Origin of the sequence: Vibrio sp. 10N.222.52.B12 (assembly GCF_002875385.1) — a bacterium.
Taxonomy (GTDB): domain Bacteria; phylum Pseudomonadota; class Gammaproteobacteria; order Enterobacterales; family Vibrionaceae; genus Vibrio; species Vibrio jasicida.
The window spans coordinates 1-55,668 of sequence record NZ_MDAW01000107.1 but is presented as its reverse complement, the minus strand read 5'-3'; the positions used below and the strand labels follow the sequence as shown (position 1 = coordinate 55,668).

The window sequence follows — 55,668 nt, the reverse complement described above, 5'->3', positions numbered from 1 at the left end:
TAAGGAAACAAAAGATGAAAAAACTGATTGTAATCACAGGTGCAAGTTCTGGTATTGGTGAAGCTATCGCACGCCGTCTAAGCGATGAAGGTCACCCACTTCTTCTTCTTGCTCGTCGTGTAGAGCGCTTAGAAGCACTAAACCTGCCAAACACGCTATGTGAAAAAGTAGACGTTACTGAAAAAGCTTCATTTGAAGCGGCAATTGCTAAAGCAGAAGAGAAATTTGGCCCTGCTGACGCACTAGTAAACAACGCAGGCGTGATGCTACTTGGTCAAATTGACACACAAGATGCATCAGAGTGGAAACGTATGTTCGACGTGAACGTACTTGGTTTGCTAAACGGCATGCAGTCTGTGCTAGCACCAATGAAAGCGCGTAACAGCGGTACTATCATCAACATCAGCTCAATCGCAGGTAAAAAGACGTTCCCAGACCATGCGGCTTACTGTGGTACTAAATTCGCGGTTCACGCAATTTCTGAAAACGTTCGTGAAGAAGTAGCAGCATCAAACGTTCGCGTAACAACAATCGCACCAGGCGCTGTAGAAACTGAACTGCTTTCTCACACTACATCGCAAGAAATCAAAGATGGTTACGGTGCGTGGAAAGAAGATATGGGCGGCGTGCTAGCTGCTGATGACATCGCACGTGCAGTTGTATTTGCTTATCAGCAACCACAAAACGTTTGTATCCGTGAGATCGCTCTAGCACCAACTAAGCAACAGCCTTAATCCCTGCGATTCTAAGACGAAGAAATCAAAAAAGCGGCTCAATGCCGCTTTTTTGTGGTTGCTGTAATCAAACGGACCTAAAACGGTATTACTTCCTCGGTTTAATCGTTCGATAAGCCACATCAGTTAGGTAGTCATTGAGACGATGTGATGCCGCGACCGCGTCCTCGGCATCAGTATGGCTGACAGCACGTAAAACGGCAGCATGAAGAGAAGACGCTTCAACCAAATCTGAGTCTTGGTTTTTAAATGCAAACCAAAAGCGGCGGGATAAGCCTTGTAGTGGTGCCATTGCTAGCTGTAGATACTCATTACATGCAGCTTTGACGAGCAAGGTATGGATTTCTTTAAGTAAAGACGCGTAAAGCAGATCATCTTTGTTTTCTGCACAAGCTTCTAACTGCTCAGCCAACATTAACATCTGCTGTTTCTCTTCAACACTTGCTCGCGAGGCAGCGTAGTTGACACATAAGGCTTCAATGTCGCGACGGACTTCTAAGATCTTTAGTTGGCTCTCGACAGAGATTGCTGGGATTTGAATTCCACGTCGCGGGTGGATCTCAACCATACATTCATAAGCCAATCTTTGTAACGCTTCTCGAACTGGCGTTCGCCCAAGTTCTAATTCTTCTGCCAACTGTTTTTCACTGACCATACTCCCTGGTTCTAATTCGCGGAAGATGATCATTTTTTCAAGTTTGCTGTATGCAACTTCTGTCTTATTGACTGAATTTACGGTCATTCTCGTTCCTATTCCATTGATCAATCTTTTAGTGAGCAATCTCACGATAAGAAGTTTTGCCATTGTACCAAAAAAAGAAATCCGAATATATTAAAAACATACAACTGATATATCAGATGAACATCAGTAATCTATTAGTGAGGTAAGAATGAAATCTTGGAACATTATCCGTCGTTATGAACACACTCCTGACCTACCTGTTTTGGCTGAAGTAGAAGTGTTAGTCATTGGCGGAGGTCCTGCTGGTGTTGCCGCAGCTGAAACGGCTGGTCGTCTAGGTAAGAACACTTGGCTAATTGAGAAATACGGTTTTTGCGGTGGTGCTGCCGTCGCGGGCTTATCTGGCACTATTTGCGGTATGTACATGGCATCGGACGATGAAAATGCACAACCAGAACAAGTAGTATTCGGTTTTACAGAACGTTTTCGTCAAGCATTAGAAAACAAAGGTGGTGTCACTGCTCCACAGCGCTACGGTAAAACGTACACAGTGACGCACGATCCTTTGATGTGGCGTGAAGTTGCTGATGATTTCCTAGAGCAAGCAAATGTCAAAACTCTATTCCATACGTCAGTCACTGGCGTGATCATGGAAGGCGATGCATTTAAAGGCGTGGTCATCGAATCAAACGCAGGTCAAAGTATCATCTTAAGTCAACAGATCATCGATGCTTCTGGTGATGCTGCTGTGGTAGCTCGTGCGGGTATGGATTATTACTTTGGCGACAATGGTCGTATTCAAAACCCAACCATGTTCTTCCGTTTTGGCGGTGTCGATATGGACACTTACCTTGACTACTACGGCAACGACACGATCTGCCCTCCGAAAGTCACCGAAAACATTCTCGCAGCCAACGAAAGCGGCGAATACCAGTTGCCACGTCATAAGATTTGGATTTTTCCGACCACACGAGCGAATGAACTGATGGTCAATGCGACACGACTTGCAGGTCAAGATGGACGCATGCTGAACGTTATTGATCCTGAAGATTTCACAGAAGCTGAAGTGTTTGGTCGTCGCCAAGTTCGTGAGTACGCCCGTTTCTTGAACAACTTTGTTCCAGGTTGTGAACAAGCATTCGTTGTCGACACCGGTGTAGAAGTCGGCATTCGTCAAACGCGCTCTATTGTTGGTGTCGAAACGCTAACTAATGAAGACGTTGTTAACTGTCGCAAGCGTGAAGACGGTATTTGCCGTACCCCTTGGCCTATTGAATTGCACTCCGGCGACAAACCAAAACTGCACTGGCTAATTAACGATTACTACGACATCCCATTCCACACGCTAGTGCCAGTGGTTGGTGAAAATATCATTGTTGCTGGTCGATGCTTGAGCGCCGAACACGAAGCCCTTGCTTCTGCTCGCGTCACCGCGCAATGCTTTGAGCTTGGTCATGCAGCGGGCATTGCTGCTGCACAAGCGATTGATACAAATACGGCGATTCGTGACCTAAATATCGCGGAGATTCGCGCCACCATGATTAAAAATGGCTCACGCCTGTAAGGACTGAAAAATGACCGATCTAAAAATTGAACGTGTAGAACTTTACGCTGTAGCAGACCGCGATGCAGCACCTGTACCATGGGCAGATAACCAAGAACCTTTGTTATACACCAATAACATCGTCCGTCTAATTTGTAACGATGGTACAGAGGGGTTAGGCGCAACAATCAGCTATACAGAGAATGATTTTGACCGTTGCATTATCGAATCTCAACGCACCATAGTTCCAGGTTTACTGGGTAAAAATCCATTGGCAACTCAAGAGCTCTACAACTGGTTAATGGCGCGTTGTACTTGGGGTGGTCTGCCAGCTAAAGCGCCAATTGATATCGCAGCATGGGACATCAAAGGCAAAAAAGCGGGCATGCCTCTTTACATGCTTTTAGGTGGCGCTCGAAACAAAATGTTGTCTTATGCATCGACGCCAATGTTCGACACCGTAGATGAGTACTTCCCGTACCTAGACGACTGTATTGCACACGGCTTTAAAGCAATCAAGCTTCACTGCTACTGCGTGTACGAAAAGGACGTTGCCCTTGTTGACGCAGTTCAGGCTCGTTACGGGAAAACTGGCATTCGATTCATGCTTGATACGGCAACCTTCTACACGCCAGAACAAGCAATGGCAATGGCAAAACGTCTAGAAAGCTACCACTGGGAGTGGTTAGAAGCACCGGTTTCTGATTACGACTACAACACTTATAAACGCCTAGTTAAAAATACCGACCTTGAGATTTCTAGCCATGGTAACTGCTTGTTAACACTGCAAGAAGTGACCTATGCCTTATCACAAGAGATGTGGTCTGACATTCGCCAAGACGCGACGGTTTGTGGTGGTATTACGCCTCTAAACAAATGCTTCCATATTGCAGAGGGCTTCTCTAAGAACCTAGAGATCCAATCAATGGGTTACACGCTAACGCAAGCCGCAAACCTGCACGTCGCTCTTGCGCATAACAACTGTAAATTCTTTGAACAATTCTACCCTTACGAAGACTTTGAGCTAGCGTCGAAAACCGTTATCCGCACCGACAAAGAAGGTTATGTCCGTGCTCCTGAAGGCAACGGCTTAGGTGTTGAAATGGATTGGGACAAAGTGAAAGAAATGTCTGTGGCATCGTACGTGTTCGAATAAACCGCAGCTTCAAGACAAAAACAATTAATACAGAGACAGCAAAAGACTGACATCCCTCTAACCCTACACTGTCTGCCTTTCTAATTACTCGTATGGGAACGGGAGAAAGGCAGACGCCCTGAGTGTCAGTGACAATAAACAAGGCCGTCCGAGTATTCTCATTAATAGACAATATTGGAAAGTCACAATGAAATTGAATACTTCAGAAATCGACTGGAAACTTACTTTTGGCAGTTTTGGATTTGTACTGCTTCTAGGTATTCTTGCAGTGGTATACCCAGAAGCCGTAAAAAGCACCATGAGCGGCATGCTAGATTTTACCGTCATTAACTTCGGTTCTGGTTTCCTTTGGTACACACTTTTCGCAACAGGTGCCCTATTGTTCCTCGCCTTTTCTAAATATGGCGATATTCGTATGGGCGACACCAAACCTAAGTTTACGAAATTCCAACTGTTCGCAATGGCATTGTCTGCGGGCATGGGCGCAAGCACCATGTACTGGGGCTTTATTGAAGCGGTATACTACTTCATGGACCCTCAGTTCGGTATTACAGATAAAGCCATGGCAATGGAATACGCTACGGCTTACAACATGTTCCACTGGGGCGCTGCAGGCTGGTTTATCTACCTCATTGTAGCCATCCCATTCGCCGTCGTATTCTACCTAAAGAAAAGCCGACGCATGAGCCTAAGTGGTGTTATCAACTCACTTTTTAATGATCGCCTTCCAGTTTGGGCTCAGAAGTTTATTGACCTACTGTTCATCATCACCACGCTTGCCGCAACCGCATTAACATTAGGTTTGGGCATCCCGATGATTTCCTCTAACCTAGCGAGCTTAACAGGCATTCCAGACAATTTAATGTTGGGTATTGGCGTTATCCTTGGATTGTCAGTGATCTTCTCTCTCAGCTCTTACATCGGCATTGAGAAAGGCATGGCCCGCCTATCTAGTGCAACCATTTATATCTGTGCAGCGTTTGTTGGTATCATCTTCATCATCGGGCCATCAGCTCTGATCATGAACAACTTAACCAATGGCATTGGTATCATGTTGACTGAATACATCCGCATGAGCACCAACACAGATCCATATGGCACAACGTTGTTCCCTCAATACTGGACGGTATTTTTCCTAGCGAACTGGATTTCTTACTCACCGGGTGTAGGTGTCTTCATCACTAAGATCATCCAAGGTCAGAAGCTAAAAGACGTGGTTCTAATCCTAGTGATTGGCGGCACAATGGGCTCTGCGGTTATCTTCGGTGTATGTGGCACCTTCTCAATGGATCTTGTAAACAACGGCGTCGTTGATGGTGTCAAACTGATTGGAGAAGGTCAGCCAACTGAGTTGGTGAAGCAAGTATTTGACTCAACATCTATTCCAATGTTGCTAACTGCTATCTACCTAGTCACGATGATTCTGTTTACAGTAACAACACTAGATGGCACCTCGTATTCACTAGCAGGCATCGCAACTAAACAGCTAGATGAAGAAGCAAACGTAAACCCAATGTTTCGTCTGTTCTGGTGCTTATTGCTAACAGCGCTACCAATCATCTTCTTACTGATTAATGCTGACTTGAATATCCTTAAAGCGTTCCCTGTACTGATCATCGTATTGATCGTGCCAGTGTTCTTCATCGCGGCGGTTAAAACACTCCAATACCTTAAGCAAAACTACGAACAAATTATGGAGCATCAACGCAAACAAGATGAAATCCTTGCCAAGGAAGTACAACAAGAACAAACCGAGGTTACCAACCAGCAACCTGCTCCACAGGCTAGTTAGTCACCTTTAGGCAATTAAAAAAGCTCCGAGTAATCTCGGAGCTTTTTTGTTTTGACTGACCCGTCCTGAAATGTGTCTTCACATTGTGTGACGAATTACAACTACTTCACCCAGATCCTTGCAGCTTTATCATTGTAGTGACTTGAAGAATGCCAGATTCGTGTCCATCGGTAACAACCATAGTAATGGTGTTTACCGCGTTTTTTACCCAACTTGATTTTGTAGCCACGAGTTAGACGTGGAGATATTGTCATCGCGGAAAACGTGTAGATGTAATTATCACTCAAGTCGTATACCGCTTTCTTTGGTGCAACGCATAAACGCTTACCTGTAAAGTCATCATTTTCGTAAAAACAGGCAAGACTATCATCAGGTTCAATCAATATCATAGATGTCTTATCATTCAGATACTTAACAAACCTTTCATTCTTGTAATAAGTCCTATATTTAGTTTTTCGACCAAATTCATAGTCAGAAACTAAAGTCGCACGATACCCATTACGAATAGTGAAAGATGACGTGATGTCGTTAAAGTCAGCAGGAAGTTTCAAAGGTTTGTTTATATCTTTGGTGGAGTAGCAAAGACTTCGCCCTTTATAGTGTGCATACTCGTAAAGACACAAGGCTGTCTCACCTACCCCATCATCAACTTGATACGAAGGAGAACAATCACTTACAAGAGTCGGATTACCAATTGAAAAACCACCCACAGCACAAGCTTTAATAGAGCTTGTTTCGTTAGTAACAGCTTTGCCTATCAATGTTTGTTCATCGACAAAATAACTAATCGTATTGTCTAGTACGCGTTCATTTTGATCCAAGTGCTCTTGGTAAATGAACGAAAACACTCCCGCCCCATCAATAGACTGAGAGTAGGACTCTGGTTGTACACCCACCATAAGGTTATCACTGTCAACAAAATCGATTTCAATACCGCCTGTATTCTCAATGATCTGTCTAGTACTTACAGGACTGCTCACATACTCAGAACACTGAACCTTCAAGTTGTTATCAATACAAAATCGTACTTTATTGGTTTCAATAGTGTTACTGGTTAAGTAAACTTTGCTACTCAGTTTGACACCATTCTCAGCTTGCCAGTAGATATCTTGAGAGTTCCCTTGTTTATCAAAGTTCGTCGCCAACTCACCATCAACATAGGAAAAAAGTACATACTGCCCAGATGTACCCATGCTTTGTCGCGTTATAGAGAAGCTTTCGGAGACTATTTCTAGATTACCTAAATTGTCTAGCGCTGATGCTGACGTTCCGGATAGTGCTTTCTGGGGTATTGAACCCACTAATATATAAAACAAAATAAATGAAAACTTTTTCATAATACCTTTCCGTTTGTTCGTTACCTTATTTCATTAAGTAATAGGTTTTTAAATCTTCTGATGAGTTATAATTAAGAAGCTCAGTTTCCTATGTTAAATGAAACAGATTAAAATTGGTTAGCAAGAATTTAAAAATTAAAACATCTCGCTAACCAACACTTATTAAATAGAACAAACTATTGCTAGCATTTCTTGTAAAAATAAAGCAATAGTGCTAACAATAAATATTAATCCGTATTTTTCTTACAGATATAATATCCTTTATAGAAAGAGCGAGGTGCTTTTTGAACGGAAAGATCATCACTTAGCATAGTGACTTCTCCCCACCCACCAGTGACAGCGAAACCGGATTCGATGTGATTGCTTGACCAGTACCCTGTTTCTCCAGGCCAAGTCGCATCAATCTCATCCATATCTTCATTGACAAGGGTTTGCATATCGGCCGCAGAAAGTGCACTTATCTTGCCACCTAGTGCTTTACAATATGAATTTAGAAGATGCTCATCTCCTTCAAAAGACGGGGCTGCTGTGTAAGTTTTTTTCGCAGTTTTATCTGCATTCCAAACATCCTCTTCATGTTTGAACGATGTCGAAGGGAAAAGAACATCAAACTGTTGTTTAGTAGGTGGACGGCAGTACGGATCACAATCAGATTCAGCAACAATCCTAGTAGTACACGCATTCCAAGTTGTGCTACCTACATCAAAGTAAACATCCTCACATATCTCTACCACATTTACTGGAGCCAAATTAAGGCTCTTCAATTCGTAATTTGCTTGAACGTCTACCTTTTTCCCACTTAGATCCGGAGTATTGGTGCCCTCATTTACCTGAGTTGCTATAACTTTTTTATCAACTTTATCTTGTATCAGACTCAACCATAAGCCAATACCAACTTTTGAACCTTCTTCGTCATCCCCAGTAGGTCCGATATATGAAAAATCCACTGTAATGCCGATATCGCTATCTGCACTCAGTACAACATTATCTTGAACTGTTTGACTCACAGACCACCAGTCTCGATAATCAATAAAATCATTAGCAGTTCTTAACCGATCAGGAGAGTTCACATAGACGGAAGCAGAACACGATGAGTCTAAACATAGAGAAATGCTTCTCCCAGCATCAACTTGTTTCGGTGTATACAAGATACCATTCATCAATCGTTCGTTACTTGTAGCGTCAATCCAATAGTAATTGTTCCTCTCCCCCGTTGCAGAATAAAGGTTCAATCCCATGCTTCCATTAACGCTTCCCGTAATACTTTGCCCAACGTTAACAACTCCACTTTGATGCAAAGTCGGTATTTCAATTTTTTCAACTGACGCATTACTTTTCAGTGGTAAAAAAGAAGCTAAGAATAAAACTGGGACACTATACTTATGTTTGAATTTTTCTCTAAATAATAAATGCATTTACTAAATCTCATGTAACCAATGGAAATAGGAAATATTCATCATTACTTTATAATTTAAAAGTTCCCACCTCATAATTCTTCTTATACTATTTGATAAGAGAGCTAATTATTTTTAATTTTATGTCATTCATTCACATAATAGCTTGTCATAAATTACATATAAATGGACGAAAATCTCAGTACCATTTTTACTAATTGCATTAAATACTTTCTGATCACAATCCCATGCAGCCTAATAACGTAAATGCGCTTCCCTCTTCAAGTGATCTTACATCAAGCTCAACTTGCCAATTGATCAACGAACTAAGAAGTAAAAGAAATAGAATTAATATGAGCCAAGAAGACTTAGCGTCATTTTGTGATACATCAGCGAGCCATATCAGCAAGATCGAAAACCTTAGAGTTGTTCCTAGGCTAGATACGTTTTTAAGAATGTGTTTAGCCTTAAACGTAGAAGTCACCATACTAACAAGGTAAAAAACTTTTAGGATAACAAGTCATCAATGCAAATGCGTTTATTGAAATCCCTGACAAATTTGTTTAAGTTTCAGGGATAATTCCTACAAGATGCATCACTGCTATGAACGTACAAGACACTAAGCAATCCCTTATCATCGTGGAAGACGATCCCAAACTGCAGGCTATGCTGAGCGAATACTTTGCAGAGCAGGGCTTTGAAGTCAGTTGTTTCGACAATGGGACCGATGCACCCGAGGCAATTCTTGAAAGCCAGCCAGATCTCGTTCTTTTAGATTTGATGCTGCCGGGGCAAGATGGATTGAGTGTTTGCCGCCAGATCCGCGAATGCTACAAAGGCAAAGTGCTGATGCTTACCGCAAGTGATGATGATTTTGACCATGTTGCTGCGCTTGAAATTGGTGCCGATGATTTCGTAACTAAGCCGATTAAACCGCGTGTTCTGCTTGCTCGTATTCGTATGTTGTTACGCCGCAAGGAAACCACAGCTTCAGACTCCGATACCTGCCTTGAAATCGGTGTGTTATGCCTAAACCGATTACGCAAAGCTTGTAATCTAAATCATGAGCCGATTGCACTCACCGATGGTGAATTCGATTTACTTTGGGTACTCGCTAGCCATCCTGAACAAACCCTTTCTCGCGAGTGGCTTACCAAAACGTTGCGTGGAATCGAATACGATGGCACTGACCGTACGATTGACAACCGAATTGTAACGTTAAGGAAAAAGCTTAGCGATAGCACAACTCCCCCACAAAAAATCATTACTGTCCGTGGTAAAGGCTACCTCTTTATGCCTGATGCTTGGAACGCGTAATGAAACGAATTTATCTGGAAAGTTTTTTAGGTCTGATCATTCTTTTCGTCGCCAGTTTGGTTGGATATGAAGTCATTGTTTATCAATTAAATACGGACTATGACTACTTACTTGAAGAACACGAGGCACAGGCTTTCCATGAATTGATCTACCCTATTTACCAAGATAAAGGAGAAGATTACACCATTCAGCAGCTAGAGAAGTTTGCGACATCAAGCCACATGTTGCTGATAGCGCAAGAGATGACGAGCCTCCCTCCTGAAGTTGAGAAAGTTTTTGATGAAGATCCTTTCGTTAATACGGCCTTCGATGATGAGAGAGATTTATGGTTTCGCTTTGAACCTGGCTCCCCAATTTTTAAACTGAGCGAAAACCCCAACAGCCCTATCATTCAAGCCATTAACTTTGATGACAACATTGTTTGGCTTTTCTTTCTAGCTGGTTTCGCGCTTTACTGTGTCTTATTGATTTGGTTCCTAAGCCGCCGTGTTCGAGCACTTGAGAAGGTCACTGTCGATTTTGCCTCTGGTGATTTTAATGCTCGAGCCGATACGTCTAGTGCCAAATCCGTGGGTACTCTGAACAAAAGCTTTAACCATATGGCAGAGAAAGTGTCTCGCCTGATCACGACCAACAAGATGCTTACCAATGCTGTCGCGCATGAACTACGTACACCGATTTTCCGGCTACAATGGCAAGCGGATCTCTTAGCTGACTCGACACTTAACAAACAACAAGAGAAATACATAAAGAGCATCGTAGAAGACATTGATGAAATGGAAAATATGGTCGAAGAACTGCTCTACTATGCAAAAATGGAGCGACCAAATGCCGAGATTCAAACTTCCTCTGTCGCCTTATCAAGCTTTGCTCAATCGTTTTTACCCAAGTGGCAACGTGACACCCAACTTTCTATCTTGATTGACGACACGAGCTCACAACAGGCAATCATTGACGCCGACCCAAAACTGCTAAAACGCGCCTTAGATAACCTACTTCGCAATGCAATGCGTTATGCACAAACCCAAATCGTGCTAGAGATTGTAGAGACGCCTGAGAAGTCTTGTATTCGCATACACGACGACGGCTGTGGTGTCGAAGAGAAAGACTGGCCTCATTTGTTTGACGCGTTTTATAGTGCTGACAAATCACGTAACAAGAGCACCAGTGGCTTCGGTTTGGGGCTTGCCATCGTCAAACAGATCGTTGAATTACAGAACGGCGAAGTCTATGTCTCACACAGCCCGTACGGTGGTGCGTGTTTTACAATCTGCTTTCCCAAGTAAATTCATAAACTTATCAATACTCCCGTAAACGCCATTACAAAAGGCGACACTTCAATACAATTGGCCGACAGAGTACCACAATAAAACAGTGTACATTTAATCCATAAATTCACAGCAATAATGGATCAACGCAATGTATAAACCTCTTCTTCTCGTCACCCTTTCTTCCACACTTGCTGCTTGTGCTTACAACCAAGAACCTGTTGTCGATATGACCAATGTTGACCAAGCCCAATACGAACAAGATTTTACTTACTGCCAAGGTTACGCAGAAAAAGTAGATAAAGGTGAAGCCGCTAAAACGGAAGCACAAAATGGAGCGGTTACTGGAGCATTGGTCGGTGCCGTTGCTGGCGCATTAGAAGATGGCATCGGCGGGGCTGCTGTGGGTGCGGTTGCGGGCACAGCTGTCGGAGCAGGCGCCGGTGCTGTTGGTGGTGCTAGTGATTCAACCAAAACTCAAGCATTGGTTCTTCGTAAATGCCTAGCAAACAAAGGCTACACAGTATACGACCTTGAATCATAAAGTATAAATTCTCATCAATTGCATAAATAATTGAGTTTATAGCTGTGAATTTCACAAATGTTTCACGATCACTATTCTACTCTCCAAGCGTAATTAGATGCCTTTTCTTTAGGGGGCTTGATCCCTCATTGCCCTCTCTTTTTTTGGCTTAGTCGTATAAGGCCCTCATTTTGAAACCAGGTAAAACAGGCATTCGCCGGATATTGGACGCAACCGGCTATTCACTTCAAGGATTGAAAGCAGCATGGACTCATGAAGCCGCTTTCAGACAGGAACTAGTACTCACTCTCGTACTTTCTATCTGCGCATTCTTGCTTCCTGTCACCACCTTAGAACACATCATGATGATCAGCAGCCTTCTGTTGGTCGTGATTGTTGAATTGATTAATTCCGCCATCGAAGCGGTTGTCGATCGTGTCAGCGATGACTGGCATGAACTCAGTGGAAGAGCCAAAGACATTGGCTCCGCAGCAGTTTTTGTTGCGCTTTTTCTCGCCCTTTTTGTTTGGGCGTCGATTTTACTTTAGACCAACCGAAGAATGTCACTTATGAAGACAATTGAATCCCCAGCTAAAGGTATCTCTTATATTACCTTCACGCTTTTACTTGCATTGTATTTCGCTCTCGTAGTGAATATTCCTATCTACAAAGAGCTCGTTCATATTTTTTCAGGATTGGATCAAGTTAAAATAGGTTTCATCATAACGATTCCTATCTTCTTCTTTGCTGCGCTGAACTTCTTATTTAACCTATTCAGTTGGCCCTGGATCGGCAAGCCATTCTTCATTTTCCTGCTTATCACATCGGGCATGGTGAGTTACGCAAGCTACAACTACGGCACCTTGTTTGACACAGACATGATCACCAATATCGTAGAGACAGACACCAGTGAAGCCAGCTCTTACCTGAGTACCTATTCGGTCATTTGGACTGTCATCATGGGTGTCATCCCCGCTTTACTTGTTTTCAAACTGAAGTTCAAACCACTCAAAGATCAATGGCTTCGCTTTGCGCTAACCAAAATAGTATCTATGCTGGCATCGCTGGTTGTTATCGCAATCATCGCAGGGCTTTATTATCAAGACTATGCGTCGGTTGGTCGCAACAATAGTTACCTAAAAAAAGTCATCATCCCGACTCAATACGTGTACGCGATCTCTAGCTATGTAAAAGAAAACTACTTAACGACGCCAGAGCCCTATCGTGAGATTGGTACGGATGCGAAACAATCCCACCTTGCACTAGAGCAAGCAAAAGAGAAGCCGACGCTGCTTGTCTTTGTATTAGGTGAAACGGCACGAACTCAGAATTATCAAATCAACGGCTATGAACGACAGACCAACCCATACACCAGCAAGTTAGACGTCATCTCGTTCCAAGACGTTTCTTCCTGCGGTACCGCAACGGCGGTTTCTGTGCCCTGTATGTTCTCTCAATTACCACGCCACGACTTCGATCGCAGTAAAGCAGACAATCAAGATAACGCATTGGACATCATGCAGCGCGCTGGCATTGATTTGATGTGGAAAGACAACGACGGTGGTGACAAGGGGGTTGCTCATAAGATCAATAAGATGGATGTCGCACGCGGCAAACAAAACACACTTTGCAACGGCAATACCTGCTACGACATGGCGCTGCTAGACAATTTGGACGACCAAATCGCGAGCATGAAAGGTAACCGAGTTGTGGCGCTTCACTTGATTGGCAGCCATGGTCCGACTTACTTTCAGCGCTACCCGAAAGACAAAGCGTTTTTCCAACCAGACTGCCCTCGCGCAGATATTGAAAACTGCAGTGTGGAGCAAATTGTTAACTCTTATGACAACACGATCCGCTATACAGACTTCGTCTTGGATCAAACCATTGCGAAACTGAAAACGTTGGAAGATAAATACAACACGGCGATGGTCTACGTCTCTGACCACGGCGAGTCTCTGGGCGAAAACGGGTTGTTCTTACATGGTATGCCTTATGGTTTAGCACCGGATTTCCAAAAGCGTGTTCCTATGATGCTTTGGATGTCACCAGGCTTTAAGCAAGCCAAACATGTCAACACCGATTGCTTGGAACAAGAAGCGCAGCAAACCGCAACGCACTCACACGATAATGTCTTCCACTCGTTGTTGGGCATTATGGATGTAGAAACCAATGCTTACGACGGCACCTTAGATATCTTTAAGACTTGCAGAACGTCTTAGTCGAAAACAAATACCTAAAAGCCTGACACATTAACGTGAGTCAGGCTTTTTTATGGCATTTCACTCCCAAAAATCATTCTTGTTCCAGTTATAATATTGGTCTTGCTAACAAACAAAGTAGAACCAGATGAAAATTGGCATCATAGGTTTGGGCGACATTGCTCAAAAAGCTTACCTTCCTGTTATCACTCAGCTTCCAAATGTTGAGTTGGTATTTTGTACCCGCAATGCAAACGCACTCAATTCACTAGCTCAACAGTATCGAATCGCAGAAACCTGCCAAGACTATCAACAATTGGTTGGCATGGGCGTAGATGCGGTCATGATTCACGCCGCTACTAGCGTTCACTCTCAAATCGCGTCTTTCTTTTTAGAACAAGGCATCCCGACATTCGTTGATAAGCCTTTGGCAGACAGCGCTGCTGAAGTAGAAAAGCTATATGAACTGGCAGAACGCGTGAAACAGCCTTTGTATGTTGGTTTCAATCGCCGTCATATCCCGCTCTACAATCAACATATGCCGAGCATCCAGAAAGGCGAACTTTCAGGCTTGAAATCTCTGCGTTGGGAGAAGAACCGTCATCAATTACCGGGGGATATCCGCACCTTCATTTTTGATGATTTTATCCACCCTCTTGATAGTGTGAACATCACGGCCAGAGCAGATCTGAAAGACGCTTACATTACACATCAAATGGATGGTGACCAACTGGCTCGTTTGGATATCCAATGGCAGCATGGTGAGACACTACTTCACGCATCCATGAACCGCCATTTTGGGATCACCACAGAGCGTGTCCAAGCGTGCTATTCAAACAAAGCAATGGAGTTTGATTCGTTTGTTGAAGGGAAACTGTGGCAAGACAATCAAGAGCAGAAGTTGAGCTTAAAAGATTGGACGCCAATGCTGACCAGTAAAGGTTTTCACTCTATGCTGTTGGATTGGTTTGAAGTTATCCAGTCCGGCAACATCGCCTCTGATATCGTAGCGCGTAATATCGCTAGCCACCAACTTGCCGAAGCGATTTGTCAGCACATTGAACAGTCGGTGCGTCGATAATTAAGCACTAAAACGAGCTCGGAACGCTTTGGGAGCCAATCCCATTGTTTTGATGAACACTTTGCGAAACGCGCTCGCGTCTTGATACCCAACTTGATAAGCGATGACTTCAAAGGCTAAGTTACTCGACTCTAATAAATCACACGCCTTTTGCACACGAAGATGCTGCAGGTACTGATTCAAGTTCAAACCTGTCGCTTTTTGGAAACGTCTCTGAAGCGTGCGCTCAGTTAAACAACTGCTCCCCGATAGAGCTTGGTTTGAAATCACATGTGAGAAATGATCAGCCATGTAGTGCTGAGCACTAAGAACGGCACTATCACCATGTTGAAAGTTAGGTGTGAATTGCTGATAAAAACGTTGCTCTCTGGCACCAGTATCGACCACCAGCATCTTTCCCAACAAACGCATCACTGCTGGTGTACTTAGCTGAGAAACCAGCTCCAACCCCAAATCAAGCCAAGACATCATGCCACCAGCGGTAATGATGCTGCCCTCGTTGATAAGGATGGACTCGGGCTTAAGCGTCACGTTAGGAAACCTATCTCGGAATAACCCTGCCAGCCCCCAGTGTGTTGTGCACGCTTTGTTATTCAATAAATCCGCGTGAGCGAGAACAAACGCGCCTGCACATGCAGACGCCACAACCGCACCGGCTATGTGCTGCTCAAACAGCCAAGACGTTAACGCCTCACTTGGCGAAAGGTAATATTGCTCCGCACCGCTTGGCGGCAGTATGACCACCGTAAACTCATCAGCTCGAATACTCTCTTCTTTCCAATCGATGATGTCCGCATGAAAGCGGCATTCGACATCCAGCTCAATCGAAGCGCGGTTTGCCATCTCAAACAGCTCCTGCAAGCCATAGACTGATGCTTTTGAAGCCCCCGGATAGTTCACAATAGCAACGTTTATCTTGTTCATTCCAATTGTCGTTTTTGACCTATTTTTTGTCATTTTAGACACTAAGCAAGATAAAAGAAAGCACGCATAATAGCTCCCATACCAAAGCAACACATTCACTGGAAACAAAAGGAAAACACCATGAGCCAAGCAGCACTTCTTGTTATCGATCTACAAAACGACTACTTCCCTAACGGTAAATTTCCTCTATGGAATACAGAAGCAACACTAAACAACATCAAAAGCGCAATTGCTAAAGCGAATGAGAAAAATATTCCTGTCATTCACATTCAGCACATCGCCGATCCAGCAATGGGCATTGCACCTTTCTTTAATGAAGGTTCTGAAGGCGCTGACATTCACCCTGAGATCTTAGCGCTAGCGCCAAAGGCCGATGTGGTCATCAAACACTTTGCGGACGGCTTTGAACAAACAAACCTTGAAGAAGTACTCCAAAAACAAGGGGTAACAGAGCTATTAGTAACTGGCATGATGACGCAAAACTGTGTCACTCATACTGCGATTTCTAAAGCGGCAGAAAAATACGAGGTATCAATTCTTATGGACTGCTGTACAACGGTCGATGAAATGATCCACAACATCGCACTGCACGCTGTATCAACTCGCGTCCCACTAGTAACGGCAGAACAAAAACTGTAAGCCAGCGAGCATCCACTATACTGTCTTAATTAGAATGGCCCGATGCGCCAAGCGTCGGGTCCTGTTGGTTGGCACTGACTCTCATTAACTCTATAGGGACAGCACAATGAAGTGGATGTCAGTTTTATCAATTATCACCTTATCGAGCGCACTCACCGGTTGTGGAGGGAGCGACTCCTCAGCTCCAGAGATTGCGGTAAGAGCTCTCAACTTTCAGACCGTTAACTTCGTCAACCAAAACCCGAGCGGTGTTTCAGATATCAGTGTTCAAGCCAATTATGGCAGCCTGCAAGAAGATATTTATTCCAATCTGCCACTTTATGGAGCGACAGAAACAGGCTTGCTGTTGATTCAAGAAAACGCCAGTACTTTTGATATCACGTTTGATTTGATTGAAACCAATAGCCAGCAAACCTTAGTCAGTGAGACACGTTCAATTGCTGTCTCTAATCCTCAAGTGATCTTTGCTTTTGGTGACGCTAACACAGGTTTTTATGACCTCGTCTTCCAAGACAAGCCCGACACGAGCAGTACAACCAATACTCAAGTCTCCGTATTCGTTATGGATGCTAGCCAACTCCAAGGCGGTATCAACAGTGATGTTTGGGTGGATGGGTCCCAACGGATCTTTAATCTGAGCAAAAGAACCCTGTCGAGCCAGATCATTGTGGGTGCGAATACCGCAAATGTTCCGATTGAAATCAGAGAAACAGGCACTACAACGGTGATAGACACGTGCAATGTTTCTACAGAAACCAGAGCCATCATGGTGATATTTGATCCATTGGGAAACTGTCGAGTGCTGTCTGTTTTAGACCCTGTTTTTTAAGCCAATTGTTGGTATTTTGGACACTCAATAAGGTATGCATAAAACGCATACCTCACTTCACTTTTTATCATTTGTGTCATCACAGACTTATCTCTACACTTCGCGCTCTTTTTTCTACTTGAGCGCACAATGCATGCTTTTTTCTCAAACCATTTTCGCTCAGGTGCTGAGAATGTCCGTCATGTTGGGCCTGTCGTTAATCATCGTCCATAACTCACCTAAGTTATTGGAAATATTAGCAGAGCAAGCCATCAACAGCGGTTGCCATCAGACCACTGGCGACGGCGAACATCAGGATCACTCTCATCACCACCATCACCATTAATAAGAGCAAATTATGAGTATTTTCCGATTTCCAATTCTTGTTTGGCTTGGAATAGGGATTTTGATTATCTGTCTAGGGATCAGACAATCGTTCGGCATTTTCATGATGCCAATTTCAGACCACTTCCAAACGGGTCGCGAGTTCTTTAGCTTTGCTATTGCCTTGCAAAACCTGTTGTTTGGTGTGTTCCAACCGTTTGTTGGTATGGCGTCAGACCGTTGGGGCGCGAAGCGTATTATCATTTTAGGTGCCATTTCTTACGCTTTGGGTCTTTACCTGACTTCTATCGCAGTTGAACCAACCATGATGTATTTGTCGCTGGGTGTACTGGTTGGTTTCGGCTTAAGCGCGACCAGTTATGTGATTGTGCTAGGCGCTGTGGCGAAAGTGGTTCCTGCCCAACACGCGGCAAAAGCATTTGGTTTGACAACTGCTGCGGGCTCATTCGGCATGTTTGCGATGATCCCCGGTGCACAAGCGCTATTAAGTGACTTTGGTTGGCAAGGTGCGCTTCAGGTGTTTGCCGTATTGTGTAGCTTTATGGTGATGTTTGCGTTGTTCATGAGAACGGCAAAACCACAAACCAACAACGCAGTAAATGCTCAAGAAGATACGCAAACCCTAAAAGAGGCGTTAAAAGAAGCTTTTGCACACAAAGGTTACTGGTTGATCCACGCTGGTTTCTTCGTGTGTGGCTTCCATGTAATGTTCATAGCCACTCACCTACCAAGTTACTTGGCAGATAAAGATTTACCCGCTTCAACAGCAGCGATGGCTCTGGCGTATGTCGGCATCTTCAACATCTTTGGCTCTTACTTCTGGGGCGTGATGGCTGACCGTTACAGTAAACGCCATGTAATGTCTGCTTTGTATTTGATGCGTACAGTCGTAATCGGTGCTTTTGTGACTTTACCTGTCACCGAACACACAGCTGCCATCTTTGGTGGTGCTATCGGCTTCTGTTGGTTAGGCACGGTGCCACTGACTTCAGGCTTGGTCCGCCAGATTTTTGGTGCTCGTTACCTTTCAACCTTGTACGGCTTAGTATTCTTCACTCACCAAGTAGGCAGCTTCTTGGGGGCTTGGGTTGGTGGTCGCATTTACGATTACTACGGTTCTTACGATCCAATCTGGTGGTCAACAGTCGTGTTAGCATTTATCGCGGCTCTTATTCACCTGCCGATCAATGACAAACCGGTGCCACGTTTGAACTTGGCAATCGCGTAATCTAAGGAGGCTCTTAACGTTATCGTTGGGAGCCTTTTCTCTTTTCTCCCCGCAACACGCTTTCTGTTTTTCCCTCAATCGAATAGGCATTCTCATCAATGATTGCTTATTTAAGATAAAGTGCGTCCATTCATCCTCTGTTAAGATTCGTGTGACATACTTAACACAACGCTATAAATCAAAAAGGGTTTTAAATGAGAACACTCGGCAACATCATCTGGTTTGTATTCGGTGGCGTATTCATGGGTTTGCTATGGTGGTTCTTCGGACTACTGGCTTTCATCAGCATCATCGGCATTCCATGGGGACGCGCTTGTTTCGTGATGGGTAACTTCTCGTTCTTCCCATTCGGCAAAGAAGCGGTTTCACGAGATGAACTGACCAATGAAATGGACATCGGTACTAGCCCGCTTGGCGTGATTGGTAACGTGATTTGGTTTGTATTTGCAGGTATTTGGTTGGCAATCGGTCATATACTTTCTGCCGTAGCATGCTTCGTAACCATCATTGGTATTCCGTTCGCACTTCAACACCTGAAACTGGCGGTTATCTCTCTGGCTCCGATTGGTAAAACAGTCGTGACAACAGAAGAAGCGGCAATGGCTCGCTACAACATCAACCGTTAATTTTGTCGCCCTCTGAGCATCCTGCTTAGAGGGTTATTCCTGTCAAAAGTAAGCCCATAATCGCCACTGCATACTCAAGAATAATTGATTGAAAGTTCATACTCCCACCTTAGTTAAAAGTTAAAATTAATACCTAGTTCTACGCTGTTCTCTTCACTTATCTTGGTCGAGCCCGGCGAAACTCGATGCTCACCAAATGTGTACTTCACATAAGGCTCTACCCATTTTGGTTTTAAAGTAATACGTACTTCGTGATTGGTTCGATGACCGCCTTCTGTGAGTTTTTTATCGTAGTTATACGAATAACCAAGCCGGATAAAATCAATCGGTGTATAGCTTGCACCAACGGTGTTTTTCCACTCTCTTTCTGTCTTTTCCAATAATGGGAATGACTTACCGATTGAGCTGGTTCTCCACTCATGAGAGCTGTTGGCGAAAACCATCCAATCATCCCCTAATGCGGTTCCGGTAAATACTCCCGCATCATACACATCGAACAGATCTGCACGGCCATAGCTCACAAATGCTTCTGTATAGAACTGTCCGAGCATCACGCCATATCCCGTCCCCAATTCTAAATACCCCGTAGAATCCACTTCAGCAGAAATGTTCCATTCTTCCGTTGCTTGTAAGTACCCTGAAGCAGTCACAATCCATTCATCATCTGTATTGGACACGTCTAAACCAAACTCTGGCATTTTGTAGTCAGCAGAAAAACACGGCACGGCAAAGAGCGCGCAAAGCAGCGTCAGAGATTTATTCATTGGAATACCTATCAGAAAGATTCGAAAAGAAAAAAGGAGCCACTTAAATCAAGCGGCTCCTTGCTACTTACCCTTATGCGATTTGGTTTACGAGCGCTCAACGCGGTCGCGAATCGCTCTTTTTATTTCCTGACGTTGCTCTTGTGATAGGGATTGAACCTTTTGTTTCAGCTCTGCACGCTGTTCTTTAGTTAATTGGTTTGTAGGCAAATTAGTGACATCTTCGATTGGGTGACTAATTTCTGGTTCGATTGGGTTAATTGGCGACGGCAGTTCAATCGGATGCATTGGAACCCCTTCAATTGGGTGGCTAATATCTGGACGGTTCGTAACTCCGGCAAATAAACGACCATCCTCGTTGCGGAATACCACCTCTGTGCCACCTTCTAAGCGCACGATGTAGTTATCCCCTTCTTTTGATGTATGACCTACAATGTCACCGTCTTCATTTCTAATCTCGCTATCATTAACGGTGTAAAAAGCACCTGAATCACCAACAACAATGTTTACAGTGTCTGTTTCATCTTTACTGATGAATACATGATTCCCATTATCACCAACGATTACTGCCGCACCTTCAAGTTCAATGATGTCACCATATGTCGGAACAACACCGCCTCCAAAGTCAGGATCTACATCTTCTTCAATAGGATGTTCAATCTTAGGTTTTACTTCTTCCACCACCAATCGACCATCTTCTACACTCAAGTGCACGAAACCCTTGTCATTCACAAACACCAACTCGTTATTGCGAACTTCGATATTACCAACCACATTACCTGAAGCATCTTTCACGACATCACCGTCGGTGAAGTACAGTTCACCACCGACATTAAATACGGTGTTACCTTCTACGCCACGGATTGCGACTGTGTTGTACTCACCATTGTCGCCTTGAATTGCCATTCCATCGAAATGTTCACCTTCGAAGGTTTGTACCGATGCCACACCTGCTGGCTCACTAGGGGAGTCCGAAGAACTTGATGATGAACAACCAGCTAGAAAAGATGCTGCGATAACTGCACTCAGTAATTTAACTTTCATGATTTACTCTCTTAATTTGTCGAAATTCAGGGCTGCCTCTTGCAGGTTCTGTGGACTCCCTGCCCGATGAAGAGAAGTATATTGAACAGTGTTTTTTGGTACTAATTGCTTAAAAGAAACCCGCACTTAACGGCGGGTTATTAATAAACAGAGGTATAAGGCGTGATAACTGAGGGTTATTATTGTTACGACTCTCGCTCTAGGTGTCCGGTAATAATCTCCGTTACAATATTGCGCAACCAGTGCACCATCTCATTATGTCGATTCTTGTGGTGGTAGTAAGCCAGCAGAGACGGTTCGATCACCATACCATCGAGCTCAATATCAAGCCTACGGAGCTTATACAACTTATCGACATTCACGGTTTTAGACGCCGGAAACACCATATCTGAATTTGCGACCACATCAATAATTGCTGACGGGAGTTCCGAGCGAAACGCAATGTTTGGCTCTACCCCTTTGATCTTCATTATTTTTTCTGAAAATGAGATATTAGAGTTCCAGTCAGCGGCAATCACGGTCGCAAACTCAAGATGCTGGCAATCTGACACTCGTAGGCGATCACCTTGCAAGGGGTGGTCTTTTCGAACATAAGCACAAAACGCATCTTTTACGATTTCTTTCGTCAAGAGCTCTTTGGGAGCGTGGTTGATTTCGTAGTTCACACCAAGCAGAACTTCATCCTTAATAATTTCATCCATGGTAGAGCGCGACCAGTTCAGTAAATGAATTTGCACATTGGGTGCCGCCTGTCTGATTGCTTGAAAAATTTCGCTTGCATAGGAACTAAGGATAAAAGGGGCTAACGCAATCTTGACCGTCCCGTTCATCTCTAATGGGTTAAAGTCTTTTGAGCCATTTAACGTCATCGATATCTCATCAAGTAACGGCGCTAAGCTTTCCGCTAAATCATTCGCGTACTCGGTAGCTCGCAAGCCATGATGGGTTTTCACGAACAGCTCATCTTCGAAATGGTCTCTTAAGCGCTGCAGTGCTTTACTTACAGCCGGCTGCGAGACAAACAAACGCTCAGCGGCTCTACGCATATTGCGTTCTTGATGGAGGATAATAAACGTCCTCAACAAATTGAGGTCGAGATTAGAGAAAAGATCTTTGGCCATATTCCACATCGATAATAACTTGAGGTTATTATTCAGCATAAGAACAGATTTGTGCACTTTCCAATCTCAACCTATGAATTATTTGCACTCTCTACGCCTCTATGACGAAAAAATAACAAAGATTGAGATCTAGTTGGCGTTTATAAAATTCGAAATACGCCGTTCCGATGAACACCCTGCTCTCAGTAAACGTTAATCTGCGGCATTCTTCGCTTATCACATTCGTCAAATTTATCATTTTACATGGTTTTGAAATAAGTCGTTTTGCTCATCCCTGTATCAACTCGGATGCAGGTTTCTAGATAACTTCTTTGATGCAGGTGTGAGGATATCAAGTGTTCGCTTTTATGCGTTGATTCTCAAAAAATAGAGTAAAAAACCTAGTACATTAAACGAGATAACCCACACCAAATTTGTAGATTGAGAACTTCTGTTAAGTGCATCCATCTTTCTCTAATAAAGGAGCTGCTCAAGCGTTTATTAAGGAAGATAAAAAGCAGTGAACTTTGAAGATTTTTTATATCTCATTGAAAGTGATTTTAGCTTTTCAATGTTCAATCAGTAATGTAGATAGGTTAAGGTTTATGGGTTACAGTTTGATACAGCAACCAAAAGTCTTTCATTCTTATACCAAAAATGGTTTAGACGCATAGCAAGGATTCCTATGATAAATAAAAAAGTATTGATTCTCTTTGCGCATCCTTCCCAGCATCGCTCAGAGGTGAATACTCCCCTTTTTAAAGCAGCTAATACAATTGAAGGTGTCACTTGTGTCGATCTCTATGCCGAGTACCCGCACTTCAATATCAATATTGACCGAGAACAACAGCGTTTGCGCGACCACGATGTGGTGATTTTTCAATTTCCGCTGTACTGGTATTCCACGCCAGCCATTTTAAAAGAGTGGCAAGATCTGGTTTTAGAATACGGCTTTGCTTATGGTTCGGAAGGGACAGAGCTTCATGGCAAAACCATGCTTTGTGTCTTATCCGCAGGTGGTAAAGAAGAGGCCTATAAAGCCGAAGGCTACAACCACTTCACCATCCGTGAGCTATTAGCTCCTATCGAGCAAATGTCGGCACTGACTGGGATGAACTACATTGCTCCACTTGCATTGTTTGGTTCCCGTACCGCTCAAGAAGAAGATCGAATTCCACAGCATGTCGAACGCTACAAAACGCTGCTCAATGCGTTGGTCAATGACACACTTGATCTTGAAGCAGCGGCATCGCTCATCAAACTCAACAGTGCATTACCACAACTGATTAAGGAAGCATCATGACAGGGATATTCTTACAAGCCTTTGTTTACCTTATTGCCGCTGTCGTCGCCGTTCCTTTAGCAAAACGTCTAGGCTTAGGCTCGGTATTAGGTTACTTGATTGCGGGTGTGGTCATTGGTCCTATTATCGGCCTCGTAGGTGAAGAAACCACAACAATTCAACACTTTGCTGAATTTGGTGTGGTTATGATGTTGTTCCTCGTTGGTTTGGAGCTTGAACCTAAAATGCTGTGGGCAATGCGTAACCGCTTGATGGGCTTAGGTGGCTTACAAGTCGGTGGAACCGCTGCTCTGATCATGGCCATCGCGCTTTATTTTGGACAAACTTGGACCGTTGCATTGGCCATTGGTCTGATTTTCGCTCTATCATCAACAGCGATTGTTCTGCAAACCTTTAGCGAGAAAGGACTGACCAAAACAGAAGGTGGTCAGAACGCGTTCTCGGTGCTGCTTTTCCAAGATATCGCCGTAATTCCAATGTTGGCGTTTATTCCGCTATTGGCACTACCAGAGTTGGTAGAACAAGCGCAATCGGCAGCGCAAGCAGCTGCAGAACACCATGAGGAACTTAGCCTAGTGGCTGGACTTCCTGGCTGGGCTTACGGTCTAGTGATTACGGCTTCTATTGCTATCGTCGTTGTTGGCGGACATTTCCTAAGTCGTCCACTGTTCCGCTACGTAGCAAGCTCTGGTCTGCGTGAAATTTTTACTGCAACGGCATTGATGCTGGTGATCGGCATTGCAGCTTTGATGAGCCTAGTGGGTCTGTCCCCTGCGCTGGGTACGTTCTTAGCAGGCGTAGTACTGGCGAACAGTGAGTTCCGCCATGAGCTGGAATCAAATATTGAGCCGTTTAAAGGCTTGCTGCTTGGCCTGTTCTTTATCACGGTAGGTGCTGGCATCGACTTCTCAGTGCTGTTCAGCGACTTTAGTTTGATCATCGGTCTAACGCTTGGCGTGATGATTCTGAAAGCAGCGATTCTATTCGCACTTGCGTTTATCTTCCGTATCAAAGGCAGTAACCGTTGGTTGTTTACTTTGAGCTTGGCGCAAGCGGGTGAATTCGGCTTTGTGCTATTAAGCTTCTCGGTACAAAACCACGTAATCCCATTCGAGCTTTCACAAACACTGGCATTGGTTGTTGCGATCTCTATGTTCCTAACGCCTGGTCTATTCATTCTATTTGATAAAGTGATTCTTCCTCGCTTTGAAAGTGAATCGAATGAGCGCGAAAGTGACACCATTGAAGAGCAAGGCACCGTCATCATTGCAGGCATTGGTCGCTTTGGTCAGATCGTAAATCGCTTATTGGTATCTAATGGCGTGGAAACGGTTGTACTCGACCACCAAGCAAGCCAAGTCGACAACATGCGACAAATAGGCACTCGTGCCTACTTCGGGGACGCTATGCGCCCGGATATGCTACATACCGCTGGCATTGAGCACGCTGCCGCCATTGTCGTAGCCATCGACAATCAAGAAGCGAGTGTTGAACTGGTCAAATACGTCAAGCACACGTATCCGAAGGTGAAAATCATTGCGCGCGCCTTTGACCGTGGACATAGTTACTTACTTCGTCAAGCAGGCGCAGATATTATTGAATCTGAAACCTATCATTCAGCTTTGGAGATGGGCGGTCATGTTATGAAATCACTGGGCATTCACCCGTTCTATGTAGAGCAACAGAAAGCAACCTATAAACGCGTGGAAGACCGAAAGTCTGACATGTTATACGAAGCATGGGCAGACGATTCTGAAGGAGAGCGTTACGATAACAACTTCCGTCAACTGTTTATCCATCTTGAAGAAAAGATGGCAGAAGAGATGCAAAAGGATCGTCACGATAAGCTCTCCCGTTCTGAGCGTGGTTGGACACCTCCGCCGAAAGGGTATGCGGATGACTTCAACGAAGAAAACGTCCAAGAGCTGAACCCTTGCAAAGAACAACCTTAATAAACGCGAAAACCTCCCACGCTGGGAGGTTTTTTAATGCGAGAAAGGGAGAATAATTACCTACATCAGATCACTCATCAATGTCTCATACTCTTCATTCGCTTCATCAACTAAATGCGACAGTTCTAATGCGTTGGTTTTCGCTAAGTTGAACTGCCACGAGATGGTGTCTTCTTTCCCGCAAATACAAGTTTGAGCGCCACTACTTTCAAAAGAAAGATCATCAAACTCGGTGGTGTGGCGTTCTTGAAGCTCGACAATTTCAACTTCCAATTTACCGACGGGATTGACTTCAACATGGGCGTGTAAATCTGGGCTATTCGATAAACAATACTCTCGATGAACTGCAATCATGGCTGCCTCCTTGGTTTGCCAACTGACAACTCATCAAACAGTGAAGACGAGGTATTTTGAACGTGGGGTGAAATAATAATGAAGATTGATCCTGAATAAACATTCATCAATTTTAATTCCAAACCTACTCTGAGTGTTCGCCCCGATAACCGTCAGATTTTACATAAAATTACTTCATCAATGCGCGATTCAATCGCCTTTATTGCTAATGTCACTGCCATCGGCACATGAGCTTGGTAGGGATGCAATACATAAATTGGGTTCACCTTTGACGCTTTCGCACCGGGAACCGGTTCAAGAAACGAGTTCGACTCCAACATAAAATCAGGCAAAATCCCAACGCCTAACCCCATTTCTAAAAGACTGGCCACATCAAAAACGGTATTCGCTCGGTGCTTCACTGGATATTGAATTTGATGTTCCGGCTCCTTGGAGGCAAACACATGGACCACAGGTTCAAGCTGCCAATGTTGAGCAATATAAGGCGCACTTTCAAAATCAGTATGCACTCCTTTCGCACGACACAAGACGTCACAAAACTGCCCTACTTTGCGCTGCTTAATGTTTGAATCGCCAGAAGCCCCTACTCGTATGGCAAGATCGATATCCTGCTGAACAATATCCACATGCTTATCATCACTGATCAAATTTAACTGCACATCAGAGTGAGCAGCAAAAGCACTCGTTAAAGCAGGCAACACTATCGAGCGCATTAGTGCATGTGGCGCAGTGACGGTAAGCCTTCCCGTTGGCACTTGTTTTAACTCTGTAGCTTCTAACCACGCTGCTTCTGCTTGTTTTGTCATTTGCGCGCACTGCTCGTAAAAGCGCTCACCTGTCGAGGTCAGAGTTTGCTTCCTGGTCGTACGTTTGAGTAAGCAAGTATCCAGCTCTAGTTCGAGTTGCTTCAAAGCAGAGCTCAACACTGACTTAGAAAGCTCTAACTTATCCGCAGCTTTGGAGATTGAACCACACTCGACAATATGAACGAACAGAGACATCAAACGCAGTTTATTCATCGCCCTTCCTTATTGTTCTTTGTTACAGAACATTCAATTCTTATTACTTTGTTTTTCTATCTCAATTCTAACCCTATGATTACTCCATAAACAAACACCAATCACAGGATATTCAGGATGACTCAATCAGTTTTAGAACGCGCTCAAGCAGGCATCTCAGCATGGCAAATCGCTTTCAACAATCAAGACGCTGCGGGCTGTGCAGCACAATACGCAGAAGACTGCATTATGGTAGCTAAGCCATTTGGCACTTTTGAAGGGCGCGAAGCGATCCAAGCATTCTGGCAAAACATCATGGACCAAGGTTTTAACAGCGTGGACTACACCAACACTAAGTGGGAACAAGACAGCGAAAATGGCTACATTCTTTCTTCAGATTGGACGATGAACAAGGCGTTTGGTGTCGTACACAAAGAGTTATGGGAAATTCAAGAAGATGGTTTGTCTCGCCTAACGTACGATGAGTTTGAAGTGCTTGGTGAACGATAAATAAAACAAGGCACATACCGTACCATTAACAGTAAAATGACAAAGAACTATCATTCCGCTCACAAAAGTGTGAACAAAAATCACATAAAAACACCTTCTTATATATCAATAAGCAAATGGTTGAGCATATTAGTCATGTACAAACTTTTTTTAACGTCACTTGTAACAATTATTTCTTTTCAATCTTTAGCATTCACACCTAAAGAAGTGTGCCTCGATCAAAATTCAACGTTTATAGGATGGTTTACTGACAAAGAGTGCTTGGCTCTCAATGGCACTAGCCCTGACGATTTAACTGAACAATCTGAAAAGACCTCTACTGATCAAGCACGAACCGCAGGATCAGAAGAGCTCGTCTTCGTCACTTTGTAATCAATCGTCTCAAACCTAAAAATACTTTTATTACTAAGAGAGTTTAGTTCAGTGCGCTGAAGTAGGCTCTTTCTGTATTCTCTTAAACCTCTGATGTCATGGAATTAGAGATGTTAAGGTATCAAAGGTGCGATTTCTCAGAATATGAGAATTGGATTAAACAAGACCAAACAAAGCATCTATTTAGATGACATTAATCAAGAAACCATATGCCATTACACTGATATAAACAGCTCCACTAATATCACAACATAACTTTCTATAATGGCTAGGTTTCATTTACTTGTTTTATCCTTTTTCATATCGTTTGGTGCTAATGCGTTTACGCCGAAATTAGTGTGTTTAGATTCCGACATGAACTTTATCGGTTGGCTGACAGAATCAGAATGCAAAAAGCAAGGTGGGTCAACACCAGAGCTTAAGAAAGCTGATGAACAAGCCAAAGCAGTTGAAAAATTTGAAGAGACATCGGATACGTCTGAGTAACGAGAAAAAATCCCCAAGCCGAAACTTGGGGATTTTTGTTTTTCAGTTTATTTAATTAAGCAAAGATGAAGGTGTATAGGTAACCTGCGCCCATTGCCATCGTTAAGATAACGAATAGGAAGGCTGCAATCATTTGGTTCTTAAAGATTGATTTCAACAAAATCACTTCTGTAAGACTTGCGCCTGCGCTACCAATGATAAGTGCCATTACTGAACCCAGTGCCATACCTTTTTGTACTAGCGCCGCACTTAGTGGAATAACTGCCTCTGCACGGATGTACAATGGAATACCAATAATTGCTGCTACTGGAATCGCGTACCACTTCGCTTCACCTGCGTACTCCGCAATAAGATCCGTTGGGATGAAACCGTAGATGAATGAACCAATCGCAATACCCATCATTAGGTAAGGGAATACTTGTTTGAAGTCTTTCCAAGTTGAGTGCCAAATACGTACCCAGCGGCTAGGCTCTTTTTCTTCCACGATTGTCGCTGTTGCACTGCCGTCTGATGAGCAGCAAGACACTTCTACTTTAGGCTCTGCTTTTGGCGCGCTATCACCACAACAAGATGTTTTCGCTACCACAGGCGTTGGTTCACTACAGCATGATGTTTTTGCTGCAACTGGTGCAGGTTCGCCACAAGTGCTAGCACCACAGCTTGATGCTGGTTTTGCTTGTTCTTTTTTCTTGCTTGAGTCACCGCAAGATGTACCACATGAAGAGGTGCCTGCTGCTTCGTATGCTTCTGGTTTTACGTAACGTTCGAAACCCAGCTTTTCAAGAACATAGCCTGCAACCACCGACACTGTCATCGCGATAGCAAAGTAGAATACCGCTACTTTCCAACCAAAGGTCACTACAAACAAACCAATGATCACTGGGTTAAGCAGTGGACTGGCAAATAAGAACACCATCATAGGTCCGAAACCTGCTCTTGCACGCAATAGACCTTTCAAGAAAGGAATGGTAGAACACGAACAGAAAGGCGTAATCGAACCTAATAGCGCAGCAATGAAGTAACCTTTACCCTTTTTTGAGCTCAGGATAGATTGAATTTTTTCTGGCGTTAGAAAATCTTGCAACACACCCACGATGTAGCTAATCGCTAGGAATAGGATGATAAGTTCGGTTGCTAAAAACGCAAACATATCAAGCGCTTCCTTAGCCATGGTCATGATTTCTGGATTCATATTGATTCTCCTACTGATGTCACATCAGTAACTGTAAATTTCCTAATGAAGCTGAACTCTTCATTTCTATTTTTCTCGAATTATAGAATTAAAAATCGACGCGTCAATCATTATATTTCGATAAATATCGAAATATAATTTAAAGTCTTAATAATCAAGTAATTAACTAGGTAATTTTTCTTGTTTGCTATTCACCCACACTTTCACTATCATCGAAATGTATTTATCGTCTGTCATTCCAAGAGGTCAGTATGGAACTCGAAGCTGTAGCAAAAGCGCTCAAAGAGCTAGGACACCCTACCCGTTTATGTATCTATAAAGAGGTGGTCAAAGCAGGCTATGAAGGAATCGCGGTTGGTGGCGTACAAGATAAACTTGGTATTCCAGCCTCAACCCTTTCTCATCACATTTCGAGCCTAGCCTCAGCAGGCTTAATTAGTCAGCGTCGTGAAGGTCGTACTTTGTATTGTGTTGCTGAGTATGAATGCTTAGATACGGTTATTGGCTTCTTGCGTGACGAGTGTTGCATCAATGAAAACTGCTAACCTCGAATCGATTTGGAGCGAATACGAACACGCTATTCATGCGTTTTTGCGCTCTAAAGTCAGCAATGAAGATGATGTAGACGACTTAAAACAAGAGATCTTACTTAAGACTTATCAAAACCTTGCGGATATTCGTGATGTATCTAGCGTCAAATCTTGGCTCTTCCAAATCGCTAATAACGCCATCATCGATTTCTACCGTAAACGTGCTCGAAATCAGCGTGATAATGACCTCGTTGCTGACGATCTTTGGTTTGAAGAGCAAGAATCAAACCTGAAACAAGAACTGTCAAAGTGCATTGCGCCGTTTGTGCAAGCATTACCAGATGAGCAATCGCAGCTGCTCTCTTCTATAGAGCTTGAAGGCATGAGCCAGAAGAAGTTGGCCGAAGAGCAAGGTATCAGCTACTCAACCCTCAAATCGCGCGTACAAAGAGGACGTGTCGAATTGAAAAAGCTATTTGAAGAATGTTGCAGTTTCTCGTTCGACAAACAAGGTCGTATGAAAGATTGCAACCAAAACGGTGCTTCTTGCGATAAATGTTAATCCCTCGCTGAATGCCCACCTCACAATGAATACCGATATCTTGGCGGCTCGTCATTGAGTCGCCTATCCATGAACTCAATCACAGCTTTATCTCTTCGTCAGCTCTCTCATTTGCTATCTTGCTGAATAGTAAGCTTTACTTCTTCTGCTTTAAGGAAGAAGGAAGCTCATTTTTATGATCTCACTAAGAGAACTCACCAAAGAAAACTATCTAGATTGTATTCGCCTCAATCTTCACCCAGAACAAGAAGAAAACCTTGCCTCCAACGCGATTACGATTGCTCAGTCACGCTTTGAAACCGACTACCGATTGAAAGTGATTTATGAGCAAGAGACGGTGATCGGTTTGCTTACGTTTTGCCATGAAGACGAGCCGCTTGATTACTCAATTTACTGGCTGTTCCGCTTTATGATCGACAAAGATCACCAGAACAAAGGATATGGAAAGCAAGTACTCAACTTGTTAGTTGAAGAAGTGAAACAACTCGGCGGGAAAACCTTACTCACGATGCATAAACCCTCCAATCAGCAGGCAGGTAAGCTTTATCGTGCGTTCGGATTTCAAGAGGATGGTATCCTCGATGATGGTGACATTTCATTAAGGTTGGTACTTTCTTAATCTAGTACGAATCAAGTATATGAGCTTTAGAGTTTTAAGCTTGTTTATCAAACCATTCGGTCACCAATGCCACCAGCTTTTGGTGCACTGAACTTAGCGTATTACCTCGCTTTAGTAACACGTAACCTGCACGACCTTCGTTAGCCATAAAATCAATGTTCAAAGGAACGAATTCGCCTTTCTCATCATGAGCTTGCACTAAGTGATGAGGAAGCAAGGCAAAGCCATCATTTTTCAGTAATCGCATCAATACATCGATGTTGCTGATGCGAGAGATGTTGGGTGACATAATCTGCTGGTTGCCTAGCGCACTCGTGCTGAAATTCTCAGAGATGTATTGATGGTGTGACGCAAGATCTTGCAAAGTCACAACGGCTTTCTGTGCTATTAGGCTTTGCTTATGGGCGTAAAAGGTAAACTTAGGATAGCCCAAGTTAATAAATGACATTCCTTCGGTTGGGAATGCTTTGCCGCTGTTAAGTACCACTGCGAAATCCGCCTGTTTCGTCATCAGCATGTCTAATGCTTCATCTCGACTACGGTGCAACCAATGAATTGCTGTATCCTTGTATTTCTTGCGCAAAGATAGGTCGATGTCTGCAATGGCATCACACGGGACCGACATGTCGTGGCAAATCGTTATCTCCGGAACATCCCCTTGCGAGTAGCTGTCGCAGGAAAGCTCTAAAGACTGCATCTGGTAAAGAATGTGCTTGGCTTGGGTAAGTAACGTCGCTCCTATTTCTGTCAAGACTGGCGTTCTTCCTTTGCGTTCAAACAAAATAACATCCCAATCAATTTCGAGATCACTGACTTGGTGGTGAAGCGTCGCTCTATCTTTCCCGATTACCCTTGCGGCTTGGCTAAATGAGCTATGCTCTGCGACGGCGACAAATGCAGTAAGTTGGTCAAAACTGGCTCTGGGCATTAGAAGATCCTCAAACAATAAACCCGTTTATTTTAGCTCAATCGAAATTCCTTTGTTGCAAAGTTTGCAACATAACTGAGATTACATGGTGAACATTAAACGTAATAATGACCCAGTATTGAAACGTTACGAGGGTAATTCAATGAAAGGTTTTAGCAAAAAAGTACTTCTAGCAGCATCAGTTGCAATGGCCGTTGGCAGCATCTCTACCGCAGCAAATGCGTGTTCACGTTTGGTTTGGGAGACTCAAGACCACGGTGTATTTGTCTCTCGTACTATGGACTGGATGGAAGCCAATCAGCCAACTATCGATGTTCGTCACGCAGGCCAAACTTACCGCGGCTACGATAAAGGCGATGCACTTACGTGGACATCAAAATACGCTTCTATCGGTGTAAGTATTTACGGCGTAGGCATCATTGATGGCTTCAATGAGAAAGGCTTTGCGGCAAATGCATTGTTCTTGGATGAAGAAAACCCAGGCGCACCACAAGCTGGCAAACAACAAATCGAAAACTCGCGCTTTGTCGCCTATTTGATTGATAGCTTTGCATCCGTTGATGAAGCATTGAAGCATCTAGATTCAATCCAAATCCAACAGTTCAGCCACAATGGCATCGAAATGAAGGGACATTATTCATTAGAAGACGCAAGTGGTGACTCTGCTGTGTTGGAATACATCGACGGCGCTTGGCAAGTTCATCATGGCAAACAATATGACGTGATGACTAACAGCCCAGAGTACGCGCAACACTTGAAAAACTGGCAAGAAACGCAACCAAAAGCGAAGAGTGATGTGAATGGTGAGTTCCCGATCCCGGGCAACATTAATTCTGCTCAACGCTTTATCTGGAACAGCTACATGAAGGACCAGCTTAAAGAGCCTAGCAGCTACACCAATGGCATTGCGAAACTCGACAGTGTGACCTACAAAATCCCATTGGATGCTGCAAACCGCCCAGTCAACGGAGAAATGCACGGCTATGCTACTCTTTACGGTTTGGTGTACAACTTAGACCAAAAAGTGATGAACGTACGTTACCAGTATGACGACAGCTACACGCAGTACTCAGTGGATTTTAACAAGTTAAACGATGGTCATAACTACACCATCAAAGCCGACTTACCGGATCTATTTGGTGACATTTCATCTCGCTTAGAAAAAAGCAATGGCGTGATGGGTCAGCACTTAGCGAAATAGTCTAGACAATAGAAATTGAAAGTGTCTGGGCAGTAACACCTATCAAAATAGCGCCGATGTACTCGGCGCTTTTTAACACTCACACTTTATCACTCCGAGCAACATTATCTCTCCACAAGCAACATCGCTGATTTGGCAGCGACTTTGATCTCTTCACCACACGGCACATCTTCGTCAGTCATCATATCTACCAGCGCATTAGTGAAGCTAAGCTTGAGTGATTGCGCTCGCGCAGATTTGTTGAGTACCAAGATGCCCTTCTCGCCGCGCTGAAGTACCAACATATCGTCGTTACCTTCCAGTACCGTCATTGGTTCGCCATGAACAAGATTATGGAATGCCACCATCTTTGCCATACGCGCGTCCTTCCACGCATTTTGCCATCTTGGTTTGCCATCCACGCCCTTGATACCACTGGTATCCAAATCCGTGTAGATAAGCGGAACACCACCATCGCGTCCCAGAATGTAGGCATACGCTAGCCATTCGTTCTCTTCATCCATGACTAAATCCAAGAACACATCATTGTTTGGAATATCATGAGTAATCGCGAAAGTAATAGCTCGACGGTTAGATAAAGCCTGACCAAAACAGTACGGGTCGATCAAAGATTTAAAACTGCCTTTCTTCGAAAATGCCTTAAAAATGGTTGAGAACAACGGGAAGTCGTAGGCCCCCAAACGCGTTTCTTTTAAGTACGGTTCAAGGAACAATTCATATTCTTCTTCTGTCGCGCCACCATCTGTGATGATTTCACCAAAGATATGAACGTCTTGAGTAATGTCATCAGTCCACACTTGCTTTAAATGCTCAAGAGTCATGTGCTTTGCGGCATCAATACGGAAACCTTTCACGCCTAAAGCCTTAAGCGCTTTCAGGTAAGTACGTTGCTGCTCAACAACATGCTTGCACACACGTAAAGTCGGCAACCCAGGATCGGCTGGACCGCCCGAGATTCGACCATTTTGAACTTCCCACTTGTCTTTCCAATCTTTAATGCCAAAAGCTTCAACGAAGTCATTCTCATCAAACAACGGTTCTGACAAGTCACCGAATAGAATCAGATCTTGATACTTGCTAGCATTTTGCTGGTAATCGTCCATCACGGCTTGGCGTGGATATTGTAAATCCGAGCGTAAATGGGCTTCGTTCGCCATGTGATTAAAGACGACATCGGCGTAAACCAATACGCCCACATGGTCGAGTGCTTCAACCATGTTTTTAAAATCTGTGGTATTACCGAGCGCATTGTCGATAACACGATAATCTTGAGGTTGGTAACGCTGCCACCAGCGTTCGTCTTGTGCGCTTTTCATCGGCGGAGAAACCAATACCGAGCCGTAACCTAGCTCGCTGATCTCTGCTGCGCGTTGGGCAATGTCAGCATACTTCCAATCAAAAGCGTGCAAGATAACATTTGCACCTGTTAATTGTGTTTTCTGTAAGCCACTCATGTCTATCTCCTAGTCGCGTTCGCTCACCCATTGTTACTCGAATTCATCGTGAGCGAATCCAATAGGCAAAATTATAAGAACTATTGGCGAGCCTCCCTCACCCCTTTCGCATTTCTGCTAGGAGGAAAAACAAGGCGTAGCTTATCTCCAGTTAAGGTTTAAACGTCCGTTTAAAAGTATTCAAACGCCCAAGCCAAAACAAAGATCGCAAGGATACCGATTTAAACACATGTTTTATAAGCATTTTGCAGATAAACGAATCTGATCGCGCCTACTCTCACTATTACGCCTTTTCTCAGTAAGAATCTGAACATGGGGCAATAATTCGATATGTAACAAATATTTAAGAAAGCGAAACTGCCGTTCACGTCACAGTTGGTGCGGTTTATAAATTGACAGGAAAGGAGAGAAAGACTCGAAAAGATGATGAGAGGAGCACAAATAAAGAACGCTACATACAAAAATAGCGCGATAAACGCGCTACTTTTTAAGTACGGTATAACACCTTAACAACGTGCCAACCGAATTTGGTTTTGACTAGGTGTGGAGTAAGAACCTCACCAGAAAAACAAACTTTGTCGAACTGTGGCACCATTTGACCACGGCGAAACTCACCTAGGTCGCCACCACGTTTACCAGATGGGCAAGTTGAATATTTCTTTGCCAAAGCCTGAAACTTCGCGCCTTTTTTCAGTTGCTGGATAATGTCTTCAGCTTGCTCTTTATGCTTTACAAGGATGTGCAAAGCAGCTGCAGTATTTGCCATATGTCTGTCTCTCAATGTTCTGATGGCGCAAGTTTACCGAAACGTCCCATCATCGCCAATTATTTCTGTTACTCAGACACTATCTTCATCTAAAGATGACAACCACCACCTTACAAATTGATGAAAACTTATTCGTTCTTCTGCTCGATTTCTCACTTAACTTGCTCTATTTCCTAAAAAGCTCACTTTTCCACGCTCTATGGTTGAAGCGGTCGCCTTATAAGATTAGATTAGTTACATAAATCAGTGATATTGATAAGGTTATTTTCATGGCAAAAGTCGCGAGTAAAGCGAACCAGTCTCAAGGTATGTTGGTGTTTAAACTCACCCTGCAACAGAACTTCGCAATTGGCACACTTAAAGTCCGTGAAATTGTACCTTACATGCCGACCACCAAAATTCCCTATTCGCACCATCATGTAATTGGCACTGTGACAATTCGTAATTTGACGGTGCCAGTCATCGATATGGCGGCAGCAATTGGATTCCGTCCTATCCAAGAGGAAGAATACAAGAATTGCTATTTGATCGTAACCGATTGCCTACGTACTGTGGTGGCATTTATGGTGCGAAGTATCGAGAAAATCATTGAATGTGATTGGAAATCTATCGAAACACCGCCATCAAGTGCGGGTCATAATATCTTTGTAACGGGTATTACTCGCTATGAAGAGAAGATCGTACAAATGTTGGATGTGGAACTTCTACTATCGAAGATCTACCCGCAATACGAGAATACCAAGATTCCAATGCTTACAGACATCGAGCGCGAGCGTTTGAAAGCCTTGAATATCCTTTTGGTGGACGACTCTTCTATCGCTCGTAAGCAATTGAGCGACGCGCTAGACCGCATCAACATCCCGTATCAAATCTGTAAAAACGGCTCAGACGCACTTGACTTGATGAAGCGAGATGCAGAAGCGAACCGTCCAATTGACCTTTTAGTGAGTGACATTGAAATGCCAGGGCTGGATGGTTATGAACTTGCGTTTGAAATTCAAAATGATTCTGCGCTGAATAACTCTTACCGCATTCTTCACACGTCTCTATCAAGCGAGATTTGTGTTGATCGAGCTCACCAAGTTGGCGCTCACGAGGCATTAGAGAAATTCAACGCTGGGGAATTGATTGAAGCGATGCTGCGCGGTGCAAAAGAGCTGGAAGCAAAAGCGATAGCTTCTTAATCATATCTAATAAGTTTGCTTGATCTGGTATACATCAATAACTTTTTCGGCAGCCAACAAACTCGTGATACTTGCTACCGAACATGAAAACAGTGCAACAAAGACGAACATTTTGATGTGACTATTGAGCAATAACCCTCCGCCGAAGAAATACAGTCCTATCGCGATAACCGCCAGCATAATCAATGCGGGTCGACACAACAATTCCATTGAAAGGGAGAAAAAGTAAACCTCCTCCCTTTTCGCAATCGAATACCAGTTGTAGAAAATAATAGAAGCTGTCACACCCACCGCTAACGCTATAGCAATCAGAACACTCGAAAAATGGTGCCCTGCAAACAACACAAACCCCGCTCTGATAGACAATAGCGCGCAAAATAGCCAAATCAATAAAGGCCCCCCAACAACTAAACCCATCGCTTCCTTCCTCTGAATCAATTTTAATCGTTATTCAAACAAAGACAGAAAGATGGGTAAAGGCAATTACAGCACTCGAATGAGAACTCTGCGACGGCTAGCTTAAAGTCATTAAATTCAGACTATTAGGTGATATTTTGCCTATTTACTTGGCATTGTGTAGCTGCGAGACACAAACTCAGTTTCTTCGACTTGATAAATGTGGTTGATGTAAGACGCCAAACTGTAGAGCACATTCGCGAGCAGGTTTGAATAGCGGAACAAAATCGGAGCGGGTTGTTTCTTACCTGAATGTTCAACGGCAACCAATGCACGAACCACCTTCTTTGCTTGGCAACGACACAAATGCAATTGGCTTGACGTTGGGTGGCCGCTAGGAAGCACAAACCCTTTAAAGCCACCATCGATACGAGCCTTGATTGCATCGTAATCGGCTTTTAGCTCATCGACTTCCGCTTCTGTAATCGCGAGTTTTCCGCGGATAGAGCCATTCACATGATATACGTTGGGCTGCATTCGAGTCAGTATGTCGCGGCTAAAGTCATCGAGTTCCATCGATAGAACCAGCCCAATTCGGCTACACAACTCATCAGCGGTGATTTCAAAGTCACATACTGGGCTGTCTTCATAGATGAATGGGTAACAAATCTCGCCAAGTTCCTTGCTTACTGGTCTCATGCTCTTTCTCTGTGCTTTTGCTCTAATAAAAAAGGGAGTCAGTATAACCTAACTCCCTTTGGGCATTCACATCCGTTTAGACGATCATAAGTTAGAAAATCGGCTTATGCGTTTTCGATTTTCTTGTGTCCTTCTTGAAGGTGAACGAAATCAACCAGATCATCGCCTGATACTTGGTAAGCTTGACCAAAGCCTTTTACGAATAGACCTTGTTCTGCTTTTAGGTTGAACAGAACGAAGTCTTCTAGTTGGCTCAGACCATCAATGATCTCACCAAAACGGTCTTTCATTTGACCAACAACTTGTTGCCACATCTCTGTATCACGCTCAACAACAGATGCAACCGCATCAAACGTTAGGCGCTTACGAGCGAATAACTGCTTCGATGAATCTTCGTCTTCAATCATCATCAAAGATACGTTTGGATTCTCTAGTAGGTTGCGTGCGTGACGAGCAATCTGAGAAATAAGAACGAAGTAACCTTCCTGGTTTTGAACGTATGGTGCGTAACTTACGTTTGGACGGCCTTCCGCATCAACGGTTGCTAATTGAATTGTACGGCGCTCCTGACGAAATTCCTTGATTTCTGGTCCTAGACGACCTTGTAAACGCTCTTGTTTAACTTGCTGATCCATTTTGATACCTAACTTTACTTGTTTGTTGTTCCGAGTTTTAACTCGGTTATTCTTTAATAAATAACACTGCGCTAACGAATTAGTGCAGTGTCATGCTCATTCGAGACTACTTGTTGAACTCTGCTTGCATTGCACGGAATGCTGTTACTTGATCTTCGATTAGCTCACGCTTCTCATTGCGGCCTAGGTAAATCTTAAAGATGTTGCTGCCACACTCAGAGAAGAAACCAAAGTAATGGCTCTCACGGCCCATGAAAGGCTTGCTTACTAGGGCAATGTTTTTCACGTTATCCAGTTTTAGGTGGCCATGAAGCTCACCTTCTTTACCCATAAGGTTGTAGTAACCACGAGCAACTTTACCTTTCGGGAACGGCGCTTTGACTTCAAAGATAGAACCAAAAGAATGAACGATAGTTGTTACTGGGCCAAAACCAACAAGACCTTCTAAAATGCTTTGTGCTTGCTCACCAGGAGCTACTGCAACCATCTCTTGAGGAAGTGCAGCTACCACATCAAACTCTGATACACCAAGGCGCTCAGCCATTGCTGCTGGAAGTAGTTGCGGCTCTTGTTCTAGTAGGGCTTCGACCTGTTGCTTAATTGATTCCATTGTTTTTTCCATTTCTTTCAGATTAATTGTTAGATACTTTTGGTACGTTTTCGTTCATTTCAGAAGTCAGTACTTGAATACATGCCTGAGCCAGAGACACAGCCCAGAAGCTACCTGCTAACGTCAGTATTAAACTGCGCTCTTGTAGCTCAACTAAGCCCTTGTCATGCCAAACTTTGAATAGTGGCATCAGGAAATTAAAGGTGTCTTCACCCATAAATGTTGGCAACTTGCTCGCCTGAACAATGCCTCGATCAAAGCCAGACTTCAGCGCTGCGAATAGCGGCTCAAGTGGGCTTTGCTTCATCATCATTGCGATGGTGCTCTGCCCTTCATTTACAGCTTTAACGTAAGTGTCTAGCGTGCGGTGCTGCATCATGCCGTAACCACCGATGTTACCGCCCGCACCACAACCGACAGGCAATACTTCTGCATAGGTCTTCGCTAAGCTGTTGTATAAGCTGCGTTCACGGTTATCGATCGCCCAGTGGTTAACACTAAGCGGCTTCATGTGGTGCTCTGCCATAAACTTAGCGCCAAGCTCGTACATGCCCGCTTTTTCCGGTGTCGTTGCAGGTGGCGGCATTTTTCCTTTTTCAACCAAATTGAGCATTGGCGCTGTACCACCAACCACTAACTGATAAAGGTCCAAGCCATGAGCGCCTGTAGACAAAAAGTCCTTAAGATCTTGCTCTAAAACTTCTTTCGTTTGATAAGGCAGGCCGTAAAGCAAATCGATGATGACAGGGATCCTGTCTTCTTTCGCCAACTCACTTACTCGCTGAAGTACATCTTCACGGTCATCTAGACGTTTAGCGCTACGACGAACTTTGGTATTAAAGCTCTGGACGCCAAATGAGAAACGGTTGAATCCACCGTCTAGCGCACCTTGATATAACTCGTCTGAGAATCGGTTGATACGACCTTCAAGTGTAATTTCGCAGTCAGCTGCGAGAGGGAAATAGTCGTGAATGGCCTGGCCTAGAATACGAACTTGGTCTGCAGATAAGTCAGTAGGCGTACCACCGCCGATGTAAACCGCATGGAAGATGCCACTTTGCGTCCACGGCATCGCCGCTTTCTCTTTTAGCTCTTTCATCAGAGCATCAAAGTATTCATCGACTAACTTACGGCTGGCAGCATTTTGGAAGAAGTTACAGAAAGTACAACGCACACGACAAAATGGAACGTGAATGTACAAGCAACGCTTATTGTTCTTTGCCGTCGTTTCAGACGTAATCCTTGAAAGAATATCTCCTTGTTGTGGCGGCGGCACTGGCATGCTACTACCACCTGCATGCGCAGAGTGCTTTTTCACAAAAGCAAAGCGCAATGGATCCGGGCTATCACTCCCAAGGATTGATTCGTCAAATTTATAAATATCGACGCTCATATTTACTCACTTAAAGCCCACCACACAAAGGATTGAGGCTCATTTCAAAAAAACTGCAAAGATCATAATTTGCGCGTAATGATAATGCAATTGATAATTGATCTTATTTCCTTTGTAAGTGATAATCAGTCCCAACTTGATAATTATTAGCAACACCGAGATTTACCCGTGAACCTACAAAGATATGTCATTGCCGGAGGCGCCTCACTTGCGATTCATGCAGCGCTTCTTTTTGTCTCTCAAGAGACAAAAGTTTTTGCGATGCCTGCAGGAAATCCGGCAAGCACAGTAAGCCTGAATTTGGTCTCGGCTCCTAAACCTGTTAAAGCGCAACCGGCTCCTCAAGAGGAAGTCGAGAAGAAGCAAACTGAAACCAAGAAGCAACCGGAACCTAAGCCAGAACCAGTTAAAAAGCCGATCGAAAAACCCGTCGTTAAAAAAGAAGCTGTAAAGAAAAAACCACCGGTAAAAAAGGAACCTGAACCAATCAAGCCACCTAAAAAGCCACAACCAACGAAACCAGTGGCTAAAAAAGATCCGGAACCAAAAGAAAAAGTAGAGAAGAAAGTCGCAAAAGAACCAGTACAAGAGCAAAAAGCCGCACCAACAAATGAATCAAAAGGTGCGACTTCAGAACCAGTACTAGTCGATAAGCCAGCTTTTGTCTCCCAACCAGTTCAGCCTCGCTACCCTCGTTCAGCTCGTAAGCGTGGCATTCAAGGTGTTGCACTATACGAAATTTGGCTTGATGCAAATGGCAATCAAGTTAAACAAGTTCTTATTGAATCTTCCGGTGCAGAAATGCTCGATGCTTCAGCGCTACGTGCGATAAAGCAATGGGAATTCTCACCACATATTTCTGGAGGGCAACAAGTTGCTCACCGCGTTCAAATCCCAGTTCGTTTTAAGTTGGATGGATAATGGAACAGCTACAACATTTACAAACCCAATTTGGTCTTATGACTTGGCCTTTAATTATTTGTTCTGCTTTAACAGTCATGATCATTGCGGAAAGACTTTTCCAAGTATTTGTTAGTCTTGGAGTAGGCAAAAGAGCAATTCGTCAAAAGCTCAAAACCCTAGACCCAACAAACAGCAAAGATATCGAAGCACTTGCAGACGATCTTTCTGGCAAGCGACCTCTTCTTTATCGTGGTGTCGCGATGTTACTTGCTCACCATTCTTTCTCTAAGTCACTTCGTGAAGACGCGGCAGGAATCTGGTTGCAAGAAAAGCGTCATCAATTACATTCCGGTCTGCGTCTTTTGACACTCATTGGTGTGATCAGTCCGCTAATCGGGCTGTTAGGTACCGTTCTTGGCCTGATCGATATGTTTAAAGGCATTGCGTCTTCTACAGGTAACATCACGCCAAACGATCTGGCTGATGGCCTAGGTCTGGCAATGCGCACGACCGCAGCGGGTTTGATCATTGCATTGCCCGCAATTTCTGGCGCACAACTGATTGGTCTTTGGGCTGATCGCGTTATCGCTAAGCTTGAGCACACACTGAACTATGTAAACCTCTGGTTAGAAGGCATTTCTTTGCAACACGTTTCTCCAGAAAACAACAAAGAAATCGCAACGGTTGCTGATCATGTTGAGGCGAGAAGCTCATGATTAAAGCACCTCAAGACAATAACAGCCATGGTTTAACACCGGACCTAACCCCGTTACTGGATATTATCTTTATTGTAATGGTGTTCTTGATGTTGACTGCAGCAGTCAAGCTCGACTCTCTGGATGTCAGTTTACCAAGTACAGATTCTCAGGCCGTTGCCGAAGTTGATAAACAATCCATTACGGTCAACATCCTCAAAGAAGAACCTTTTTGGGCTATCAATGGGAAAACGTATATCGACTGGGAAAACTTTACTCTTGCCTTACTCGAAGAGAGCAAATCAACCGACAAACCTATTGTGATTGGCGCAGAAAAAACCGCTGATATTCAATCCCTCGTTAAGCTTCTTGGCTTTTTACAAGAAAACGGAATTCAGGCGACTCAGTTGTTAACTGAAGAGTCGCAATAAAAAGAACATAAGACAGAGAATAAACTCATGAACAAAACACTATTGCCAGTTCGTACCGCCTTAACCGTAGCAGTGACTATGCTTGCAAGTGCGAACCTATTTGCTAACGAAGCCCTTTCAAAGGAACGAGTTGTCAGTGCAGGTAGTGCGGTAACTGAACTCCTCATCGCCCTTGATGCAAAAGAAAGCCTAGTCGCAGTTGACGTGACGAGTCAGCTTCCTAAAGAAATGGAGTTACCTAAAGTAGGTTATCACCGTCGTCTATCCGCGGAAGGCTTATTAGCTCTAAGCCCAACAAAAGTGATTGGTTCTGATGAAATGGGCCCGAATACAACGCTTGACCAGTTAAAATCAGCAGGTGTCGACGTTGAGGTCGTAAATACAGAAGCAAACGTTGATGGTTTGATTCATCGTATCGACCAAATTGCTGGCATCATGCATCGTGAAACTGAAGCCACAACACTAAAGAAAGAAGTTGAAGCACAAGTTCAAGCCCTAGAAGGCAACCAACCAGAAAAAGCGGAGAAAAAGAAAGTCCTTTTCTTGCTGATTCATGAAGGTCGTGCCGCAAACGTTGCAGGTTCAGAAACGACACCAGATGCCATTATTACTCTCGCCGGCGGTGAGAACCCAGCGGCAAGTAAACTGTCTTCATACAAGCCGCTATCAACAGAAGCTATGGTTGAAATGCAACCAGACGTTATCTTAGTGAGTGGCCGTAGTTACCAGACTATGGGTGGCGCTGATGCAATTTTAAAAGCGATGCCACTACTTGCTGCAACGCCAGCAGGTATGACTAAGAACATCGTTACGATTGATGGTCACGCATTAGTCGGTGGTTTGGGTCTAAAAAGCCTATCTGAAGCTAAACGCCTAAACGAGTTACTATACCCGTAGAGAGATTCAATGCTGTTAAGACGTATCCCTTTATCTACTATTCTACTTGCTTTATCCGGTATATTAGCCTTTATAGCTGTAGCTTCAATCACAGTAGGTCCCATGAATATCAGCTTCGCAGACAGCCTACGAAGCCTGAGCGGAGCAGGGTCTGACCTTGCTCCTCACATCCAACTAGTCATTAACGAAATACGCTTACCACGCACTATCCTATGCATGTTCATTGGTGCCATCCTTGCGATTTGTGGTGTGGTTATGCAAGGACTTTTCCGAAACCCTCTTGCTGAACCAGGCATCATTGGTGTTTCTGCAGGAGCCGCTCTTGGCGGGGCTTTCGCTATTGTAGTCTTTGCGGATTTTAGCCAAAACTACCCTCAGCTAATGAACTTAGCCGCGCTGCCTTTCTTTGCTTTTCTTGGTGGTGCAATTACAACCGTATTGGTTTATTGGCTAGGAACGAACAAATTTGGCACTTCCGTGACCATTATGCTCTTGGCTGGTGTTGCAATCAGTGCCCTTTCTGGTGCCGCTATTGGTTTTATGAACTTTATCGCCGATGACCAAATGCTTCGCGACCTTACGCTTTGGTCGATGGGATCTTTAGCAGGAGCAAACTGGTCTGGTATTGGTCTAGCAGCAGTGACGCTCGTGATTCTTCTTTTTTGGTTCCAGAAAAAAGCAATGTCACTTAATGCGCTGCTATTAGGTGAATCCGAAGCAAGGCACTTGGGTGTACCCGTGCAAAAGCTTAAGCGTCAGTTGATATTACTTTCTGCTGTCGGCGTTGGTATTACGGTGAGTATTTGTGGTGCCATCGGCTTTATCGGCCTCGTCATTCCTCATTTAGGAAGAATGTTAGCTGGGCCTGACCATAGAACCTTACTACCAATCTCAGCACTAATGGGAGCCTTGCTATTAACCGCTGCGGACATGTTCGCACGAGTTGTTGTTACTCCAGCTGAACTGCCGGTAGGTATCGTAACTGCACTTATTGGTGCGCCGTTCTTTATCTACTTATTGTTCCAACAAAAAGGGAAGATCCTGTAATGAATCCAACGGTTATGTCAGGCAGAAATATCTCCATGAGGTATGGCAGCCGAATCGTACTTGATGACATCAGTATTGATATTCGAGCAGGAGAAGTTACCGCCTTACTTGGACCAAATGGCGCTGGTAAAAGCACGTTATTAAAACTCCTATGCGGCGAGATCCCTTCTCAACATGACATTGAGTACTTTGGCAAACAAAAAAACGATTGGGAGCCCGCTGAAAGCGCAAAACACATTGCGATGTTACCACAACACAGCACGTTAACTTTTCCGTTCTTAGCTCGAGAAGTTGTAGAGTTAGGCGCAATTCCGTTGTCGATAACTAACAAAGAAACCACACAATTAGCTTTGCAGTACATGGAGCAGACTGACGTATCTCACCTTGCAGATAGCCTCTACCCTGCTCTTTCTGGTGGTGAAAAGCAGCGCTTACATCTTGCGCGAGTATTAACTCAGCTTCATCAAGCTGGCGACAAAAAAATACTGATGCTGGATGAGCCGACTTCAGCACTCGATCTTGCCCACCAGCACAACACGCTCAAGATCGCACGTGAAGCAGCCAAAGCAAACAATGCGGCCGTTGTGGTTGTATTACATGATTTAAATCTAGCGTCACAGTACGCTGATAGATTGGTTTTACTTCATGATGGCAAACTGGTTTGTGATGACAACCCGTGGAACGCTTTGACACCAGAACGCATTGAACAAGTCTATGGCTATCGCTCTATCGTCACTAAGCACCCGACCTTGGATTTCCCACAAGTCCATGCAGCGGCTTAAATAGCAGTCTTAACGAACAGATTGTCCGGTTCAATATATTAAATAAGAAAAAGCCCCGCATAATGCGGGGCTTTCTTTATTCTGGTTTTATTTGCTCATCTGAATCAACGAACGACCAATTAACCACTCTAACTCTTTGTCACTACCAGCACCGAATTGGCTCTCAGCCATTTTGTACAAACGGTCAATACCGTTTGCTGCAAACTCATGTGCACTTTCTGAAGTGACGATATGGTGGAACAATAGACGCAAGATCGCTAAGAATTCAGTATCTTCTAGAGCTTTAATCCAGCTCTTCGAAAACGCTTCTAGACCTTTATCAAATTCTAGATGCTCTACGAACATTTTGAAAATACGACCGTCTAACGCGGCGGTAAAATCCGTTTTCTTAGGGAAATGGTGGCTAATACCTGTACGCGATACACCTGTCTGTTGACTTAACGTGGTGTAAGACATTTTGTCATAACCAAGTCTTAGAAGCTGATCAACAACGGCATCCATGATTTTCTGGATAGTGATTTCGGTATCTTCTTTACTACGCTTTGGCATATTTTAAGCTCTTCTCTTTGTAAATCCATCTAACTCACAATTAAATGAGGGCCAGAATGAAAATCATCCTCAGCATTATGTACTGTACGCCCCTAACATCAAATTAGAGGGTCAATCATAACTAAAATGCACTGCGTAACGTGCAATTTACAGTGATATTTCTGTCAATACATGTGACTCAAAATATGGCGAAAAGTCCACTCCATCAAAACCTTGCACCAAATCATTCATCGAAACTATTCTCAGGCTAAGAATGATAATTATGTAAAAATAATTAATCCGGAAATAGTCTTATAAATTGAACCCCAGTTCAACTCACCTGACAAAAATCTCACGAATATCTAGGTTAATTGATTTTAAATATTGATACATATCACATTAATTTTATTAAGGAAGTTCTAATGAATTTAATTAACCCCTTGTTAACAACATAACATACCGTGCCTTTTTTATCCAAAATCATTCATTTTTGTAGATAGAGATCAAATACCTGATAGAATACCCACAGTATTTACAAGAGGATTCGTTATGAGTGTCGAATTAGAAGAAAGCCAAGTTTGTGAAGCTTGCGGTTGCGCTGGTGAAATGGGTTTTATCATCAAAGAAGGCGACGATGTTGCTGACGTAACGATTTTCGCAGAAACTAAAGCAGCACTAGAAGCTGAGTTGGCGAAATACATCGAAATGGCGACAACAGTGTGTGCCGGCGTTGAATACAACGTTTCTGAACTCACTGAAGAATCAAAAGAGCTCACCGCTCGCTTCAAGTTTGAAGTTAGCGCTGAAAAGCTAATCTTTGAACTGAAAACTCGCTCTCTAGCGCGTTAAAAATCAAAGTTATAAGAGTAAAAAAGCGAGCACTCTGCTCGCTTTTGTGTTTTTAGCGCTCTTGTAATAAGTGACATTACTTTTCTTGCTTAAATACCACCCACTTTAACGCGCCATTCGTTTCAAAGTCATTTTCGTCAGTACAGACCAATAAAACACCGTCAACACTCAATACCGCTCCAGTCGTGTAGGCTTTATCATCGTAGTAACAAACCCGCTGCCCTAATTTACCGTCTGCCGCAACCAGTGCTTTGGCCTCAGGCGTACTGTAAGATTTCGCCATCACCGAGCCAGAAAGTAATACGCTGACAATACTTATGGTGATGCAAGCTATCGGTTTTTTATCCATGGCTCTCCCCTTTATCTTGGTAACATACTAACAAGAAGCCATTTTTGGTTCTTGGCAGCATCTCATATTCTTTATATCTCTCGCTCTAGAAGCCCTACTCGCTTTACGTTATTCTTTTCTCGTAAATTTTTGTTGAAGTAGCGATAATGCGTGTATTCCCTCTCTTTCTTACCTTAATGGCCATAAGTACGAACCCTGCTGCATACGAGCTCGATTACTACTCCAAATTTGGCCATACAGACAACTACGGCAATGTTGACCTACGCAACAAACCTTATTCTCAGTTGCCCGACGGGTTCATCGTTAAAGGTAATTTGAATATCTCGCAAACCCCAATTACCAAACTTCCTAGAGGGCTTGACGTAGGGGGTAGCTTGGAGGCCACCAACAGCTCGCTTAAAACCATTAGGTCAGGGACTAAGATCAAAGGGTATGCAAATCTATTGGGCAGCAAAATCGAACGTTGGCCACGAGGGGTGAAGCTTGGGGGTTACCTAAATTTGACAGATACCCCTTTGCAAAGCTTACCGACTCGACTGCGAGTGAAGGGGGACTTGAGTGTGATTAGAACGCCGCTAACTCAATTACCTGAAGGCCTTGTCGTAGAGGGGAATTTGTATATCAGTGGTTCAAAACTCACCGAATTCCCAGAGACCATGACAGTCAATGGCAACATTTTCTTAGGTGGGAATCGTATATCAAAGTGGCCAACGAACTTGACCTTAGGTGGCGCCGTTGCACCTTAGAACAGAATGAGAAGAACGAGCGAAAAATCAAATAACACATCGGCTAAAGATCCTACCCGTTCCTCACAATGTTAACGCTGAGCAATCATATCTCTAAAGCCCGGCTATTCTTGGTTATTGACTGGATTTGCATAGCTTGCGACTAAATAGCTATGTGCGCCAGCTGGCAGTTGCTCAAGCTTTTCTGCTAACTGAGACTTAACCAATTCGGTGATCGTGTCATCTTCTCGACCCGCTGCAAGCAAGTTCATCGGGAACACTCGGTAATTGTTATGGATTTGACGATCAATTTCATTTGCAAGTTCTTCAGGTGTTTCGAACTCTTGATCAACCACATCACCAAACGCAACATGAACTTTGCCTTTGTAGCCTACGATACCTTGGATAATACTCTCGATATCTTCAAACTCACCCTTCTCGTAGCTACCTTTTTCTGCTTTCTCGTACAGCTCTTTTGCCTTAGCAAGGTCACATGGGTCATTCTGATAAGAAATAGAAACTGGAACGATTTTCAGCGAGCGAGTGTATTCGCCAAAGCTGATTTTTTGCTTGCGCCCTTCTACGTGGAACATCTTAAGGATTGCAGGATCGGTAAAATCATTCCCATCCTTTGCTCGCCCCTCTTTTTGGGCAATCCAAATTGAGTTACCCGTATCAAGAGAGTGCTTGATATATCCAGATAATTGACCCAGCGTTTTCATCATCTCTCTCGGGCCTTTTGCCGAACGTTTTACAATGAAACTCTTGTTAAGCTTCATGAGTTCTGTCGCACAAGGCTTCTTAAGCAAGTTGTCACCAATAGCAATGCGCACAGTGCGATGATCGGTCTGATGCAAACCGTAATTAACAAGCGCAGGATCCATAGCGATATCGCGGTGGTTAGACACAAATAAATAAGAAGTTTCTTTATCTAGCTTGTCCAAGCCGGAAAAGGTCACACCATCCGTCGTCGTATTCAACGTATCTTGAAGATACTTCTTAACTTCAAGTTGAATCGCTTCTACGGAGTTCAGCTTGCTCCACTTCGCTTTTAAGTAGACGCGGATAATCGGGCTCATGAATGTTTTGAACCAGTTCGCTTTATTTGCGAAACGGTGCTCTAAAATCGCGCTGATAAACTCATCGTCTTGGATAAGGCGGTCCAGCGCAGCTGGAATCTCTTCGTCATTGTATGGACGAATTTCAATATAAGGATCGGTATTGGCTGTCATTATTCAATTCATTTCAAAAAAAGCTGGCACATTTTACGCATTGTTTTGCCAAGTAGCAGCATTTCAATCCATACTTTTAACATGGTCATACCAGTCGTTTTACAATTTCTATTCGCAAAAAATTCTGTTATTCGGTTGGCATTCTAAGGGTTTAACGTTAACCTTAGCGCCCCAAGAACTCTGGTATTCACAATGAACTACGCAATTGAATTTCACGACGCAAATTACCCTTTTCTCAATGTTGCTGCGCGTAAGAAAGCGCTAAAACACACGCTACTGTTAGTAGTCGAGGGTTTGGCGATCATAAAATTGGGTAAACAAGAGTATGCCATCGAACCAGGTCAGTATTTTTGGATTCCTCAGGGATGTTTGAGCTCCCTCACCTTTTTACCAAATACTCGCACTACTCGTTGTGATTTTTCTGTGCGTTTGAACGATGAGTTTGCTCAACAAGCCGGCTTTGTAAAACCTTCCGCTCTATTAAAAGCGCTAATGGATAAACTGGTAACCACCGAACCACGCAGTGAAAAACAACTGGATTTGTTGACAGTCGCCAAATATGAGGCGTTGGAATTGAAGCCAAAACTGACGGGCTCACACCTCACAAGCTTGATAAATCAATGGAAACCTGGTTGCGAATCACCAATTTCAATCGAGTTGTGTTTGGTGCTAACACTAAGAGAAGCTCGTAAAATGAAACTGTCTGGCAAAAAGCAAATGGACATCGTCGAGCGTTTGTTTGCTGGTAATGAAGAAGAATACGAACAGTTGTGCTTTTTAGTGTTTGGGGAAGCACTGTAACCAACTACCAACTTAGAATCAAAAAGGGCGTACATGATGTACGCCCTTTTTGATTAAGAAGTGTTATTTAGAACGGGACTTCTATCTGCATCATCCAGTCAGCATCGTAGTATTCGTGCCAACGATAATCGAAGCGCATTCTTGGTTCACCATCACTTTTGTCCCCAAAACCGATACTGAACATTAACCCATGACTCTTCAGCCATTCTTCGGTTGTCATTTTGCTTTCATCGTCTCTCAACTCTTCTGGCATCCAGACACCCAAGCCAAAATAGTTACTTTCCAAGCTTTGAGTCAGCAATGGCGTGTCTTCCGACTTAATCGCCCACTCATCCCAGTAGTTTTCTGTGGGCTCATCAAGCGGTCTTTCTTCCGCCTCATACCAATTGAGCGTATCCACACTGAGCACACCGACACTATCAAAAATGTCTTCACAAATGGGCATGGTGTTATCAGCGAATACAACAGAACGATCAGACAAATAGTTACACGCGAAGCTGGCTTGTGTAACAACAAGCAACGTGCATGCACTAAATACCACTATTCTGACCATGAAAATCTGACCTCTTAGTTACCAGATAACGTTTCTTTGTATAAGCGTTCGCTTTGTAAAATGTCACGGACTGTTGATGTTGTAAATGCACTGATGTCTTTATCAGCGAGTAAAGCATCTCGTATGTCTGTGCTTCTGATTTTAACTTTCTCAGGGCACGCCATCACAGTCCAACGTTCCGTAATTTCTTCTGCTTTGTAAAATTTAGCAAATTTGAAGAAATTGTCAGGACCAATGACAAAAGTTATATCGGCTTGCGTGTGGATTTCTTGAATTTTTTCTAATAACGCAAAAGTCGTCACACTTTGTCCTGGTTGGTACAAACTTTGCTCTAAGTCTGAACGTTGAACGTTGGAAAGCCCCATGTCTTTAATAAAGGCATCGACCAACTTGCACCGGATTGGATAGTCCAACATATTTTTGCCCCAAGCATGTGCAATACTAGGCTCCAGAAGCACGAGGTCGAAGTGACTTAAGGACTCGATCACGCTTTTATGCCCTAAGCTTGGTGGGTTAAATGCGCTACCAAAAACGGCGATTTTTTTCATATCCGGTGATTACCTGGTTGAAGAGAGTTTTCTAATCCGATGAATTCGGTATGATACTACTAATCTTTAGAGTTTTTTGACACTAATGCGACGTTTATGAACATCAATTGAACGCTTTCCCGCCAATTGTGAACAATAAACGTAGGCCTAAGTATGAACACATTCCGACTAATTTAGTGTCTGATGTATTTGCAGGAAAAGGAACCCGAAATGGAACAATCCATCCGCGATGAAATGCGAGTTCTCCCATCAATCGACCCGCATTTCGAAATCGAGCGCCGTGTCGCTTTTATCAAGCGTAAATTGCAAGAAGCAGGCTGTAAGTCTCTTGTTCTTGGCATCAGCGGTGGCGTTGACTCAACGACATGTGGTCGTTTGGCTCAACTGGCTGTGGACCAACTGAACGAAGAAGCTGGCGACAATAGCTACCAGTTTATCGCCGTTCGTTTACCTTACGGTGAGCAAAAGGATGAAGACGAAGCACAACTTGCTCTTGCCTTTATCCAACCAACTCATTCTGTATCTGTAAACATAAAAGCGGGCGTAGATGGTCTTCACTCTGCATCTCATGTTGCATTGGAAGGTACTGGCCTTCTGCCAACTGACGCTGCAAAAGTCGACTTTGTAAAAGGTAACGTAAAAGCACGTGCCCGCATGGCTGCTCAATATGAAATCGCAGGTTACGTAGGCGGCCTAGTTTTAGGCACTGACCACTCGGCTGAGAACATTACCGGTTTTTACACTAAGTTTGGTGATGGCGCTTGTGATATGGCACCACTATTCGGCTTGAGCAAACGTCAAGTACGCGAAGTCGCGGCAACGCTGAGTGCACCGGAACAACTAGTAAAGAAAGTACCGACTGCAGATTTAGAAGAACTTGATCCTCAAAAAGCAGATGAAGACGCACTGAATCTCTCTTACGAACAGATTGACGACTTCTTAGAAGGCAAACCTGTTTCGGAACAAGTGAGTGACCGTCTGGTGTCAATTTACAAGGCCACGCAGCACAAACGTCAGCCGATCCCAACGATCTACGACTAAATTGCAATTTTATTTCTGAGCGACTCGTTTCTGAAACCGCTCTGAGATAGATAAAAAACGCCGCTACGTTAGCGGCGTTTTTTACTGATTGCGATCCGTCTTTATGGCAATTAGTCTGTGATTGTCACGTCCGTCTGCGGAATAGCACAACATGCGAGCACTTTACCCATCGCACGCTCCTCAGCACTTATCGCAGGGACATCCGGATGATCGACCTGCCCTGATTCCATTTGAACCTTGCAAGCGCCACACAAGCCTGCTCGACAGCTGTTGCTAATGCTTTTGCCTGCATTTTCAACTTGTTCAAGCAATGTCTGCTGGTTGTTTCCCATCAACTTAAAGCCGTTGAATTCAATCTCAACACTTTTCTCTGGCTTGGCTGTGGTAGCCGCAACGCCGAATGCTTCTTGATGATAGTTGTCTTCCGGTAGCCCTTTCTTGAATAGGAGGTTTTTCGCCTTTTGCATAAAACCATCAGGACCACAAACAAACACCTGTCGCTGCTCAACGTCTTTGATCTGCTTGATATGAGACAGGCTAATGCGTCCTTTCAGGCCAAACCAATCCACTGCTGGCTGAGTTAAGCAAATCTTCACATCTAATCCCGGATGCTGACGTTTTAGTTCATCGAGCTCCTCTTTGCATGGAATATCAATCTCGCTGCTGCACTGGTGGTAGAACACCACATCATCGAGTTGGTTGTGATCAGCCAAGTAACGAACCATCGACAGCATAGGTGTTACGCCGCTACCAGCAGACAACAAGAGTAGAGGTTGAACTGAATGCTCTTTTAGGTGGAATTGGCCATCTGGCGTTTCAGCTTCAAGCACATCACCCACTTGTAAGTTGTCGAGAAGTGCATTAGAAACGCGACCACCAGAAACACGCTTGACCGAAATTGCGTAGCGCCCCGGGCGAGAAGGGCTCGAAGACAACGTATAACGACGCCCTACTTTCTTACCTTCTATATCCACTTCGATAGGTAAATGCTGACCCGGTAAGTACGTTGGTAACTGACCTTTACTTGGCTCAAGCCATAAGGTTACGAAGTCGCGCGCAATCTCTTCTCGTTCAACACAAGTGAGCGTCATTCGATGAGGAGAGTTATCCGGATAGAACTCTGGCTCTTTGTATTCCAGCACTTCGACTTTGTCACCAGAACGAATAATGCCTTCATTAAGAGCAACAAGGTTTTGGCCAAAGAATACACCGCCACGCTCATTCGCGCGGAATTCTTGCAGTGTTTTGAGTGGCTCTTTGCTTTCTCGGAATGTACCGCGTTGAGTGTTAACGGTGGTTAGGATGCAACGCTCACAAGGTTTTACAGATTCAAATTCGACTTCACCAATGCGAATACGTTTCCATGAGTCTTCTTCAAATGGCTTGGTGTCAGATACCACTAGGTTGGTTCGGAATTGATCCATTGAGTGCTGCTCAGAGCTTCTGCGATTTAACTCTTCCAGTGACGCTTCACTGATAACAAGCACTGGATAACCATCGGCAAAGCTAACGTTGTGACCCAACTTCTCTCTTACACGATTGGATTGCTCACCAGTAAAAAGTAACTCAACGCGAAGACCTAACACTTTACTAAACCAATCATCCGCTTCGTCAGTGGTGGTATATGCAGTAAAACTGTCTTTCCAAACCGTTGCAGGCGCTTCCTGCATTTTGAAATCTTGGTAGCGGATTTTAAGTGGCTCTTCACCCAAACTGCTAAATACAATGCCATCTGGCAACAACGCGGATTTAATGGTGACCATTTGCGGGAATTTTCTTGCCGTAACCATTGAACCATCAGACGTCGCGATCATAAATCGACGATCAAAACTGAGGCCTTGCTTCTCAACCCAAGCTGATGAAAGGGCAACACCACCCACCGACTTTACTGGGAACACATTGATTTGAGACAAAACTGACTGCGACATGGCTTTCTTCCTAACGATACTTTTTAATTATTGGACTATCATATCCTCATACGTTTGATGACCCAAGTGCCTATAAAACATCAATTTGTCTGAGGTATCTTCCGTGCGTGGCAATCAACATCGTTGGAATACCAACTTATGCGTCTCATTTTATGAACAGAGTCCCATAAATTTGCATATTCCTGACGAAACTGGATTGCCAAAAAGTGATATAGCGCACATAATTCGCCAACTTTTTGACACCTTTAAATAACCTATCCGGAGCATAGACCATGGATACTAATAAACTGATTCTAATTCTACTTTGTATCTTCCTTCCACCAGTGGCGGTTTACATGGAAAAAGGTCTAGAGAAAGACTTCTTCATCAACCTTATCCTGACGTTCTTCTTCTTCCTACCAGGTACGATTCACGCACTTTGGTTGACGATGAAGTAACCACCTGAGCTCCTATCGTAAAGAAATGTGAAAAATGGGATGAAATAGAATGGCAATTCCACTATCATCCTGTCGCCTAAGCGCAAGCGTTTGCTCTTGAGGTAAATGCAGCGTTTAGGCTCCAATCACAACTTTATTAATGGTGGGAGCAATTAATGACAACACTGACTATTACTCGTCCTGACGACTGGCACGTTCACTTACGCGATGGTGACGTTTTAAAAGATACCGTTCGTGATATTAGCCGTTACAACGGCCGCGCACTGATCATGCCAAACACCGTCCCACCTGTTACCAATACTGACATGGCGCTAGCCTACCGTGATCGTATCCTTGCTGAACAACACGGTGAGCAATTTGAACCTCTTATGGCGCTTTACCTGACAGACAACACAACACCTGATGAAATCCGTAAAGCAAAAGCAAGCGGTCACATCGTTGCTGCTAAGCTATACCCAGCAGGTGCAACAACAAACTCAGACTCAGGTGTAACAGACGCGAAAAATATCTACCATGTATTCGAAGCGATGGAAGAAGTAGGCGTGCTTCTTTTGGTTCACGGAGAAGTAACACACAATCACGTTGATATCTTCGACCGTGAGAAGGAATTCCTTGATACGGTTCTTGCTCCTATCGTCAACGACTTCCCTAACCTAAAGATCGTTCTTGAGCACATCACTACAGCTGACGCAGCGCACTTCGTCAACAAGGCTTCAGATAACGTTGCAGCAACTATCACCGCTCACCACCTGCTGTTCAACCGTAACCACATGCTAGTCGGCGGCATTAAGCCACACTTCTACTGTCTGCCAATTCTTAAGCGCAATACCCACCAACAAGCGCTTATCGAAGCAGCAACAAGCGGCAGCAAGAAATTCTTCCTAGGTACGGATTCAGCACCACACGCAAAAGGCGCAAAAGAGTCGGCTTGTGGTTGTGCTGGGTCTTACACTGCACACGCAGCACTAGAACTTTACGCAGAGGTCTTTGAGAACGAAGGCAAGCTAGAAAACCTAGAAGCATTCGCAAGCTTAAACGGCCCTGATTTTTACGGCATCGCTCGTAACACAGATACCGTCACGCTAGAAAAAACAGCGTGGGATGTACCAGAAACAATGCCATTCGGCAGCGACATCGTTGTGCCAATCCGCGCAAATGAAAAAATTGAGTGGGAAGTGAAGTAATCACCCTCAAGAAATGAAAAAGGGTCATGCCACCATATTCGATATGGAAAGGCATGACCCTTTTCTTTGGTTCATCGCGGATAAGCGG

Annotated in this window: 60 protein-coding genes; 36 read left to right on the top strand and 24 right to left on the bottom strand. The window is 43.9% G+C overall.

Annotated elements, in window-relative coordinates; translation table 11 throughout:
• The first annotated feature begins 14 nt into the window (after positions 1 to 14).
• On the top strand, positions 15 to 734 hold the full coding sequence (locus tag BCT11_RS08630; protein ID WP_005442483.1) for an SDR family oxidoreductase: 720 nt from the start codon (positions 15 to 17) through the stop codon (positions 732 to 734).
• 88 nt (positions 735 to 822) lie between these two features.
• Here BCT11_RS08630 and BCT11_RS08625 read toward each other — a convergent pair whose 3' ends face one another.
• The gene (locus BCT11_RS08625) at positions 823 to 1,476 is read right to left on the bottom strand and encodes a GntR family transcriptional regulator (RefSeq protein WP_102387982.1); all 654 of its coding nucleotides are present in this window, start codon (positions 1,474 to 1,476) and stop codon (positions 823 to 825) included.
• A 148-nt stretch (positions 1,477 to 1,624) separates the two neighbouring features.
• On the opposite strand from BCT11_RS08625, the gene BCT11_RS08620 reads away from it, so the two are divergent.
• The 3 genes from BCT11_RS08620 (at position 1,625) to BCT11_RS08610 (ending at position 5,907) form a co-directional block, all read left to right on the top strand.
• Entirely contained in the window at positions 1,625 to 2,980 is a 1,356-nt protein-coding gene (locus BCT11_RS08620; protein WP_102387981.1) for an FAD-dependent oxidoreductase, read from the top strand.
• A 10-nt stretch (positions 2,981 to 2,990) separates the two neighbouring features.
• The gene (locus tag BCT11_RS08615; protein ID WP_045404660.1) at positions 2,991 to 4,115 is read left to right on the top strand and encodes a mandelate racemase/muconate lactonizing enzyme family protein; all 1,125 of its coding nucleotides are present in this window, start codon (positions 2,991 to 2,993) and stop codon (positions 4,113 to 4,115) included.
• Positions 4,116 to 4,302: 187 nt separating this feature from the next.
• Positions 4,303 to 5,907 (top strand): BCCT family transporter, encoded by a 1,605-nt coding sequence (locus tag BCT11_RS08610; protein WP_038877692.1) that lies wholly within the window; start codon positions 4,303 to 4,305, stop codon positions 5,905 to 5,907.
• A gap of 101 nt (positions 5,908 to 6,008) precedes the next feature.
• Here the strand turns inward: BCT11_RS08610 and BCT11_RS08605 are convergent, their stop codons facing one another.
• Together BCT11_RS08605 and BCT11_RS08600 are read right to left on the bottom strand one after the other, a co-directional pair.
• On the bottom strand, positions 6,009 to 7,244 hold the full coding sequence (locus tag BCT11_RS08605; RefSeq protein WP_133152139.1) for a hypothetical protein: 1,236 nt from the start codon (positions 7,242 to 7,244) through the stop codon (positions 6,009 to 6,011).
• 227 nt (positions 7,245 to 7,471) lie between these two features.
• The gene (locus tag BCT11_RS08600; RefSeq protein ID WP_102387979.1) at positions 7,472 to 8,659 is read right to left on the bottom strand and encodes a hypothetical protein; all 1,188 of its coding nucleotides are present in this window, start codon (positions 8,657 to 8,659) and stop codon (positions 7,472 to 7,474) included.
• 582 nt (positions 8,660 to 9,241) lie between these two features.
• On the opposite strand from BCT11_RS08600, the gene BCT11_RS08590 reads away from it, so the two are divergent.
• The 6 genes from BCT11_RS08590 (at position 9,242) to BCT11_RS08565 (ending at position 15,028) form a co-directional block, all read left to right on the top strand.
• Entirely contained in the window at positions 9,242 to 9,955 is a 714-nt protein-coding gene (locus BCT11_RS08590; RefSeq protein WP_042604941.1) for a response regulator, read from the top strand.
• Positions 9,955 to 11,241, top strand: a complete 1,287-nt coding sequence (locus BCT11_RS08585; protein ID WP_102387978.1) for an ATP-binding protein — start codon at positions 9,955 to 9,957, stop codon at positions 11,239 to 11,241. Before BCT11_RS08590 ends, BCT11_RS08585 begins: the two co-directional genes overlap by 1 nt.
• A gap of 133 nt (positions 11,242 to 11,374) precedes the next feature.
• Positions 11,375 to 11,767, top strand: a complete 393-nt coding sequence (locus BCT11_RS08580) for a glycine zipper family protein (protein WP_038877700.1) — start codon at positions 11,375 to 11,377, stop codon at positions 11,765 to 11,767.
• 170 nt (positions 11,768 to 11,937) lie between these two features.
• Entirely contained in the window at positions 11,938 to 12,294 is a 357-nt protein-coding gene (locus BCT11_RS08575) for a diacylglycerol kinase (RefSeq protein ID WP_102387977.1), read from the top strand.
• 21 nt (positions 12,295 to 12,315) lie between these two features.
• Positions 12,316 to 13,968: a phosphoethanolamine--lipid A transferase gene (locus BCT11_RS08570; RefSeq protein ID WP_102387976.1), complete on the top strand. Its 1,653-nt coding sequence runs from the start codon at positions 12,316 to 12,318 to the stop codon at positions 13,966 to 13,968.
• Positions 13,969 to 14,095: 127 nt separating this feature from the next.
• The gene (locus BCT11_RS08565; RefSeq protein WP_102387975.1) at positions 14,096 to 15,028 is read left to right on the top strand and encodes a Gfo/Idh/MocA family oxidoreductase; all 933 of its coding nucleotides are present in this window, start codon (positions 14,096 to 14,098) and stop codon (positions 15,026 to 15,028) included.
• On the opposite strand, the gene BCT11_RS08560 is transcribed toward BCT11_RS08565, so the two are convergent.
• Entirely contained in the window at positions 15,029 to 15,952 is a 924-nt protein-coding gene (locus tag BCT11_RS08560) for a helix-turn-helix domain-containing protein (protein ID WP_102387974.1), read from the bottom strand. It abuts the gene before it with no gap.
• A gap of 120 nt (positions 15,953 to 16,072) precedes the next feature.
• Here BCT11_RS08560 and BCT11_RS08555 point away from each other — a divergent pair, with 120 nt between their 5' ends.
• From BCT11_RS08555 to BCT11_RS08535, 5 genes are all read left to right on the top strand, one after another.
• A complete protein-coding gene (locus BCT11_RS08555) occupies positions 16,073 to 16,591 on the top strand; it encodes a cysteine hydrolase family protein (RefSeq protein ID WP_102387973.1) in 519 nt (172 codons plus the stop codon).
• Positions 16,592 to 16,697: 106 nt separating this feature from the next.
• Complete coding sequence (locus tag BCT11_RS08550) at positions 16,698 to 17,420, top strand: hypothetical protein (protein ID WP_102387972.1); 723 nt, start codon at positions 16,698 to 16,700, stop codon at positions 17,418 to 17,420.
• A gap of 172 nt (positions 17,421 to 17,592) precedes the next feature.
• Positions 17,593 to 17,745: a hypothetical protein gene (locus BCT11_RS08545; RefSeq protein WP_005535284.1), complete on the top strand. Its 153-nt coding sequence runs from the start codon at positions 17,593 to 17,595 to the stop codon at positions 17,743 to 17,745.
• A 12-nt stretch (positions 17,746 to 17,757) separates the two neighbouring features.
• On the top strand, positions 17,758 to 18,972 hold the full coding sequence (locus BCT11_RS08540; RefSeq protein WP_102387971.1) for an MFS transporter: 1,215 nt from the start codon (positions 17,758 to 17,760) through the stop codon (positions 18,970 to 18,972).
• Positions 18,973 to 19,166: 194 nt separating this feature from the next.
• Positions 19,167 to 19,598: a YccF domain-containing protein gene (locus BCT11_RS08535; protein ID WP_009704819.1), complete on the top strand. Its 432-nt coding sequence runs from the start codon at positions 19,167 to 19,169 to the stop codon at positions 19,596 to 19,598.
• A gap of 113 nt (positions 19,599 to 19,711) precedes the next feature.
• Here BCT11_RS08535 and BCT11_RS08530 read toward each other — a convergent pair whose 3' ends face one another.
• From BCT11_RS08530 to BCT11_RS08520, 3 genes are all read right to left on the bottom strand, one after another.
• Positions 19,712 to 20,362 carry a hypothetical protein gene (locus BCT11_RS08530; protein ID WP_061034497.1) on the bottom strand — a complete coding sequence of 217 codons (651 nt, stop codon included), beginning with the start codon at positions 20,360 to 20,362 and terminating at the stop codon, positions 19,712 to 19,714.
• 87 nt (positions 20,363 to 20,449) lie between these two features.
• Positions 20,450 to 21,406 (bottom strand): hypothetical protein, encoded by a 957-nt coding sequence (locus tag BCT11_RS08525; protein WP_102387970.1) that lies wholly within the window; start codon positions 21,404 to 21,406, stop codon positions 20,450 to 20,452.
• A 185-nt stretch (positions 21,407 to 21,591) separates the two neighbouring features.
• Positions 21,592 to 22,527, bottom strand: a complete 936-nt coding sequence (locus BCT11_RS08520) for a LysR family transcriptional regulator (RefSeq protein WP_038877812.1) — start codon at positions 22,525 to 22,527, stop codon at positions 21,592 to 21,594.
• Positions 22,528 to 23,191: 664 nt separating this feature from the next.
• Here BCT11_RS08520 and BCT11_RS08515 point away from each other — a divergent pair.
• Both BCT11_RS08515 and BCT11_RS08510 read left to right on the top strand, forming a co-directional pair.
• The gene (locus tag BCT11_RS08515; RefSeq protein ID WP_039975008.1) at positions 23,192 to 23,809 is read left to right on the top strand and encodes an NAD(P)H-dependent oxidoreductase; all 618 of its coding nucleotides are present in this window, start codon (positions 23,192 to 23,194) and stop codon (positions 23,807 to 23,809) included.
• Entirely contained in the window at positions 23,806 to 25,761 is a 1,956-nt protein-coding gene (locus BCT11_RS08510; RefSeq protein ID WP_102387969.1) for a monovalent cation:proton antiporter-2 (CPA2) family protein, read from the top strand. The genes BCT11_RS08515 and BCT11_RS08510 overlap by 4 nt, the downstream gene beginning before the upstream one ends.
• Positions 25,762 to 25,821: 60 nt before the next feature.
• Here BCT11_RS08510 and BCT11_RS08505 read toward each other — a convergent pair whose 3' ends face one another.
• Positions 25,822 to 26,115, bottom strand: a complete 294-nt coding sequence (locus BCT11_RS08505; RefSeq protein ID WP_102387968.1) for a hypothetical protein — start codon at positions 26,113 to 26,115, stop codon at positions 25,822 to 25,824.
• Positions 26,116 to 26,267: 152 nt separating this feature from the next.
• Complete coding sequence (locus BCT11_RS08500; protein ID WP_102387967.1) at positions 26,268 to 27,134, bottom strand: LysR family transcriptional regulator; 867 nt, start codon at positions 27,132 to 27,134, stop codon at positions 26,268 to 26,270.
• Between the two features lie 117 nt (positions 27,135 to 27,251).
• Between BCT11_RS08500 and BCT11_RS08495 the strand changes: the two genes are divergently transcribed.
• Positions 27,252 to 27,623 carry a nuclear transport factor 2 family protein gene (locus BCT11_RS08495; protein ID WP_039975012.1) on the top strand — a complete coding sequence of 124 codons (372 nt, stop codon included), beginning with the start codon at positions 27,252 to 27,254 and terminating at the stop codon, positions 27,621 to 27,623.
• A 726-nt stretch (positions 27,624 to 28,349) separates the two neighbouring features.
• Positions 28,350 to 28,481 (top strand): hypothetical protein, encoded by a 132-nt coding sequence (locus tag BCT11_RS28515; RefSeq protein WP_258071164.1) that lies wholly within the window; start codon positions 28,350 to 28,352, stop codon positions 28,479 to 28,481.
• 55 nt (positions 28,482 to 28,536) lie between these two features.
• Here BCT11_RS28515 and BCT11_RS08485 read toward each other — a convergent pair whose 3' ends face one another.
• Positions 28,537 to 29,673, bottom strand: a complete 1,137-nt coding sequence (locus BCT11_RS08485) for a permease (RefSeq protein ID WP_102387966.1) — start codon at positions 29,671 to 29,673, stop codon at positions 28,537 to 28,539.
• Between the two features lie 251 nt (positions 29,674 to 29,924).
• On the opposite strand from BCT11_RS08485, the gene BCT11_RS08480 reads away from it, so the two are divergent.
• From BCT11_RS08480 to BCT11_RS08470, 3 genes are all read left to right on the top strand, one after another.
• The gene (locus BCT11_RS08480) at positions 29,925 to 30,218 is read left to right on the top strand and encodes a metalloregulator ArsR/SmtB family transcription factor (protein ID WP_005433559.1); all 294 of its coding nucleotides are present in this window, start codon (positions 29,925 to 29,927) and stop codon (positions 30,216 to 30,218) included.
• A complete protein-coding gene (gene sigZ / locus BCT11_RS08475; protein WP_042604925.1) occupies positions 30,205 to 30,765 on the top strand; it encodes an RNA polymerase sigma factor SigZ in 561 nt (186 codons plus the stop codon). The genes BCT11_RS08480 and sigZ overlap by 14 nt, the downstream gene beginning before the upstream one ends.
• 175 nt (positions 30,766 to 30,940) lie before the next feature.
• Entirely contained in the window at positions 30,941 to 31,384 is a 444-nt protein-coding gene (locus BCT11_RS08470; protein WP_102387965.1) for a GNAT family N-acetyltransferase, read from the top strand.
• A 34-nt stretch (positions 31,385 to 31,418) separates the two neighbouring features.
• Here BCT11_RS08470 and BCT11_RS08465 read toward each other — a convergent pair whose 3' ends face one another.
• Positions 31,419 to 32,312 carry a LysR family transcriptional regulator gene (locus BCT11_RS08465; protein ID WP_102387964.1) on the bottom strand — a complete coding sequence of 298 codons (894 nt, stop codon included), beginning with the start codon at positions 32,310 to 32,312 and terminating at the stop codon, positions 31,419 to 31,421.
• A gap of 85 nt (positions 32,313 to 32,397) precedes the next feature.
• Between BCT11_RS08465 and BCT11_RS08460 the strand changes: the two genes are divergently transcribed.
• On the top strand, positions 32,398 to 33,513 hold the full coding sequence (locus BCT11_RS08460) for a linear amide C-N hydrolase (protein WP_102387963.1): 1,116 nt from the start codon (positions 32,398 to 32,400) through the stop codon (positions 33,511 to 33,513).
• A 104-nt stretch (positions 33,514 to 33,617) separates the two neighbouring features.
• Here BCT11_RS08460 and BCT11_RS08455 read toward each other — a convergent pair whose 3' ends face one another.
• Positions 33,618 to 34,967 carry an alpha-amylase family protein gene (locus BCT11_RS08455; protein WP_102387961.1) on the bottom strand — a complete coding sequence of 450 codons (1,350 nt, stop codon included), beginning with the start codon at positions 34,965 to 34,967 and terminating at the stop codon, positions 33,618 to 33,620.
• A gap of 487 nt (positions 34,968 to 35,454) precedes the next feature.
• Entirely contained in the window at positions 35,455 to 35,733 is a 279-nt protein-coding gene (ppiC, locus tag BCT11_RS08450) for a peptidylprolyl isomerase PpiC (RefSeq protein WP_039975020.1), read from the bottom strand.
• Between the two features lie 269 nt (positions 35,734 to 36,002).
• Here ppiC and BCT11_RS08445 point away from each other — a divergent pair, with 269 nt between their 5' ends.
• A complete protein-coding gene (locus BCT11_RS08445; RefSeq protein ID WP_102387959.1) occupies positions 36,003 to 36,917 on the top strand; it encodes a chemotaxis protein in 915 nt (304 codons plus the stop codon).
• A gap of 6 nt (positions 36,918 to 36,923) precedes the next feature.
• On the opposite strand, the gene BCT11_RS08440 is transcribed toward BCT11_RS08445, so the two are convergent.
• The 5 genes from BCT11_RS08440 to hutW all read right to left on the bottom strand — a co-directional run bounded on the left by BCT11_RS08440 (position 36,924) and on the right by hutW (position 40,650).
• A complete protein-coding gene (locus BCT11_RS08440; RefSeq protein WP_102387957.1) occupies positions 36,924 to 37,334 on the bottom strand; it encodes a hypothetical protein in 411 nt (136 codons plus the stop codon).
• 141 nt (positions 37,335 to 37,475) lie between these two features.
• Complete coding sequence (locus BCT11_RS08435) at positions 37,476 to 38,012, bottom strand: ATP:cob(I)alamin adenosyltransferase (protein ID WP_102387939.1); 537 nt, start codon at positions 38,010 to 38,012, stop codon at positions 37,476 to 37,478.
• Positions 38,013 to 38,116: 104 nt separating this feature from the next.
• Positions 38,117 to 38,647, bottom strand: a complete 531-nt coding sequence (gene hutZ / locus BCT11_RS08430; protein WP_045398522.1) for a heme utilization protein HutZ — start codon at positions 38,645 to 38,647, stop codon at positions 38,117 to 38,119.
• Positions 38,648 to 38,753: 106 nt separating this feature from the next.
• The gene (hutX, locus tag BCT11_RS08425; RefSeq protein WP_038867262.1) at positions 38,754 to 39,257 is read right to left on the bottom strand and encodes a heme utilization cystosolic carrier protein HutX; all 504 of its coding nucleotides are present in this window, start codon (positions 39,255 to 39,257) and stop codon (positions 38,754 to 38,756) included.
• Positions 39,258 to 39,279: 22 nt separating this feature from the next.
• Complete coding sequence (gene hutW / locus BCT11_RS08420) at positions 39,280 to 40,650, bottom strand: heme anaerobic degradation radical SAM methyltransferase ChuW/HutW (RefSeq protein WP_102387938.1); 1,371 nt, start codon at positions 40,648 to 40,650, stop codon at positions 39,280 to 39,282.
• Positions 40,651 to 40,818: 168 nt separating this feature from the next.
• Here hutW and BCT11_RS08415 point away from each other — a divergent pair, with 168 nt between their 5' ends.
• From BCT11_RS08415 to BCT11_RS08390, 6 genes are read left to right on the top strand one after another with little or no spacing between them, the layout of a single operon-like run.
• On the top strand, positions 40,819 to 41,571 hold the full coding sequence (locus tag BCT11_RS08415; RefSeq protein ID WP_039975025.1) for an energy transducer TonB: 753 nt from the start codon (positions 40,819 to 40,821) through the stop codon (positions 41,569 to 41,571).
• Entirely contained in the window at positions 41,571 to 42,269 is a 699-nt protein-coding gene (locus tag BCT11_RS08410; protein WP_042600147.1) for a MotA/TolQ/ExbB proton channel family protein, read from the top strand. The genes BCT11_RS08415 and BCT11_RS08410 overlap by 1 nt, the downstream gene beginning before the upstream one ends.
• Positions 42,266 to 42,679, top strand: a complete 414-nt coding sequence (locus tag BCT11_RS08405; protein WP_038867257.1) for a biopolymer transporter ExbD — start codon at positions 42,266 to 42,268, stop codon at positions 42,677 to 42,679. Before BCT11_RS08410 ends, BCT11_RS08405 begins: the two co-directional genes overlap by 4 nt.
• 27 nt (positions 42,680 to 42,706) lie before the next feature.
• Positions 42,707 to 43,576 carry an ABC transporter substrate-binding protein gene (locus BCT11_RS08400; protein WP_102387937.1) on the top strand — a complete coding sequence of 290 codons (870 nt, stop codon included), beginning with the start codon at positions 42,707 to 42,709 and terminating at the stop codon, positions 43,574 to 43,576.
• 9 nt (positions 43,577 to 43,585) lie between these two features.
• Positions 43,586 to 44,623, top strand: coding sequence for an iron ABC transporter permease (locus BCT11_RS08395; RefSeq protein WP_038867253.1), 1,038 nt, complete (start codon positions 43,586 to 43,588; stop codon positions 44,621 to 44,623).
• Positions 44,623 to 45,405, top strand: a complete 783-nt coding sequence (locus tag BCT11_RS08390; protein ID WP_038867251.1) for a heme ABC transporter ATP-binding protein — start codon at positions 44,623 to 44,625, stop codon at positions 45,403 to 45,405. Before BCT11_RS08395 ends, BCT11_RS08390 begins: the two co-directional genes overlap by 1 nt.
• Before the next feature lie 87 nt (positions 45,406 to 45,492).
• Here the strand turns inward: BCT11_RS08390 and BCT11_RS08385 are convergent, their stop codons facing one another.
• Positions 45,493 to 45,954 (bottom strand): TetR/AcrR family transcriptional regulator, encoded by a 462-nt coding sequence (locus BCT11_RS08385; RefSeq protein WP_038867249.1) that lies wholly within the window; start codon positions 45,952 to 45,954, stop codon positions 45,493 to 45,495.
• A gap of 528 nt (positions 45,955 to 46,482) precedes the next feature.
• Here BCT11_RS08385 and BCT11_RS08380 point away from each other — a divergent pair.
• Positions 46,483 to 46,782 carry a YfcZ/YiiS family protein gene (locus BCT11_RS08380; RefSeq protein WP_039975028.1) on the top strand — a complete coding sequence of 100 codons (300 nt, stop codon included), beginning with the start codon at positions 46,483 to 46,485 and terminating at the stop codon, positions 46,780 to 46,782.
• Positions 46,783 to 46,858: 76 nt separating this feature from the next.
• Here BCT11_RS08380 and BCT11_RS08375 read toward each other — a convergent pair whose 3' ends face one another.
• On the bottom strand, positions 46,859 to 47,131 hold the full coding sequence (locus BCT11_RS08375; protein ID WP_102387936.1) for a YnjH family protein: 273 nt from the start codon (positions 47,129 to 47,131) through the stop codon (positions 46,859 to 46,861).
• 146 nt (positions 47,132 to 47,277) lie between these two features.
• Between BCT11_RS08375 and BCT11_RS08370 the strand changes: the two genes are divergently transcribed.
• Positions 47,278 to 47,877 carry a hypothetical protein gene (locus tag BCT11_RS08370; protein ID WP_038867245.1) on the top strand — a complete coding sequence of 200 codons (600 nt, stop codon included), beginning with the start codon at positions 47,278 to 47,280 and terminating at the stop codon, positions 47,875 to 47,877.
• A 104-nt stretch (positions 47,878 to 47,981) separates the two neighbouring features.
• Here the strand turns inward: BCT11_RS08370 and BCT11_RS08365 are convergent, their stop codons facing one another.
• On the bottom strand, positions 47,982 to 49,088 hold the full coding sequence (locus tag BCT11_RS08365; protein WP_102387935.1) for a 1-acyl-sn-glycerol-3-phosphate acyltransferase: 1,107 nt from the start codon (positions 49,086 to 49,088) through the stop codon (positions 47,982 to 47,984).
• Between the two features lie 192 nt (positions 49,089 to 49,280).
• Here BCT11_RS08365 and BCT11_RS08360 point away from each other — a divergent pair, with 192 nt between their 5' ends.
• A complete protein-coding gene (locus BCT11_RS08360) occupies positions 49,281 to 49,889 on the top strand; it encodes an AraC family ligand binding domain-containing protein (RefSeq protein WP_039975031.1) in 609 nt (202 codons plus the stop codon).
• 67 nt (positions 49,890 to 49,956) lie between these two features.
• Here BCT11_RS08360 and BCT11_RS08355 read toward each other — a convergent pair whose 3' ends face one another.
• Together BCT11_RS08355 and BCT11_RS08350 are read right to left on the bottom strand one after the other, a co-directional pair.
• Positions 49,957 to 50,442 carry a hypothetical protein gene (locus tag BCT11_RS08355; RefSeq protein ID WP_038867242.1) on the bottom strand — a complete coding sequence of 162 codons (486 nt, stop codon included), beginning with the start codon at positions 50,440 to 50,442 and terminating at the stop codon, positions 49,957 to 49,959.
• Positions 50,443 to 50,456: 14 nt separating this feature from the next.
• Positions 50,457 to 50,990, bottom strand: coding sequence for a nicotinate-nicotinamide nucleotide adenylyltransferase (locus BCT11_RS08350; protein ID WP_038867237.1), 534 nt, complete (start codon positions 50,988 to 50,990; stop codon positions 50,457 to 50,459).
• Positions 50,991 to 51,200: 210 nt separating this feature from the next.
• On the opposite strand from BCT11_RS08350, the gene nadE reads away from it, so the two are divergent.
• Complete coding sequence (gene nadE / locus BCT11_RS08345) at positions 51,201 to 52,031, top strand: ammonia-dependent NAD(+) synthetase (protein WP_038867235.1); 831 nt, start codon at positions 51,201 to 51,203, stop codon at positions 52,029 to 52,031.
• Positions 52,032 to 52,141: 110 nt separating this feature from the next.
• Here the strand turns inward: nadE and BCT11_RS08340 are convergent, their stop codons facing one another.
• Positions 52,142 to 53,959: a hybrid-cluster NAD(P)-dependent oxidoreductase gene (locus BCT11_RS08340; RefSeq protein ID WP_102387934.1), complete on the bottom strand. Its 1,818-nt coding sequence runs from the start codon at positions 53,957 to 53,959 to the stop codon at positions 52,142 to 52,144.
• Between the two features lie 272 nt (positions 53,960 to 54,231).
• Between BCT11_RS08340 and BCT11_RS08335 the strand changes: the two genes are divergently transcribed.
• Positions 54,232 to 54,396, top strand: coding sequence for a YqaE/Pmp3 family membrane protein (locus tag BCT11_RS08335; protein WP_005453437.1), 165 nt, complete (start codon positions 54,232 to 54,234; stop codon positions 54,394 to 54,396).
• A 155-nt stretch (positions 54,397 to 54,551) separates the two neighbouring features.
• On the top strand, positions 54,552 to 55,580 hold the full coding sequence (gene pyrC / locus BCT11_RS08325; RefSeq protein ID WP_102387933.1) for a dihydroorotase: 1,029 nt from the start codon (positions 54,552 to 54,554) through the stop codon (positions 55,578 to 55,580).
• Positions 55,581 to 55,668: the final 88 nt, after the last annotated feature.

What these genes read in the sequence shown, in the direction of transcription:
- BCT11_RS08630 (WP_005442483.1), top strand. Translation starts at nt 15, where the DNA reads ATGAAAAAACTGATTGTAATCACAGGTGCAAGTTCTGGTATTGGTGAA.
- BCT11_RS08625 (WP_102387982.1), bottom strand. Translation starts at nt 1,476, where the DNA reads ATGACCGTAAATTCAGTCAATAAGACAGAAGTTGCATACAGCAAACTT.
- BCT11_RS08620 (WP_102387981.1), top strand. Translation starts at nt 1,625, where the DNA reads ATGAAATCTTGGAACATTATCCGTCGTTATGAACACACTCCTGACCTA.
- BCT11_RS08615 (WP_045404660.1), top strand. Translation starts at nt 2,991, where the DNA reads ATGACCGATCTAAAAATTGAACGTGTAGAACTTTACGCTGTAGCAGAC.
- BCT11_RS08610 (WP_038877692.1), top strand. Translation starts at nt 4,303, where the DNA reads ATGAAATTGAATACTTCAGAAATCGACTGGAAACTTACTTTTGGCAGT.
- BCT11_RS08605 (WP_133152139.1), bottom strand. Translation starts at nt 7,244, where the DNA reads ATGAAAAAGTTTTCATTTATTTTGTTTTATATATTAGTGGGTTCAATA.
- BCT11_RS08600 (WP_102387979.1), bottom strand. Translation starts at nt 8,659, where the DNA reads ATGCATTTATTATTTAGAGAAAAATTCAAACATAAGTATAGTGTCCCA.
- BCT11_RS08590 (WP_042604941.1), top strand. Translation starts at nt 9,242, where the DNA reads ATGAACGTACAAGACACTAAGCAATCCCTTATCATCGTGGAAGACGAT.
- BCT11_RS08585 (WP_102387978.1), top strand. Translation starts at nt 9,955, where the DNA reads ATGAAACGAATTTATCTGGAAAGTTTTTTAGGTCTGATCATTCTTTTC.
- BCT11_RS08580 (WP_038877700.1), top strand. Translation starts at nt 11,375, where the DNA reads ATGTATAAACCTCTTCTTCTCGTCACCCTTTCTTCCACACTTGCTGCT.
- BCT11_RS08570 (WP_102387976.1), top strand. Translation starts at nt 12,316, where the DNA reads ATGAAGACAATTGAATCCCCAGCTAAAGGTATCTCTTATATTACCTTC.
- BCT11_RS08565 (WP_102387975.1), top strand. Translation starts at nt 14,096, where the DNA reads ATGAAAATTGGCATCATAGGTTTGGGCGACATTGCTCAAAAAGCTTAC.
- BCT11_RS08560 (WP_102387974.1), bottom strand. Translation starts at nt 15,952, where the DNA reads ATGAACAAGATAAACGTTGCTATTGTGAACTATCCGGGGGCTTCAAAA.
- BCT11_RS08555 (WP_102387973.1), top strand. Translation starts at nt 16,073, where the DNA reads ATGAGCCAAGCAGCACTTCTTGTTATCGATCTACAAAACGACTACTTC.
- BCT11_RS08550 (WP_102387972.1), top strand. Translation starts at nt 16,698, where the DNA reads ATGAAGTGGATGTCAGTTTTATCAATTATCACCTTATCGAGCGCACTC.
- BCT11_RS08545 (WP_005535284.1), top strand. Translation starts at nt 17,593, where the DNA reads ATGTCCGTCATGTTGGGCCTGTCGTTAATCATCGTCCATAACTCACCT.
- BCT11_RS08540 (WP_102387971.1), top strand. Translation starts at nt 17,758, where the DNA reads ATGAGTATTTTCCGATTTCCAATTCTTGTTTGGCTTGGAATAGGGATT.
- BCT11_RS08535 (WP_009704819.1), top strand. Translation starts at nt 19,167, where the DNA reads ATGAGAACACTCGGCAACATCATCTGGTTTGTATTCGGTGGCGTATTC.
- BCT11_RS08530 (WP_061034497.1), bottom strand. Translation starts at nt 20,362, where the DNA reads ATGAATAAATCTCTGACGCTGCTTTGCGCGCTCTTTGCCGTGCCGTGT.
- BCT11_RS08525 (WP_102387970.1), bottom strand. Translation starts at nt 21,406, where the DNA reads ATGAAAGTTAAATTACTGAGTGCAGTTATCGCAGCATCTTTTCTAGCT.
- BCT11_RS08520 (WP_038877812.1), bottom strand. Translation starts at nt 22,527, where the DNA reads ATGGCCAAAGATCTTTTCTCTAATCTCGACCTCAATTTGTTGAGGACG.
- BCT11_RS08515 (WP_039975008.1), top strand. Translation starts at nt 23,192, where the DNA reads ATGATAAATAAAAAAGTATTGATTCTCTTTGCGCATCCTTCCCAGCAT.
- BCT11_RS08510 (WP_102387969.1), top strand. Translation starts at nt 23,806, where the DNA reads ATGACAGGGATATTCTTACAAGCCTTTGTTTACCTTATTGCCGCTGTC.
- BCT11_RS08505 (WP_102387968.1), bottom strand. Translation starts at nt 26,115, where the DNA reads ATGATTGCAGTTCATCGAGAGTATTGTTTATCGAATAGCCCAGATTTA.
- BCT11_RS08500 (WP_102387967.1), bottom strand. Translation starts at nt 27,134, where the DNA reads ATGAATAAACTGCGTTTGATGTCTCTGTTCGTTCATATTGTCGAGTGT.
- BCT11_RS08495 (WP_039975012.1), top strand. Translation starts at nt 27,252, where the DNA reads ATGACTCAATCAGTTTTAGAACGCGCTCAAGCAGGCATCTCAGCATGG.
- BCT11_RS28515 (WP_258071164.1), top strand. Translation starts at nt 28,350, where the DNA reads ATGAACTTTATCGGTTGGCTGACAGAATCAGAATGCAAAAAGCAAGGT.
- BCT11_RS08485 (WP_102387966.1), bottom strand. Translation starts at nt 29,673, where the DNA reads ATGAATCCAGAAATCATGACCATGGCTAAGGAAGCGCTTGATATGTTT.
- BCT11_RS08480 (WP_005433559.1), top strand. Translation starts at nt 29,925, where the DNA reads ATGGAACTCGAAGCTGTAGCAAAAGCGCTCAAAGAGCTAGGACACCCT.
- sigZ (WP_042604925.1), top strand. Translation starts at nt 30,205, where the DNA reads ATGAAAACTGCTAACCTCGAATCGATTTGGAGCGAATACGAACACGCT.
- BCT11_RS08470 (WP_102387965.1), top strand. Translation starts at nt 30,941, where the DNA reads ATGATCTCACTAAGAGAACTCACCAAAGAAAACTATCTAGATTGTATT.
- BCT11_RS08465 (WP_102387964.1), bottom strand. Translation starts at nt 32,312, where the DNA reads ATGCCCAGAGCCAGTTTTGACCAACTTACTGCATTTGTCGCCGTCGCA.
- BCT11_RS08460 (WP_102387963.1), top strand. Translation starts at nt 32,398, where the DNA reads ATGGTGAACATTAAACGTAATAATGACCCAGTATTGAAACGTTACGAG.
- BCT11_RS08455 (WP_102387961.1), bottom strand. Translation starts at nt 34,967, where the DNA reads ATGAGTGGCTTACAGAAAACACAATTAACAGGTGCAAATGTTATCTTG.
- ppiC (WP_039975020.1), bottom strand. Translation starts at nt 35,733, where the DNA reads ATGGCAAATACTGCAGCTGCTTTGCACATCCTTGTAAAGCATAAAGAG.
- BCT11_RS08445 (WP_102387959.1), top strand. Translation starts at nt 36,003, where the DNA reads ATGGCAAAAGTCGCGAGTAAAGCGAACCAGTCTCAAGGTATGTTGGTG.
- BCT11_RS08440 (WP_102387957.1), bottom strand. Translation starts at nt 37,334, where the DNA reads ATGGGTTTAGTTGTTGGGGGGCCTTTATTGATTTGGCTATTTTGCGCG.
- BCT11_RS08435 (WP_102387939.1), bottom strand. Translation starts at nt 38,012, where the DNA reads ATGAGACCAGTAAGCAAGGAACTTGGCGAGATTTGTTACCCATTCATC.
- hutZ (WP_045398522.1), bottom strand. Translation starts at nt 38,647, where the DNA reads ATGGATCAGCAAGTTAAACAAGAGCGTTTACAAGGTCGTCTAGGACCA.
- hutX (WP_038867262.1), bottom strand. Translation starts at nt 39,257, where the DNA reads ATGGAATCAATTAAGCAACAGGTCGAAGCCCTACTAGAACAAGAGCCG.
- hutW (WP_102387938.1), bottom strand. Translation starts at nt 40,650, where the DNA reads ATGAGCGTCGATATTTATAAATTTGACGAATCAATCCTTGGGAGTGAT.
- BCT11_RS08410 (WP_042600147.1), top strand. Translation starts at nt 41,571, where the DNA reads ATGGAACAGCTACAACATTTACAAACCCAATTTGGTCTTATGACTTGG.
- BCT11_RS08405 (WP_038867257.1), top strand. Translation starts at nt 42,266, where the DNA reads ATGATTAAAGCACCTCAAGACAATAACAGCCATGGTTTAACACCGGAC.
- BCT11_RS08400 (WP_102387937.1), top strand. Translation starts at nt 42,707, where the DNA reads ATGAACAAAACACTATTGCCAGTTCGTACCGCCTTAACCGTAGCAGTG.
- BCT11_RS08395 (WP_038867253.1), top strand. Translation starts at nt 43,586, where the DNA reads ATGCTGTTAAGACGTATCCCTTTATCTACTATTCTACTTGCTTTATCC.
- BCT11_RS08390 (WP_038867251.1), top strand. Translation starts at nt 44,623, where the DNA reads ATGAATCCAACGGTTATGTCAGGCAGAAATATCTCCATGAGGTATGGC.
- BCT11_RS08385 (WP_038867249.1), bottom strand. Translation starts at nt 45,954, where the DNA reads ATGCCAAAGCGTAGTAAAGAAGATACCGAAATCACTATCCAGAAAATC.
- BCT11_RS08380 (WP_039975028.1), top strand. Translation starts at nt 46,483, where the DNA reads ATGAGTGTCGAATTAGAAGAAAGCCAAGTTTGTGAAGCTTGCGGTTGC.
- BCT11_RS08375 (WP_102387936.1), bottom strand. Translation starts at nt 47,131, where the DNA reads ATGGATAAAAAACCGATAGCTTGCATCACCATAAGTATTGTCAGCGTA.
- BCT11_RS08370 (WP_038867245.1), top strand. Translation starts at nt 47,278, where the DNA reads ATGCGTGTATTCCCTCTCTTTCTTACCTTAATGGCCATAAGTACGAAC.
- BCT11_RS08365 (WP_102387935.1), bottom strand. Translation starts at nt 49,088, where the DNA reads ATGACAGCCAATACCGATCCTTATATTGAAATTCGTCCATACAATGAC.
- BCT11_RS08360 (WP_039975031.1), top strand. Translation starts at nt 49,281, where the DNA reads ATGAACTACGCAATTGAATTTCACGACGCAAATTACCCTTTTCTCAAT.
- BCT11_RS08355 (WP_038867242.1), bottom strand. Translation starts at nt 50,442, where the DNA reads ATGGTCAGAATAGTGGTATTTAGTGCATGCACGTTGCTTGTTGTTACA.
- BCT11_RS08350 (WP_038867237.1), bottom strand. Translation starts at nt 50,990, where the DNA reads ATGAAAAAAATCGCCGTTTTTGGTAGCGCATTTAACCCACCAAGCTTA.
- nadE (WP_038867235.1), top strand. Translation starts at nt 51,201, where the DNA reads ATGGAACAATCCATCCGCGATGAAATGCGAGTTCTCCCATCAATCGAC.
- BCT11_RS08340 (WP_102387934.1), bottom strand. Translation starts at nt 53,959, where the DNA reads ATGTCGCAGTCAGTTTTGTCTCAAATCAATGTGTTCCCAGTAAAGTCG.
- BCT11_RS08335 (WP_005453437.1), top strand. Translation starts at nt 54,232, where the DNA reads ATGGATACTAATAAACTGATTCTAATTCTACTTTGTATCTTCCTTCCA.
- pyrC (WP_102387933.1), top strand. Translation starts at nt 54,552, where the DNA reads ATGACAACACTGACTATTACTCGTCCTGACGACTGGCACGTTCACTTA.